Origin of the sequence: Psychroflexus salinarum, from assembly GCF_042677225.1 — a bacterium.
GTDB lineage: Bacteria > Bacteroidota > Bacteroidia > Flavobacteriales > Flavobacteriaceae > Psychroflexus > Psychroflexus salinarum.
In genome coordinates, this window is the sequence record NZ_JBHTIV010000003.1 from 1 (window position 1) to 57,671 (window position 57,671).

General features: G+C 33.8%; 56 protein-coding genes, 1 tRNA gene and 1 pseudogene (1 of these 58 running past the window's edge). 39 read left to right on the forward strand and 19 right to left on the reverse strand.

The window, feature by feature from the left end; all coding sequences use genetic code 11:
• From ACFQ0R_RS01370 to ACFQ0R_RS01395, 6 genes and pseudogenes are all read left to right on the forward strand, one after another.
• A partial coding sequence (locus ACFQ0R_RS01370; protein WP_449314335.1) for a MutS-related protein occupies positions 1-927 on the forward strand: 927 nt, incomplete at its 5' end.
• A gap of 188 nt (positions 928-1,115) precedes the next feature.
• Positions 1,116-1,396 (forward strand): annotated as a pseudogene (locus ACFQ0R_RS01375) (type II toxin-antitoxin system RelE/ParE family toxin).
• An 11-nt stretch (positions 1,397-1,407) separates the two neighbouring features.
• Positions 1,408-1,710, forward strand: a complete 303-nt coding sequence (locus ACFQ0R_RS01380) for a HigA family addiction module antitoxin (protein WP_379656580.1) — start codon at positions 1,408-1,410, stop codon at positions 1,708-1,710.
• A gap of 627 nt (positions 1,711-2,337) precedes the next feature.
• Positions 2,338-2,934, forward strand: a complete 597-nt coding sequence (locus tag ACFQ0R_RS01385; RefSeq protein ID WP_379656581.1) for a Crp/Fnr family transcriptional regulator — start codon at positions 2,338-2,340, stop codon at positions 2,932-2,934.
• 76 nt (positions 2,935-3,010) lie between these two features.
• Positions 3,011-3,298 carry a hypothetical protein gene (locus tag ACFQ0R_RS01390; protein ID WP_379656582.1) on the forward strand — a complete coding sequence of 96 codons (288 nt, stop codon included), beginning with the start codon at positions 3,011-3,013 and terminating at the stop codon, positions 3,296-3,298.
• Entirely contained in the window at positions 3,295-3,687 is a 393-nt protein-coding gene (locus ACFQ0R_RS01395; protein ID WP_379656583.1) for a group III truncated hemoglobin, read from the forward strand. Before ACFQ0R_RS01390 ends, ACFQ0R_RS01395 begins: the two co-directional genes overlap by 4 nt.
• 271 nt (positions 3,688-3,958) lie before the next feature.
• Here the strand turns inward: ACFQ0R_RS01395 and ACFQ0R_RS01400 are convergent, their stop codons facing one another.
• On the reverse strand, positions 3,959-4,087 hold the full coding sequence (locus ACFQ0R_RS01400; RefSeq protein ID WP_379656584.1) for a hypothetical protein: 129 nt from the start codon (positions 4,085-4,087) through the stop codon (positions 3,959-3,961).
• A gap of 38 nt (positions 4,088-4,125) precedes the next feature.
• Between ACFQ0R_RS01400 and ACFQ0R_RS01405 the strand changes: the two genes are divergently transcribed.
• The 7 genes from ACFQ0R_RS01405 to ACFQ0R_RS01435 all read left to right on the forward strand — a co-directional run bounded on the left by ACFQ0R_RS01405 (position 4,126) and on the right by ACFQ0R_RS01435 (position 12,903).
• Positions 4,126-5,202, forward strand: coding sequence for a helix-turn-helix domain-containing protein (locus tag ACFQ0R_RS01405; protein WP_379656585.1), 1,077 nt, complete (start codon positions 4,126-4,128; stop codon positions 5,200-5,202).
• Between the two features lie 116 nt (positions 5,203-5,318).
• Positions 5,319-8,963 carry an Ig-like domain-containing protein gene (locus ACFQ0R_RS01410; RefSeq protein ID WP_379656586.1) on the forward strand — a complete coding sequence of 1,215 codons (3,645 nt, stop codon included), beginning with the start codon at positions 5,319-5,321 and terminating at the stop codon, positions 8,961-8,963.
• Between the two features lie 326 nt (positions 8,964-9,289).
• Complete coding sequence (locus ACFQ0R_RS01415; protein ID WP_379656587.1) at positions 9,290-9,751, forward strand: hemerythrin domain-containing protein; 462 nt, start codon at positions 9,290-9,292, stop codon at positions 9,749-9,751.
• 219 nt (positions 9,752-9,970) lie between these two features.
• Entirely contained in the window at positions 9,971-10,822 is an 852-nt protein-coding gene (locus ACFQ0R_RS01420) for a universal stress protein (RefSeq protein WP_379656588.1), read from the forward strand.
• A 106-nt stretch (positions 10,823-10,928) separates the two neighbouring features.
• Positions 10,929-11,840, forward strand: coding sequence for a DnaJ C-terminal domain-containing protein (locus tag ACFQ0R_RS01425; protein WP_379656589.1), 912 nt, complete (start codon positions 10,929-10,931; stop codon positions 11,838-11,840).
• Complete coding sequence (locus tag ACFQ0R_RS01430) at positions 11,833-12,153, forward strand: chaperone modulator CbpM (RefSeq protein ID WP_379656590.1); 321 nt, start codon at positions 11,833-11,835, stop codon at positions 12,151-12,153. The genes ACFQ0R_RS01425 and ACFQ0R_RS01430 overlap by 8 nt, the downstream gene beginning before the upstream one ends.
• A 6-nt stretch (positions 12,154-12,159) precedes the next feature.
• Positions 12,160-12,903 carry a VIT1/CCC1 transporter family protein gene (locus ACFQ0R_RS01435; RefSeq protein ID WP_379656591.1) on the forward strand — a complete coding sequence of 248 codons (744 nt, stop codon included), beginning with the start codon at positions 12,160-12,162 and terminating at the stop codon, positions 12,901-12,903.
• Positions 12,904-13,012: 109 nt separating this feature from the next.
• On the opposite strand, the gene ACFQ0R_RS01440 is transcribed toward ACFQ0R_RS01435, so the two are convergent.
• The 13 genes from ACFQ0R_RS01440 to ACFQ0R_RS01500 all read right to left on the reverse strand — a co-directional run bounded on the left by ACFQ0R_RS01440 (position 13,013) and on the right by ACFQ0R_RS01500 (position 25,508).
• Positions 13,013-14,062, reverse strand: a complete 1,050-nt coding sequence (locus ACFQ0R_RS01440) for a DUF481 domain-containing protein (RefSeq protein ID WP_379656592.1) — start codon at positions 14,060-14,062, stop codon at positions 13,013-13,015.
• Between the two features lie 13 nt (positions 14,063-14,075).
• Complete coding sequence (locus tag ACFQ0R_RS01445) at positions 14,076-14,870, reverse strand: copper resistance protein NlpE N-terminal domain-containing protein (RefSeq protein ID WP_379656593.1); 795 nt, start codon at positions 14,868-14,870, stop codon at positions 14,076-14,078.
• Between the two features lie 29 nt (positions 14,871-14,899).
• Entirely contained in the window at positions 14,900-16,222 is a 1,323-nt protein-coding gene (locus ACFQ0R_RS01450; protein ID WP_379656594.1) for a metal-dependent hydrolase family protein, read from the reverse strand.
• Between the two features lie 235 nt (positions 16,223-16,457).
• Positions 16,458-17,702: a hypothetical protein gene (locus ACFQ0R_RS01455; RefSeq protein ID WP_379656595.1), complete on the reverse strand. Its 1,245-nt coding sequence runs from the start codon at positions 17,700-17,702 to the stop codon at positions 16,458-16,460.
• A gap of 13 nt (positions 17,703-17,715) precedes the next feature.
• Entirely contained in the window at positions 17,716-18,435 is a 720-nt protein-coding gene (gene ric, locus ACFQ0R_RS01460; RefSeq protein ID WP_379656596.1) for an iron-sulfur cluster repair di-iron protein, read from the reverse strand.
• Positions 18,436-18,514: 79 nt separating this feature from the next.
• Positions 18,515-19,297, reverse strand: a complete 783-nt coding sequence (locus tag ACFQ0R_RS01465; protein WP_379656597.1) for an ABC transporter permease — start codon at positions 19,295-19,297, stop codon at positions 18,515-18,517.
• Positions 19,290-19,997, reverse strand: coding sequence for an ABC transporter ATP-binding protein (locus ACFQ0R_RS01470; protein ID WP_379656598.1), 708 nt, complete (start codon positions 19,995-19,997; stop codon positions 19,290-19,292). Before ACFQ0R_RS01470 ends, ACFQ0R_RS01465 begins: the two co-directional genes overlap by 8 nt.
• Entirely contained in the window at positions 19,991-21,238 is a 1,248-nt protein-coding gene (locus tag ACFQ0R_RS01475; RefSeq protein WP_379656599.1) for a nitrous oxide reductase family maturation protein NosD, read from the reverse strand. Before ACFQ0R_RS01475 ends, ACFQ0R_RS01470 begins: the two co-directional genes overlap by 7 nt.
• 1 nt (position 21,239) lies before the next feature.
• Positions 21,240-21,692, reverse strand: a complete 453-nt coding sequence (locus ACFQ0R_RS01480) for a nitrous oxide reductase accessory protein NosL (protein WP_379656600.1) — start codon at positions 21,690-21,692, stop codon at positions 21,240-21,242.
• Between the two features lies 1 nt (position 21,693).
• Entirely contained in the window at positions 21,694-22,299 is a 606-nt protein-coding gene (locus tag ACFQ0R_RS01485) for a hypothetical protein (protein ID WP_379656601.1), read from the reverse strand.
• An 83-nt stretch (positions 22,300-22,382) separates the two neighbouring features.
• A complete protein-coding gene (nosZ, locus tag ACFQ0R_RS01490; RefSeq protein ID WP_224460825.1) occupies positions 22,383-24,350 on the reverse strand; it encodes a Sec-dependent nitrous-oxide reductase in 1,968 nt (655 codons plus the stop codon).
• A gap of 20 nt (positions 24,351-24,370) precedes the next feature.
• Entirely contained in the window at positions 24,371-24,970 is a 600-nt protein-coding gene (locus tag ACFQ0R_RS01495; RefSeq protein WP_379656602.1) for a fasciclin domain-containing protein, read from the reverse strand.
• Between the two features lie 19 nt (positions 24,971-24,989).
• A complete protein-coding gene (locus tag ACFQ0R_RS01500; RefSeq protein ID WP_379656603.1) occupies positions 24,990-25,508 on the reverse strand; it encodes a c-type cytochrome in 519 nt (172 codons plus the stop codon).
• A 272-nt stretch (positions 25,509-25,780) separates the two neighbouring features.
• Here ACFQ0R_RS01500 and ACFQ0R_RS01505 point away from each other — a divergent pair, with 272 nt between their 5' ends.
• The 10 genes from ACFQ0R_RS01505 (at position 25,781) to cydB (ending at position 35,476) form a co-directional block, all read left to right on the forward strand.
• Positions 25,781-26,395 carry a TetR/AcrR family transcriptional regulator gene (locus ACFQ0R_RS01505; RefSeq protein ID WP_379656604.1) on the forward strand — a complete coding sequence of 205 codons (615 nt, stop codon included), beginning with the start codon at positions 25,781-25,783 and terminating at the stop codon, positions 26,393-26,395.
• A 15-nt stretch (positions 26,396-26,410) separates the two neighbouring features.
• Positions 26,411-27,658: a TolC family protein gene (locus ACFQ0R_RS01510; protein ID WP_379656605.1), complete on the forward strand. Its 1,248-nt coding sequence runs from the start codon at positions 26,411-26,413 to the stop codon at positions 27,656-27,658.
• Position 27,659: 1 nt separating this feature from the next.
• Positions 27,660-28,541, forward strand: a complete 882-nt coding sequence (locus ACFQ0R_RS01515; RefSeq protein WP_379656606.1) for an HlyD family secretion protein — start codon at positions 27,660-27,662, stop codon at positions 28,539-28,541.
• A gap of 42 nt (positions 28,542-28,583) precedes the next feature.
• Complete coding sequence (locus tag ACFQ0R_RS01520; RefSeq protein WP_379656607.1) at positions 28,584-29,063, forward strand: OsmC family protein; 480 nt, start codon at positions 28,584-28,586, stop codon at positions 29,061-29,063.
• Positions 29,047-29,952, forward strand: a complete 906-nt coding sequence (locus tag ACFQ0R_RS01525; protein ID WP_379656608.1) for an ABC transporter ATP-binding protein — start codon at positions 29,047-29,049, stop codon at positions 29,950-29,952. Before ACFQ0R_RS01520 ends, ACFQ0R_RS01525 begins: the two co-directional genes overlap by 17 nt.
• Before the next feature lie 4 nt (positions 29,953-29,956).
• Positions 29,957-30,676, forward strand: a complete 720-nt coding sequence (locus tag ACFQ0R_RS01530; protein WP_224460817.1) for an ABC transporter ATP-binding protein — start codon at positions 29,957-29,959, stop codon at positions 30,674-30,676.
• Entirely contained in the window at positions 30,673-31,779 is a 1,107-nt protein-coding gene (locus tag ACFQ0R_RS01535; RefSeq protein WP_379656609.1) for an ABC transporter permease, read from the forward strand. The genes ACFQ0R_RS01530 and ACFQ0R_RS01535 overlap by 4 nt, the downstream gene beginning before the upstream one ends.
• A gap of 26 nt (positions 31,780-31,805) precedes the next feature.
• Positions 31,806-32,927: an ABC transporter permease gene (locus tag ACFQ0R_RS01540; protein ID WP_379656610.1), complete on the forward strand. Its 1,122-nt coding sequence runs from the start codon at positions 31,806-31,808 to the stop codon at positions 32,925-32,927.
• A gap of 128 nt (positions 32,928-33,055) precedes the next feature.
• Positions 33,056-34,435, forward strand: coding sequence for a cytochrome ubiquinol oxidase subunit I (locus ACFQ0R_RS01545; protein ID WP_379656611.1), 1,380 nt, complete (start codon positions 33,056-33,058; stop codon positions 34,433-34,435).
• 3 nt (positions 34,436-34,438) lie between these two features.
• Complete coding sequence (cydB, locus tag ACFQ0R_RS01550; protein ID WP_379656612.1) at positions 34,439-35,476, forward strand: cytochrome d ubiquinol oxidase subunit II; 1,038 nt, start codon at positions 34,439-34,441, stop codon at positions 35,474-35,476.
• Positions 35,477-35,578: 102 nt separating this feature from the next.
• On the opposite strand, the gene ACFQ0R_RS01555 is transcribed toward cydB, so the two are convergent.
• Positions 35,579-35,977: a PUR family DNA/RNA-binding protein gene (locus ACFQ0R_RS01555; RefSeq protein ID WP_379656613.1), complete on the reverse strand. Its 399-nt coding sequence runs from the start codon at positions 35,975-35,977 to the stop codon at positions 35,579-35,581.
• Positions 35,978-36,052: 75 nt separating this feature from the next.
• Positions 36,053-37,813: an ABC transporter ATP-binding protein gene (locus tag ACFQ0R_RS01560; RefSeq protein WP_379656614.1), complete on the reverse strand. Its 1,761-nt coding sequence runs from the start codon at positions 37,811-37,813 to the stop codon at positions 36,053-36,055.
• Positions 37,814-37,998: 185 nt separating this feature from the next.
• On the opposite strand from ACFQ0R_RS01560, the gene nusB reads away from it, so the two are divergent.
• The 8 genes from nusB (at position 37,999) to ACFQ0R_RS01600 (ending at position 43,464) form a co-directional block, all read left to right on the forward strand.
• Positions 37,999-38,940: a transcription antitermination factor NusB gene (nusB, locus tag ACFQ0R_RS01565; RefSeq protein ID WP_379656615.1), complete on the forward strand. Its 942-nt coding sequence runs from the start codon at positions 37,999-38,001 to the stop codon at positions 38,938-38,940.
• Positions 38,941-38,987: 47 nt separating this feature from the next.
• Positions 38,988-39,461, forward strand: coding sequence for a DUF1573 domain-containing protein (locus ACFQ0R_RS01570; RefSeq protein ID WP_379656616.1), 474 nt, complete (start codon positions 38,988-38,990; stop codon positions 39,459-39,461).
• Positions 39,462-39,466: 5 nt separating this feature from the next.
• Positions 39,467-39,772 (forward strand): preprotein translocase subunit YajC, encoded by a 306-nt coding sequence (yajC, locus tag ACFQ0R_RS01575; RefSeq protein ID WP_379656617.1) that lies wholly within the window; start codon positions 39,467-39,469, stop codon positions 39,770-39,772.
• A gap of 84 nt (positions 39,773-39,856) precedes the next feature.
• A complete protein-coding gene (locus tag ACFQ0R_RS01580) occupies positions 39,857-40,417 on the forward strand; it encodes a thioredoxin family protein (RefSeq protein WP_379656618.1) in 561 nt (186 codons plus the stop codon).
• A 95-nt stretch (positions 40,418-40,512) separates the two neighbouring features.
• Positions 40,513-40,830: a thioredoxin gene (trxA, locus tag ACFQ0R_RS01585; protein ID WP_379656619.1), complete on the forward strand. Its 318-nt coding sequence runs from the start codon at positions 40,513-40,515 to the stop codon at positions 40,828-40,830.
• A gap of 67 nt (positions 40,831-40,897) precedes the next feature.
• Complete coding sequence (locus ACFQ0R_RS01590) at positions 40,898-41,827, forward strand: DUF58 domain-containing protein (protein WP_379656620.1); 930 nt, start codon at positions 40,898-40,900, stop codon at positions 41,825-41,827.
• Between the two features lie 84 nt (positions 41,828-41,911).
• A tRNA-Asp gene (locus ACFQ0R_RS01595) sits at positions 41,912-41,985 on the forward strand.
• Positions 41,986-42,261: 276 nt separating this feature from the next.
• Positions 42,262-43,464: a site-specific integrase gene (locus tag ACFQ0R_RS01600; protein ID WP_379656621.1), complete on the forward strand. Its 1,203-nt coding sequence runs from the start codon at positions 42,262-42,264 to the stop codon at positions 43,462-43,464.
• 77 nt (positions 43,465-43,541) lie between these two features.
• Here ACFQ0R_RS01600 and ACFQ0R_RS01605 read toward each other — a convergent pair whose 3' ends face one another.
• From ACFQ0R_RS01605 to ACFQ0R_RS01615, 3 genes are all read right to left on the reverse strand, one after another.
• The gene (locus ACFQ0R_RS01605) at positions 43,542-44,948 is read right to left on the reverse strand and encodes a BT4734/BF3469 family protein (protein ID WP_379656622.1); all 1,407 of its coding nucleotides are present in this window, start codon (positions 44,946-44,948) and stop codon (positions 43,542-43,544) included.
• A gap of 158 nt (positions 44,949-45,106) precedes the next feature.
• The gene (locus tag ACFQ0R_RS01610; protein ID WP_379656623.1) at positions 45,107-46,039 is read right to left on the reverse strand and encodes a hypothetical protein; all 933 of its coding nucleotides are present in this window, start codon (positions 46,037-46,039) and stop codon (positions 45,107-45,109) included.
• An 11-nt stretch (positions 46,040-46,050) separates the two neighbouring features.
• The gene (locus ACFQ0R_RS01615) at positions 46,051-46,584 is read right to left on the reverse strand and encodes a tyrosine-type recombinase/integrase (RefSeq protein ID WP_379656624.1); all 534 of its coding nucleotides are present in this window, start codon (positions 46,582-46,584) and stop codon (positions 46,051-46,053) included.
• A 1,081-nt stretch (positions 46,585-47,665) separates the two neighbouring features.
• Between ACFQ0R_RS01615 and ACFQ0R_RS01620 the strand changes: the two genes are divergently transcribed.
• From ACFQ0R_RS01620 to ACFQ0R_RS01655, 8 genes are all read left to right on the forward strand, one after another.
• The gene (locus ACFQ0R_RS01620) at positions 47,666-49,879 is read left to right on the forward strand and encodes a helicase associated domain-containing protein (protein ID WP_379656625.1); all 2,214 of its coding nucleotides are present in this window, start codon (positions 47,666-47,668) and stop codon (positions 49,877-49,879) included.
• Positions 49,860-50,042: a DNA modification system-associated small protein gene (locus ACFQ0R_RS01625; protein ID WP_379656626.1), complete on the forward strand. Its 183-nt coding sequence runs from the start codon at positions 49,860-49,862 to the stop codon at positions 50,040-50,042. The genes ACFQ0R_RS01620 and ACFQ0R_RS01625 overlap by 20 nt, the downstream gene beginning before the upstream one ends.
• The gene (gene dndD / locus ACFQ0R_RS01630; protein ID WP_379656627.1) at positions 50,039-52,144 is read left to right on the forward strand and encodes a DNA sulfur modification protein DndD; all 2,106 of its coding nucleotides are present in this window, start codon (positions 50,039-50,041) and stop codon (positions 52,142-52,144) included. Before ACFQ0R_RS01625 ends, dndD begins: the two co-directional genes overlap by 4 nt.
• Positions 52,137-53,702 carry a DndE family protein gene (locus ACFQ0R_RS01635; protein ID WP_379656628.1) on the forward strand — a complete coding sequence of 522 codons (1,566 nt, stop codon included), beginning with the start codon at positions 52,137-52,139 and terminating at the stop codon, positions 53,700-53,702. The genes dndD and ACFQ0R_RS01635 overlap by 8 nt, the downstream gene beginning before the upstream one ends.
• A 304-nt stretch (positions 53,703-54,006) precedes the next feature.
• A complete protein-coding gene (locus tag ACFQ0R_RS01640) occupies positions 54,007-55,032 on the forward strand; it encodes an AlbA family DNA-binding domain-containing protein (protein ID WP_379656629.1) in 1,026 nt (341 codons plus the stop codon).
• Between the two features lie 92 nt (positions 55,033-55,124).
• Positions 55,125-55,841: a hypothetical protein gene (locus tag ACFQ0R_RS01645; protein ID WP_379656630.1), complete on the forward strand. Its 717-nt coding sequence runs from the start codon at positions 55,125-55,127 to the stop codon at positions 55,839-55,841.
• Positions 55,842-56,094: 253 nt separating this feature from the next.
• The gene (locus tag ACFQ0R_RS01650; protein WP_379656631.1) at positions 56,095-56,961 is read left to right on the forward strand and encodes a hypothetical protein; all 867 of its coding nucleotides are present in this window, start codon (positions 56,095-56,097) and stop codon (positions 56,959-56,961) included.
• Between the two features lie 364 nt (positions 56,962-57,325).
• On the forward strand, positions 57,326-57,671 hold the 5' end (the start) of the coding sequence (locus ACFQ0R_RS01655; RefSeq protein ID WP_379656632.1) for a hypothetical protein. Its footprint extends 575 nt past the window's final position; only the first 346 of its 921 coding nucleotides appear in the window; its start codon is at positions 57,326-57,328; its stop codon lies off the right edge, out of view.

Consider the following 57,671-nt stretch of genomic DNA (forward strand, 5'->3'; position numbering starts at 1 on the left):
TTCTTTCAAATTGAATCTACTTTACAAGGTGAGTTTGGAATTTTTATTTGGGTGATTCTTGAGACTTTAAAAACAATTTTTCTACTTGAACCACTCGTACTATTTAGCGTTTTAAAAAAATTAGATACAAAAAGAGAAGAAATAGAATGTGTTTTTAAGTTTGTTGGGCATATTGATATGCTGATTTCCATAGCATCTTTGAGAAAAGGAATTGAATCATTTTGTATACCAACTATTAATGATGGTGAAAAAATTATTGCTAATGATATTAGTCATCCCCTAATTTTAAATTGTACAATTAATAGTATTGAAATTGATGAAAAATCTATACTTCTTACAGGCTCAAATATGTCTGGAAAAACTTCTTTTATTCGTACAATTGGACTAAATATTATAACAGGCCTTACAATTAATACATGTTTTGCAAAATCAATGACTTTTCCATTGTTAAAAGTGTTTTCAGCTATCCGAATAAGTGATGATTTGATGAATGATAAAAGTTATTATTTTGAAGAGGTTTTAACTATAAAGGAAATGCTTAATGAGAGTAGAAATGGAAATAAAAACCTCTTTCTCTTAGATGAAATTTTTAAAGGTACAAATACAATAGAGCGAATTTCTGCTGGAAAATCCGTTTTATCAGCTTTAACAAAGAATAATAATAAAGTATTGGTTTCAACCCATGACATTGAATTAACTGATATGTTATCGGATGAATACGAATTATATCATTTTAGCGAAACAATAAATGATACTAACATAGCTTTTGACTATAAGCTGAAAAAAGGAAAACTAAATAAAAGAAACGCAATTAGGATACTTGAAATTAATGATTATCCTAAAGAAGTTGTGAAAGAAGCAAATGGGCTAGCTAAAGAACTAGACAAAACGTATTTAGAGAAAAACACTACTGGCAAAAGCACATAACAAAAATGGCGAGATTTGGTACTGAAACGAAAATTTCGGTGTGTTTATAAAAGAAAAAGTAAAATAAATAACTTGCGTTTGTGTGTCTGCCACAAACACATATGTGAGAAACGTTAGGCAACATTTAATTTCGAATTCCAATTAGAAAATTTTACTTATCTTTGACGTTAGTAATGTAAAACAATACTATGATTGTTTCTTTTCGATCGAAAGAGACTGAACAAATTTGGAATGGATATCGAGTAAAGAAAATGCCGATTGATATTCAAAAATTGGACGCCGAAAATTGAGAATGTTGAATAATTCGCAAAACATAGCTGATTTAAGAATTCCACCATCTAACCAACTTGAAAAGCTGAGCGGAAATTTAAGTGGATTTTACAGCATTAGAATTAACAAGCAATGGCGAATAATTTTTGAGTGGAATAGCGGAAATGCGAGCGAAGTAGAAATAGTCGATTATCACTAAAAACAGAGAAAATGGAAAAGTTAGCAAATGTACATCCTGGCGAAATTTTACTTCACGAATTTCTTGAGCCACTCGAAATTTCGGCGTATCGACTTTCTAAAGATTTGAAAATACCTCAAACTCGGATATCTGAAATCGTAAAAGGTCGACGTAGAATAACAGCTGATACGGCATTACGATTGAGTAAATATTTTGGAAACTCAGCTAAATTTTGGCTCGGACTTCAGGACGATTTTGATATCGAAGAAGGAAAGGAAAATAAGGGAAAAGAACTGAATGAAATTAAACAGTACGCTGATAAAAACGTTGCCTAACAGCGCATCCTATGAAAAACAGTCGTCCTGATCTTCGTTCACATTTATGATCTTCTTCTTTTAAGCCCCATCTCATTTACTTCTAATTTTTATATCAGGTTTTATTTATGCACTTGAGGAACTTCTTACTTTGTTTGAGGGTGCAATAAAAAGCTCTTGAGGTTTAGTCAAAATAAAGTACATTAAATAAATAGATAATGTACTTTATTTAGATAAGTTATGTACATTAATCTAAATAAACTACAGCTGGTATATGGGTTTTTATCAGGTCATTGTCAGTATTACTTCAGGTCAAATCAATTATTTAAGCTGTAAACCCTTAAAAAAAACTTCACTCGCTTCGCCATACTTTTTCTACAATACTGAATTACTTTCTGTTGATTCCAAAAGAAAAATTACTTTAAGCTCCAGGGATTTTTCTGATGGCTGGTTTTCAAAAAAGGTATATTTATTTGTCACCTGAACTTTAAAAAGATGAGTATAAAATTAATATGATTTTACCTTAGACAGTTGTATTGATACTACAACTACTTAATATTTCAAGTATTAAACACTTAAATTTGGCTACTGAAAAGTACAAGACTCAATTAGATTAACATCCACTAAACCTTTAAAACAAGGATATTTATGATCGATCCTAACTTATTATTGCAGCATAATGCAGAACTTCTTGAAGTTGAGAAAGGCCATATTATTTTCGACTATGGCAGCAAAGCCCAATTTTATTTTCAAGTGAAGTCTGGTGAAGTCAAAATGAATAACATCAACAGGGATGGAAAGGAATTTATTCAGGGCATCTTTTATGCTGGCCAAAGTTTTGGTGAACCGCCCTTATTTGCTGATGTAGCCTATCCGGCAGGAGCCGAAGCGATCACCGATGCTGAAATCTTTCGTTTACCAAAAGATGATTTTTTTGAGCTGTTGAAGACACATCCTCAAGTGCATCTTAAGATTTCTGAAGCATTAGCTTCCCGGCTTTACTATAAAGCCATTATGGCCTCAGAAATTTCATCTCAAGAGCCCGAACATCGCATCATACGATTGCTGGACTATACTAAAAAGCATATTCAAAATCTGGAAGAACATGAAATCCTGGAAGTCAATTTAACACGTCAGCAGATTGCGGATTTAACAGGATTGCGAGTTGAGACGGTCATTAGAGCATGCAAAGCTTTGGAAAAGAAAGGTGAAATTGAAATTAAAAATCGTAAGATTTTCAGATAATTAGCATACTCAATTAAGACCTGATTCAAATCATAAACAGTAGGAGCAATTACCTGTAGTTTAGAAGAAAAATATAATGGACATTATTGAAAGACTATCCGATGATTTTGAAAGGTTTTATATGGCCAATTCTATTCTGGGCATCATTGTTTCCAGTTGCCTTGGATCTATAGCTGCTATGATGGTGCTGGCAGATGGAAACTCTATTTTTCATGTCGTTCATTTGAGCTGGATTGTCATAGTTGCCATGATTTATAACGCAGCCGTTTTGGTTGGGATTAAGTCAAAACTGGTTTTCTATCTACAAGTGATAAGTGTTTTATCAAGCGTGCTTAGTATTGCTTACTATCTTTTTATTTCATGAAAACAGATCTAACGACAAGAGCGGATGTTTCTAAACTAGTCCATCGTTTTTATACAAAAGTTCGTAAAAACGAAGAGATCGGTCCCTTTTTCAATGAAATGATAAAGGACTGGGACGAGCATCTTGAAAAACTAATTGATTTCTGGGAAACCAATTTATTTTTTAAACGAAAATATAAAGGCAATCCAAAGCAGGCTCACATAAATGTTGACCAAAATTTTAATGAAAGTATAGAACAAAAACACTTTGGAATATGGTTAAACCTTTGGTTCGAAACTATCGACGATTATTTTGAAGGCGATTTGGCCAATCGTGCCAAAAACAACGCCAGAAATATGGCCTCACATATTTTTATGCAGATGTATATGAACAGGACTATAGACTCCTGAAAGGAAAACTTATCTTAAATACGTCTCCAGCTCTTCCTGGAGCATCATTTATATGCGCATACTTCTCTGGTAATAGAAAAACTTCAGATTTGAATACCTTTTATTCAACTTATGATTTGCAACAGAAATGGTACTACTTGTGCAACCTGACTTTAATTTCCAACTAAACTTTTTACAATCTATTTTCTACAGTAAGCTCGCTGAATGGAACACGTCTTATTTTATTATAAAAAAAACTTAGAATTCATGTATCAGGTCTGTCAAAAAAACTTCAGTTTTCGAGAGTTTGACTGACTAATCGATAATTTATTTTCACAGCATCTTTAGGGATAAACCCCAATTCTTCTTCAGACATTTGTTTAAAGTTTGTATTATTGTTCAACTTTAAAATTTTGCTCATAAAAAAGTAATTAGGCTGAATACTCTCAAAGCTAAAACATGAAATTATCAAAATGGTTCCAGTTTGTAAAGCCTAATTTAAATTTTTTTAATAATGGTTTTTTTGAATTTCCATATTTAGCAAATACGCCTGAATTATTTATAAAGTCAACCATCAATTCGCCAGGAAGTAAACATATCCCTGAAGATCAAGTCGTTTACAGAAACAATCCTTTTATTAAAGGAGAAATGCACTATCGAAAAATCGATGAGGGCTTGTGGCTTAGCATAACTAACTTAGAATTCAAGCATAACTCCATAATAAAATCTGTTTATGACACGGCCATTCCCAGTGAGCATTATTCCATAACATTTACTGTCTTTGAAAGTGAAGTTAAACTTCAAAACACATTCATAGATAAGGTGCCATTCTTTAATAAATTCTGGGGTTTCAAAAAGCCAGGCACCGATGTTGGAGCTAGTTTTTATAAAGGTTCTAAATGCGAATTTTATATTTTCTATATCAGCCCAGACTGGTTGGAAAAACACATACCACTTGATAAGCTGGGTGCTGAAATTCCATTTAAAAAGTTTTTAGATTCTGATAAAGGATTTATTTCCTATCAGGACATAGTGCCCAATGCTGTAGCTCAAGCCCATGAAATTTTACACACATTCAAAACATTTAATGACGATGTGTTTAGTGAAACCATTTTAAAAGCACAGAGCTTAAGCTTGATTTCCTCTTTTTTTAAAAATGTATTTGCCGATTTGCGGCATGAAAGTTACCAGGAAAATGGTGCAGCCGATTATAAGCTAATTGCAAAATGCGAAAGTATGATAGCTTCCAATTTGTCAGCACCTTTTATAGGAATTGAAGCCCTAGCTCAAAAACTGAATATATCCTCTACCAAACTAAAAATGGATTTCAAATCGGTTTATGGAAGCACTATTTTGCAATATATTATCGATAAAAAAATGCAGTTGGCGATGCAGCTTCTTTTAACAACAGAACTTCAAATCAAGCATATTAGCAATCAAGTAGGCTATGATAGCCCTAGTAAATTTAGTGCGGCATTCAAGAAAAAATACGGAAAGCTTCCTTCGGCTTATCGCCCTGATAGCCCTGCAAGCTAACTTATTGTACCATTAGTTGAAATATGTCCGAATGGGCTATCGATTTGTCGGAATGGGCTACTCGAATTATTTCCAAGAAAGTAGTTTTGCTTCATAAATATATAAAACCATAATTTATGAATCGGAAATTTTACTTTTTAATGGGTATGCTTTTTATAGCGTTTACCTCTTTTTCACAAACATTAGATCAATCCAATGCTCCAGAGAATATAGGAGGCGCCATTTTTAGCATAAGTTCTACTAATAGTGTTGGTCAATCATTTACAGCTGGTGTTACTGGAAATTTATCTCAGATTAACATTAGGATATTAAATATTTCAGGCACCTTTACTCCTGGTGACTTACAGTTGAGGGTATTGTCTGGTGATGGATATGCGGGTACTGTTTTAAATACAACCACTATAGAGGTTTTAACAGTAGGAGATCAATTCACGTATCAAGAATTGGATATACCTCTGTCTCAAAGTATTCCTATTACAGCTGGAAGCACATACACCTTAGATTTACAATTCTCTGGTAATGTTGAAACTCAAGCCTTGACCGGAGATCCTTATCCCAGAGGTATTTTGTATACTAATAATTCCGCTTCTAATAGCAATGATTTGTGGTTTAAAACTTTTGTAACTGCAGACCCATCGACACATTTAAATTTTGATGGCGTTGATGATTATGTAAATTTAACAAACTTAATTTCAGCAGGTGATTCTTATACAAAACAAGCAATGATAAGACCTACAGATATTTCTTCAAGTGCAGGACATAATATTTTATCAAATACTAACGAAGTGTTTTGGATTTGGGACGGAAATATTAGAGCAGGTAATAATGGAAGTTTTCAACATGTACTTGCTAGTGCGGCATCATTATTAAACACTTGGAATCAAGTTACAGTTACTTATGATGCACCAAGTACAACTATGAAATTATACTTAAATGGTACATTAGTTAGTGAGAATAATAGTGTGCCTCCAACTATTGGCGGAAATATTCAAATAGGAGCCTATGGTTCAAGTGCAACGTTTAATGGAGATATTGACGAGGTTCGTATTTGGAAAAGAGCACTGTCTTTAGTAGAAATTCAAAGTAATATCAATTGTGAATTACAAGGTACAGAAGCAGGTTTAATAGCGTACTATAAGTTTAACCAAGGTTTAGGTAGTCAAGATAACTCAAGTATAACATCTTTGACCGATGAAACCGCTAGTGGTCTTGATGGTGTTTTGTCAGGTTTTGCTTTAACGGGGACATCCTCAAACTTTTTAACAGAAGTGGCAAATACTGTGGTGAATCCAATAATAATCCCAACTTTTGAGCCTATTGCAGCTATTTGCGCTGGAGAACCCCTAGATGCTTTGCCTACCACTTCGGTAGAAGATATTTCGGGGACCTGGTCACCTGAATTGAATAATACAGAAACTACTACTTATACGTTTACGCCAACTTCTGGACAATGTGCTTCTTCCGCAACTCTAGAAATTGTAGTTAATGAATTGCCTGTTATTACGGCCAATGACACTGAAAGCAAATGTGAATTTGGTAGTCTTATGTTAGAACCTAAGGTAAATGATCCAAACGCACAAAGTGCTGTTGGTTTTGTGGGAGAATTTGCAGAAGCAAACTGGGATCAATTTACTCAGTCGCATTCAAATGGCAGCATTACTTTTACTGATAATACCCTTAAAATGGTAAGCAGTAACACTGGTTCTGGAATTACACCAACGGTTAATTCTACCAACATTGAGATGCCATACGATGCTACAGTTACATTTGACTGGAGTTATTCAGCGGGGGATATTGCAGAAAATGATTTCCCGCTTGTTGGGACAAATTCAATGAACTTATTTTTATTTACAGGCTTTTCAAAGCAAGGAAGCTCTGGTCAAAGCGGTGTTCATAGTATTTCCATACCAGCAGGTGAAAATTTATTGTTAGCCATAAGCTCTAATGATGCCTTGGGCTCTGCAACAGTAACTATTTCTAATTTTAAAGTTACGCCTAGCAATACCTATTTATGGGAAGCCAGTAATGGAGGTGTAATTTTTGGAGCAACAGATGAATTGAATTTAGGAGTTGATGAGGCTGGTACTTATACACTTACTGTGACCAACCCCAGTGGCTGTTCTACTTCAAAATCAATTGATGTTATTGTAACTGAATCGCCTGCTCCAGTAGCAGAAGCAAATCAAGTATTTTGCAGTGGCGCAACAGTTAGTCAATTGCAGGCTGAAGGCGAAAATCTAATCTGGTACAATTCAGACTTCGATGAATTAAGCGGTACAACCGCACTTTTGAGCGGCACTTATTTTGTATCTCAAACTGTCGATACCTGTGAGAGTGAGGTTACTGAAGTCGCTGTAAGCATAACTGAATTGCCTGCGGCACCAACTTTAGCAACGCAACAGCTTTGCTTTGACGCTTATGTTTCTGATTTACCTGTTTCAGAAATAAACAATGTTGTGTACCAATATTATGATACAGCTACTGGAGGAACAGCTTTATCTAACGATACCGCTTTATCTACAGGTACATACTATGTTTCTACTTTTAATGAACTTTCATCTTGCGAAAGTGAAAGAAGTAGTGTTCAGGTGAATGTAAGTACTGAAATAACGGCTACAGTTGTTTCACAAAATAATGTTTCTTGCTACGGTTCTGCCGATGGTTCTGCCACTGTTGAAGTTTCAGGCGGCACACCACCTTATAGTTATGAATGGAGTAACGGATCTACTTCACCAACCTTATCAGGAGTTACTTCTGGGGTTTATAATTTAGCGGTAATAGATGCCAATGGTTGTGGTACTTCTCTTATTGATAATACACCTGCTATTGTAACTGTTACCATTACAGAACCTGCACTAGTGGAAGCGCCAATTGTAGAATCACAAACTTTCTGTGGTACTACAATCGTAGCAGATTTACAAGGTGAAGGCAATATGCTTAAGTGGTATTTAGAAGTAGACGATACCGATGCTCTAAGTCATATTGCAAACATTACCACTGGAACTTATTATGTCTCACAAACTGTCAATGCTTGTGAAAGTGAAAGAACTGAGGTTTCCATTTATATATCTGAAGTTCCTGATGCGCCAATCGCTGAGGAACAATTTTTTTGTGGAGCTTCCACAGTGGCAGATTTAGATGCAATTGGTACAGATTTAAGTTGGTATACTAATATCGATACACCTTTCTCTTTGAATCCTTCAGAATCTATCAATTCAGGTACATATTATGTTTCAGGGATTAACCTTGACGGCTGTGAAAGTGAAAGAACTGCGGTGCAAGTTACCGTAAACTCAATTCCAGAGCCAACAATTAGTTATGATACCAACAGTGAGAGTTTAGAAACCGGAGTTTTTGAAACTTACCAATGGTATTTGGGAGAAGATGTAATTGAAGGTGCAACTTCTCAAACCTTCCAACCAAGCGTAAATGGAATTTATACCGTTGTTGTCACTAATAACAATTGCGAAGGCGTATCAGGCGAACTTAATTTAAGCACTCTAAGCCTGAAAGATTTCAGCGCCAGCATCGGTTTATATCCAAACCCTGCCAGAAGCGAAATAACGGTAAGCTACGGAGGAATTGACACAAACGAAGTAGAATTATATATGTACGACTTAACTGGTAAACTAATGGGCTCAAGCCTCATTAACCAAAGGGTTCAGACCATAAATGTGAGCACTTTAAATGAAGGGGTTTACCTGTTCAGATTCGTTGGTCCTCGCGTTAATGAAACCCGAAAAGTGATTATTAAAAAATAGCTCTATATTATAGACATTAAGTATTTTAAACCTGCCAGGTGATCATCACCTGGCAGGTTTTTTTATGAAACGAGTCTTCAAAAGATTGACTCAAAATGAGAATATGTAAAGATGAGCCGTTGTTAAAGCACAAATGCATAAAGGTGACCATGAAGGTTATCCTTACCATAAAAAAATAGAAACAAGGCCAGGCCTTGGTGTTTTAATATGTGCACTTTATTATAGACAAACAAAATATGGCCTCACATATTTTTATGCAGATGTATATGAGTAGGAAAAATAATTCGTAAGTTCAATTTTTAAAGAAATTAATAGGTCAGGAATTTATGACTAATAAGCCGATTAAAAGACATAAAGCCTTACAGAATCTAAGCAGAGAACATCACGATGGGCTTATTTTTGCTTTGCGCTTACAGAAAGGAGTGGCAAAAAAGGCTGAGCTTCAGGACATGGAAGAGTATGCGACCTGGTTCTGGAAACATCACTTGGTTCCGCATTTTGAAATGGAAGAAACACAGTTGTTTCCCAGACTAGACGATGAACACGAATTGGTTAAAAAAGCAAAACAACAGCATCATGAATTGAAATCTTTTTTTGATGTAAAGTCCAAGAGTTATTTAGATTTTGAAAGGATCTATAAGTTACTTCAAAAGCACATTCGTTTGGAGGAGCGAGAGTTGTTTAATTTGATTCAAAAGCAATTGAATGAAAAACAGCTTAAGGAGTTTCATGACATTCATGATTCACAACAAGCCTGTGAAGTTTGGCCTAATCCATTTTGGAAGTAATACCACTATTGTTTTAAGCTGAGATAAATGAACGCGGTTTATGTTTTCATATAATTTTCATCAGTTTTATTTCTGAATAACACACTCTATTTCTTAATTTTTAGTAAATTTATAGAAGGATTAAATATTTTATTGCATAAAGATTAATCATGAAGTATAGGTAAGTGAAATCTTAGTAAATTTAATATGGCCAAATGTTAGTTTTTATTTTAGGATATTATGAAAACAATTCACAACATTTTACTGCTCACGGACTTCTCTGAAGTCTCTGAAAGCGCTGCAGCTTATGCCTTAAAAATCGGTAAAAAAATAAACTCTAAGGTAGAAATTTTACACCTTATCAATACACCTGTAGAGTGGTCAAAACTTCCCCTGGAAAAAGAAAAGCTATATCCTGAGACAAAAGCTGAGATAGGAAACGCAAAAGCTAAATTATCGGCTATGTCCATTGATTTTTCAAAACAAGGGGTGAAAACTAAAGAATCCTTAATATTTAATGAAGGAGTTGAGAATATACCAGAACATATCAACGCAGATAAATATGATTTGATCATCATGGGCTCTCATGGTTCCAAAGGCATTAAGGAATCTGTTATAGGGTCTAATGCACAAAAGATATTACGTCGTATTAAAATTCCTATTTTAGTTGTAAAAACACCCTTTAGTAGTGATGCATTTAGTCGAATTGTTATGGCTTCTACCTTTGAAAAAAATCAAAAGCCATTTTTTAAACAAATGCTGAATTTCGCTACAGACCTTGAGGTTGGTATTGATTTATTGTACATCAACACACCTTATAACTTTAGGGAAACCCAGCAAATACAGCAAATGCTTAGCTCGTTTTGTGAAGAATGTCCAGAAAACGATTGTGGTAAACATCATGTAGATGCCTTTAATGAAGAAAGCGGAATCCAATATTTTATGGAAAATTCTGAAGCAGGTCTGTTTGCTATAGCCACTTCTGAAAAATCGCAATTATCCCGTTTGTTTTCGCCTAGTTTAAGTGAAGCTGTTATCAATCATTTGGATATCCCGGTTTTGGTGTTTCACCTTGAGACCGGCAGTCGATAGAAGTCACGGACCAATATATGACTTATTCTAATCCACTTTTAAGATGTTTTGCTATAAAGTTTTAATTTTGAATCAGGTGTTTAACAGTGACGCTTAACTATAAACTATGGAATTTATTGATTATTATAAAATTTTAGGACTAACCAAAAAGGCAACTGAAAAAGAGATTAAAGCAGCCTATCGTAAGCTTGCCAGAAAACACCATCCTGACTTAAACCCCAACAATCAAGAGGCTGAAAACAAATTCAAACAGGTGAACGAGGCTTATGAGGTGTTGGGTGACCCAGAAAAACGGAAAAAATATAATGAGTTTGGCAAGGACTGGAAACACGCAGATGAATTTAAAGAAGCTCAGCGGCAGCGGCAACAGCAAAGACAACAGCAACAGGCCTATGGAGGTGCTGGTGCAAGTTCAAGTCAACATGAGTTTTCCGGAGATTTTTCAGATTTTTTTGAATCGATGTTTGGAGGTCAGGGAAGAGGAGCAAGACAAACTAAATATAGAGGGCAGGATTTAAATGCTGAATTACATCTAAATATAAAAGATGTCTATACCTCACAAAAGCAAACCCTTACTGTTAATGGCAAGAAAATTCGTTTAAGTTTTCCTGCAGGTATTGAAAATGGTCAGGTTATAAAAATAAACGGTCATGGTGCTCCAGGGGCAAATGGAGGACCGAATGGAGATTTATACATTACATTTTCTATAAAAAATGACACTAAATTTAAGCGAGACGGAAAGCATTTATATACCACAGCAGATTTAGATCTTTATACAGCTTTGCTGGGTGGGGAAGTCTTGATAGATACTTTTGATGGTCAGGTTAAGCTTAAAGTTGCACCAGAAACCCAATCTGGCACAAAAATAAAATTGAAAGGCAAAGGTTTTCCGGTCTATAAAAAGGAGAATGAATATGGGGATTTGTTTGTCACTTATGAAGTGAAATTACCAACAAACCTGTCTCAAAAAGAAAAAGAATTACTAACAGAATTAAAAAATATAAGAGATCATGGATGAAAATAATTTGATACTTGTTGAACAATTCTGCTCAGACTGTGATATCAATCTTTCTTTTATCAAGACTTTGAACGAGTATGGCGTGATTGAGATTGTTGTTTTAGATGATAAAAAATACATTTTAAATGAACAGCTAAAAACTCTGGAAAGAGCCATTCAATTTCATTATGAGTTGAATATCAATATAGAAGGTATAGACGTCATTCATAATTTACTGTATCAAATCAACGACTTACAGGAAGAATTAAGAGTAACTAAAAACAAGTTAAAGGCATTCAAATTAAACGAACAAACAGATGACAGATTTCAGTAAAAAGCAATGGTAAACACCGATAGAACAGGCGTAGATAAAGATGACAAAGCGGTAAATATCGACAGTTATTTAGACCCACATTTTGTACAGCGAAGCAACTGGTTAAGAGCAGCAGTACTGGGTGCAAACGACGGGATTATTTCTACGGCTAGTCTGGCTATTGGGGTAACCACCGCAAGTTTAACAAGAGACCCTATTTTGCTTGCGACTACAGCAGGCGTAGTTGCTGGAGCACTATCTATGGCTGCAGGAGAATACGTTTCTGTAAGCTCTCAGACCGATGTTGAAAAAGCAGATATTGAAAGAGAGAAAAAAGAACTGGAAGAGATGCCAGAGTTGGAATTACAGATGCTAGCCAAAATTTATGAAGATCGCGGATTGAAAAAAGAAACAGCTCTTACTGTTGCTAAAGAACTGACTGAAAAAGATGCTTTGAGAGCACATGTAAGAGATGAGTTAGGTATCAACGACATCAATCAGGCAAAACCCATCGAAGCTGCTTTAACCTCTTGTGTAGCATTTGCTTTTGGCGGCGCTTTACCTTTGCTGGTCACCATTTTTGCCCCGATGGATTCTATGGAATATTACCTTTACGGATTTACTATTATTTCCCTGATTATTCTTGGAGCTATCTCGGCCAAAACGGGTGGGTCTGGTATTCCAAAAGCTATCCTTAGAATTGTGATCTGGGGGTCTATTGCCATGGGATTATCTGCCCTTGTAGGCTATTTGTTTGGGGTGAATGTTTAGCTAATACCAATTGGTCACATAAAGAGAAAGCATGTGAGTCTGAGAAAACCAGTAGCAACATCTAAGCTGGCAGCAGTAATTTCAGCAAAGAAAAGATCTGATTTAAGCCCTATAAGCTCCAGCCTAAGGTAGTTTGAAAGATATAATCTGTTTTGTTTGGAGTGTTTGCAGGTTGATTGTCGTAATTCAAGCTTAACCCAAGATTGATAAAAAAATCCAAAGGTAAATCGTATTTTATATCAACACTAAAATCAGTTCTCCATCGCCCAGACTCTGTGAAACTCGGATAAACAACAACTCTGCTTAACAGGTTTAAGTCGCCTATATCGTACAAATTGGCTTCGGTTCCCAAAAAGGCCTCGGAACTACTTCTGCTATTGCTTAAACTTTCTGAACTAAAATTTTCCTGATTAAATGAAACCCCTGTTTGTAACCCCCAATACAAACTATTGGTTCGGATAAGATATCTACCAAACCCCAATTTACTCAATGTCCTGAGATCAATATTTTGAGCCGTATTGGACAACCAATTGACTTCCCCCAATCCAAACCATTTTCTTTTAAAATAATGCTTGTAAACAAGATTAGCATCTAAACGCTGAGTTGTAAAAACATCGCTTTGGGTTGAGACAATGTGGTTATAACTTGTTGAAGCAGACCAGCCTTTGGTTCTATAGCCTAAATTACTTCTAACGCTGTATTGCGACAGGTTATTCGCTTTAGCGAAATTATAGCCTAAACTTAGTGAAGCCTCCAGGTTACCCCAAAAGGAATAGTCGATTTGCTTGAGAAAAACAATATCTTTTAAGGTCGTGGTGGCCAATGTATCGGTCTGACTTACAATTGCAACTTCTCCGTCTAAAGTACTCATTAATTGACCTGAAAAATGTTCTCCTGAACTAAGCGTAATCAAATATCCTGTTTTGGTTTTTAGCTGAACTAACTCTTTCCATTTGATTTTGAAGTCACTATCGCTATAATCCGTTTTAAATGTTGCGACGTTTTGTTTCATTTCCATGAGCTCCCCAACCAGAATATCTCCTGTCTTAAGATGAAGAGAATCTGTTTGGGAATAGGTGAGATCACAATTGAAAAACACGGCAGATACAACTACGATTGAAAATAGTGAATATGCAAAAGTCTTGAACTTACATTTCATGAAATTTTCAAGTTTAGTTTTGGTGTTGCTTTTTTAGCAGCTTCAAAAGACTGATTTTACTTTCATCAAGCAATCTTAAGGTGTCGTTTTCAATTTCATAATAATTTACTTTTTTAAAGGCTTCAAGCAAATTATCCTCTATCGTCATGTCTTCACAAGCCTTCAAGGTGATAAGGTTTGGCATCAGTGTGATCTTATTTGAACTGCCTTCTAATTCGTAATGACCTCTAATGCTATTGCATCCCCCGTATCCAACCATCAAATTGTCTTTAATTTTGAAAATCAAATGTGCTTCTGTTTGGCTATCCTCAAAAGAAGCAATGGTTTTTCCATTGAGTTCTGTCAATTTCCAAAAGTTTTCAAATAATTGATTTTGAACAGGTGATTTGGTAAGCTCATAAAGATCAGAAAGGTCACCCGTTATTTTTTTATCATTACTATCTAAAGCAAAGAGAATATTTTCGCCAACCTGGTAGGCATTTGGTTTGGAATGGTCTAGTCTAATGATGGTACCTGCATCGTTCCAGGAAAACTTACCGCTCGTCGTAAAAGTTTCATCAGTTTCACCCAAGTAGATTTGTTCCTTCACATAAGTCAAGTCTTTATGCAGTGTGATTTGAGTTTCTATTCCTTCACAATCAGCACAAGGTAGAACCCCTTTATAAACGCCATTCCAATCAAGTGCATTTCGACTAGTATCTGCAGTTGGGAGTGCTTTATCTTCCTTATTTTCTTGCTGGCCTGGTTTGTCTTTACAAGAAGTCAAAACCATTAGAATTATTAAAATTAAACTGAAAAAAGACCTCATCTCAAATTTTTTAAATTTCTAAACTGAAATTACTTAAGCTTATTTTTAAAAATCTTTCCATTTTTCATAATCAGCACCAGATTTTCTTCTGCATTGTTCAATAGCTCCAAATCTTTAAGCGGATTTCCATCAACGATAAGTATATCTGCCAAAGCGCCTTCTTCTATAACGCCTATTTTGCCAGTATAAGGACTTCTTTTACCAGACATAGCAAGAAGATCTGCATTGTCTGCAGTTGCCATCTTTAGAATTTCAAAATTATTAAACCAACGTTTCATCTTGAGTAACTGTGCATTGGGCTCTGCTGCTTTCTTTGCATTAAATAAGACATCTGAGCCGTAAGCAATTTTCATTTTATATTTTTTGGATAAAGCAAAAGCCTTATCTGTGCCGGAATACATTTCCAATTGTTTAGCACGGCTTTCTGGTGATAAATTACCAGTATTTCCTTCATCAATAAAAGGTTGTAAACTCCAAAACACATTGTTATCGGCCATTAGCTTTACAGTTTCTTCATCGATGAGCTGTCCGTGATCTATACATTTTACTCCTGCATTGATGGCCTGCTGTATGGCACGTGGGGTATAGGCATGAACAGTGACATAAGTTCCCCAATTCTCTGCCGCTTCCACCGCTGCTTTGATTTCGGGAAGGGTGTACTGTGTTACATCCAGAGGGTCATACACAGAAGAAACACCTCCGCCAGCCATCAATTTAATCTGACTTGCTCCTTGCATGAGTTGTTCTCTGGTTTTCACCCTTACTGCATCAGGGTTATCGGCTATAGCTGCAGCATTAATACGCTCGGCATAGGACAATCCACGACTGGGATCGGCTGGAATTTCATTGGGTAATCGGAAATCACCATGACCACCAGTTTGAGAAATAAATGCACCTGACGGCCATATTCTTGGGCCTTTGGAAACACCTTTGTCAATGGCTTTTTTCAAGCCAAAAACGGGACCTCCCAGATCCCTCACGCTTGTATAACCATTCATCAGTAGGTTTTCAGCGTTTTTAGCAGCAGCAAGATTCACAAATCCAATATCTGAAGTGAGTAAAACCATTTGTGGCAGACTCGCAAACATGGTATGGTAATGCGCATCTATCAATCCTGGCATAAGAAACTTCCCGTTTCCATCAATTATCTGAGTGTTCCCGCTTTTGTCTGTCGCAATAGGATTTTTGGAGATTTTGTTAATGCTGTTATCAATAATCAGAACATTAGCTTTAAATGTTTTTTGATCTTTACCATTAAAGATTTCAACGTTATTAATTAATGTAGTTTGCTGAGCAAGTAAACTACTGAAACAGAAGAAAAAAGAAAGCAGAAGCAGGGGAAGTCTCATCATATTGACTTTAAAGTTAGTGATAACAAAGATTATCAAATATTTTTAAATTAACATAAAACGGATTCTTTTTTTAATGTTTGTGATTAACCATAATTTGCTTTTTGGTCTTTTCTGCTTCGACTTTAAACAACTAATGTCTTGAAATTAAAAGGGGACGTTATAAAAATTAGGTTTCGACTGCGTCTGCCTGCAGTTCCTTGGATTAAGACTCAACCTGTGAATGATTCCGTTTCAGCTAATCTGTTTTGGAAATACACTTATGTCTATTATTTCTTTCTAAAAGTGTTTGCAGCAAAATTGAAATAATAGCCAGGCTGAATATCAAGGAGGCTAGAGCTAAATAAGTGTTTAAATTGGGTAAGTAATTCCAATTAAAACTAACAATGCCAGCTCGATAGAAAATCAAAAATTCAGTCGATACAAAAGCGATGAGGTAAAGGCTTATACTGAATTTTGAAAGCTTAATCCATTCTAAATGTGAGGCAAAAAACAACAGAAATAAACTTATAACGCCTAAGAAAAACCAATGTAAATAACCTATAACCACATCTAAGTTAGCAGTGGCAATTTCAGCAAAATAAGGAATACCGCTTAAAGTTTGCATGATCAACTTAAGGACAAACACAAAGACAATGATTTTTAAAATAAATTTGGATTGCGGAGTTAATGCTATATATAATGGATGCAACGGTTTTTTAATCGATTTCCACAAATAAAACAGACCAAGCCACAAAGACAGACTTCCAAAATTACTAAGCAAATATATAGTCCAGTGTGAGGTTGTCCAGAGGGTGGATAAGAAAAAGGTGCCGATGATTCCTGTATGAAAAAAGAACAGAAATTTTGTAAAAGAGGTGGTTTCAATTTTCAATTTAGATTTCTCTAGAATAAACACCAACAAGCCTATAATGGCTAGTACAAACCAGGCATTGTATTGAAAGTGCAGATAGAAATAAATAGCCAGTTTATACCAAACTGATGCTTTTCCTAAAGTTGCCATGATCGCTCCTAAAGCCCACGGTCCGATGGAAGATAGTACCATATAAAACAAGGCATGCCTGATGAGAGAAAATGATTTTTTTGGTTTTAATTCTGGGGATGTATGCCTTAATATAAAACCAGAAAACACATAACTTACAATCAGAAATAAGGTTGAAAATAGTATTGAAACAAAAGCATATCCTTGAACAGGAAAAGCGATAAGCATTCCGACCAAGCAAGCTTGTGTCGCCCAGAAAATCTTGGTGTAATGGTTCCTGTTTTTAAATTTTGGAATAAAAAAATAGACTATAAAACTACTCAAACCTAAATATACCCAACCTAATAAAGCCACATGCGAATGGGCATGAACCACGTATTTGTAGTTGCCGATAATATCCCAGCTAAATGGTGTGGCTGCCAGCCTAAGAAAAAACCCAAAAACAGCGGCGACAAGTAAATATAAAAAGCTACTTGTAAAATGCTGTTTTAGGGTCATCATCAATCAAAACAAACTATGAAAGGACTTCCTTTTCCAAAGCTAAAGCTTTTGGGAAAAGGATATTATTTTCTAAATGAATATGTAAATGTAAATCATTTTCAAATTCTTCTAGTTTATGAAACATAGCTCGATATGTATTACAGGCATGTTCCGGTAAAGTATAGTTATGAGTTAAAGAAGCAATTTCCTTAAATAGATCTCCTGCGGCTTCATGTTCGTCTTCCATCATCGCAATAGGGTTTTCTACCGTTCCAAAATGAGGTCGCTCTACTTTCTTAGCCTCTTTAAATGCGCGTTCCATTTTAGCAATAAAGGGAAATAATATCAGCTCTTCTTTTTTCAAATGTGGAGTTAACTCATTAGCGACTTCAGCAAATAAATCTCTCACTTGGATCAATTCTGGATTGGTGCTGCCGTGAACTTTTGCTACTTTATTGGTATATTGAATCAGTATCGGGATAGTTTCTTCTACATAGCTGTGATGAACATTTTCAATATGTTGAGCCAGAAAATGCAAGTCCCACTTTTTATAATCATAGGTTCTGCCTTTGTTTTCCAGATTCTGAAGATCTTCAAGTAAATCATCTAATTGAACTTGATTTTTTTCGCAGGCTTTATCAACGCTGATACCTCCTCCGCAACAAAAATCAATACCATGTTTTTTAAAAACATGAGCTGTATTTATATTTTCACTGACCAGCTCAGCAACTGTTTTATCTTTTATTAAGGACATAATGCTTAGGATTTAAATTATAACTTAAAATTACGACTAGATCAGGCCTTAGTTTATGACTTGAATCAAGTTCAGGATATTAAAAATCTTTTTTATTGGCGATACGAAGCATTCGCCATAAAGGTAAAACTACCCACATTGCCAATACCCCTAAGGACACTAGACTTCCTGTTAAAGTGCCGAAAAAGTCTTTAAAAATAGCTCCTGTATAACCCAGTAGTGCGGAGATATCAAGTTTCAATAAAATTAGAATTCGTGATAAATCGATAGGATTAAACAGCGTAGCGATGAGGGTAAACTGGTCTAAAGGATATTCCTGAAAATAAATGAGGGCAATCAAAAACGCACCGTCATAAATGACTGCCAAAAACAACCATAATAAAATGGCATATCCAAATCCTTTAATTTTATTGGTATTGGACAAGGCAATATTGAAAGCCAAAGCACTAAATATGAAGCTTAAAAAAACAGCGACTACAATCAGAATTAAAAAATCGAAAATAACATTGGATTCGAATAAACCATACAACGCAAAGGGAATGCCCATGCCTAATAACACACTTAAGGATAGGGAAGTAGCCACACCTAAAAACTGCCCCAAAAATATTGATTGCCTTTTAATGGGTTGTGCCAAGAGCAGTTCTGTAAATTCCTGTGAATCATAGTAATACATCACCCCGAAAATAGTTCCGATGAGTGGTACTAAAACAATCACAACATTGAGCAGGGTGATAATGGTGTTTGATAGATCGTTGTTCAAAAATAACAACACCGAACTCAAAAGCAGATAGAATAAGAAATAGACATAGCTCCAACGACTTCTTACCAAATCAAAAAAACTGTATTTTAATATTTTAAGCATGATTGTCTTTTAATAAGTTAGCAATGGCGTATTCAAAATCGGTTTCTCCTGTGGTTGATTTTAAATCGTCTATACTTCCATCAAAATAGACTTTACCATCTAAAATAAAACTGATATGGTCTGAGATTTCCTCTACAAAGCTCATGATGTGAGAAGTTATCAGGATTGTTTTTCCATTTTCCTGTTCTTTTTTGAGCAGGTCTTTTAATTTAATCAGGGATAGAGGATCCAGGCCTGAAGTGGGTTCATCCAAAATAACAAATGGACTGTCAAACATAAGACTAAGTACCAAGTTTACTTTTTGCTTGTACCCACCAGATAGATGACTCAGTTTGGTGTTGAGGTAGGGTTCCAGTTCAAAATAGTCAATCAATTCTGTATCACGTGTTTTTTGATGTCGCAAATCTTTGATCATTGCTATGATTTCTTTCACCTTTATGTTTCCAGGGAAGTTGGCGATTTGTGGTAAATAATCAATATTTTTTCTGTAGGACCAATTGTTTCTAGTATTGGATTCACCTACTAAAATATCGCCTTTACTTGAATGACACATTCCAAGTAATATTTTGATTAAGGTGGTTTTTCCAGAGCCATTAGGACCTAAAATAGCGGTGGTTTTACCTTTTTGAATCTTTAAATTGATGCCTGTGAGCACCTCATTTTTACCAAAATTTTTATGAATATCTTTAAATTCTACCATTGTACTTCGCGCATTAGTGGTTGTTGATCGGTGAGGTTTTTTGGAGTGAAAACTGGAGTTACTTTCTCAGAAAAGTTGATGATATCTATAAATAAACTTCTTAATAAAATGATACTTTCAGGCGTTTCATTTACCAGGTAACTAAATAACTTCACAGGGCGATAAGGCACATCTCCATATCCATCTTTGTCCAAATCATAACCTGTATAATCACTCCAATAATTCTTATCAAAGCTATTATCATTTAAGCCACCAGAATAACTCAAATCGAAGTTATTATAGAGGAAATTATTTCTTGAAAAATTATTCTGATAGCTACCACCTACGAATTTTACAGCGTAACCATTATTTATGAAGTCATTTTCACGATATGTTATTCTCGTAGAACCATCTGCTGTGATTCCTGTGGTGTTGTTCTCAAAAGTATTATGGTAGATTTCACCGTCACTGATTTCCTTTAGTAACAACCCATAAGAAGCGGTTCCCCAATTTTTTTTAAACACATTATTGTTCATTTGAATACGTTTGGAAAACATGACAGCTACTCCAGCACTATTATTTTGAAATGTATTATAACTGTAGCGATTATCGTTGGAAAACATGAAATGCAAGCCATAGCGCATATTGTCATGGCTAAAATTATTTTCAAAAACATTATTGCTTCCAAATTCAATGTAAATTCCATCACGCATATTGTAAACTTTATTCTGTCTTACAATCAATTCCTTTGAATCCCAAAGATGAATAGCATTTCCAGAGCTGGCTTCAGATTTACCTACTCCCGATATATTGTTATTTTCTACGATTCCATGTTTTGATTTTTCAATTAAAAACCCAAAGAATGCTTTTTTTAAAGTGATGTTTTTTAGTTTAAAATCATTACATCTGTAAAGGTAAATCGCTGCATAATCTGAAGTATAGCTTACTTCAACGTTTTTTATGGTAAGACTGGCAATGCTAAAATCGTTAGCTTCCACCTTAATCCCGTAGCCTTTATTGTCGATATCTACTATGCTACCTTCTTCACCAAGGAGATGAAGCGATTTCTTATTGATAAAAATATCATGTTCTTTATAAATCCCTTTTTTAATGAAAATGGAATCCCCGGATTTAGCAGCATCAACGGCTTTTTGAATCGAAGAAAACTCACAGTTATTCGCGCATACCTCAATTGTTCTGTTTTGAGAATATCCGCTAAGAAGTGTGACTGCAAAGCAAAAAATAAAGAGATATAATTTCATGTTAATGATGTTTGTGAATGTCTTTTTTGATGACACTTTTCAATTCATCCCATTTGTATACTCTACCCTCTAGTTTGCTTTGAGCCTCTTCAGCTTCATTTTTTGATTTGAAAGCAGTGAGATAAGCACCCATAGGACTTGGTAAGTTTTTACTAATTAAATATGAGGAGTTCTTAGCGGGTATCATTTCTCCTGGTTTATTGTAATTAGCGACAAGTAAGGTTGCGTTTTCAAATTTTTTGGAATCTTCTTTAATATAATTTACCATGCATTCAATAGCATCAAACTTGTGTTGTTTGCCTTTTTCAGTCACTAGCTGTGCTGCATGTGTTTTTTTAACGATACTCATGCTACAGTAATCACACTGGTCTTCTCCATATTTAATGGGTTTTGCTGATTTGTCGCAGGATGTAATAGCGATAAATAATAGGGCTAAAAATATATACTTCTTCATATTACTTTGCTTTTTTAAATCCGATGATGTAGGCTACACATGTAAGGGACATGCCTATTCCCATTAAAATTGCTCCGAGAGCCGGATAAGAATGAGCTGTAAAGTTTAATATGTCCTTAGAGCCAAATAAAGGCGGTTTATAACTGAGAGGATTTCCTTCCTTATCTGTCATTTTCATAATGGCTTTAGGGTCTAGATTGGTTCCATAATCTGTCATCCAGTTATTGAAATCAATCATACCCAGGACACCTAGCACAACCATAAGAATAAGCCATCCTAAAAACCAGTTGTAGGATATTTTTTTAAAGAATCCCAAAACACCTATAATAATTCCCACTATGGCCATTCCGCCAACAACCTTAGGAAATACAGAGAATTCCCACATTTCATCATCTTTAGGTAGTTTGCGCATACCTATATAGTGATTAAGACCGTCTATATTTTGGATATCGTGTTTTTCATGACCTTCAAGTCCGTCGAGGTGAATATACATTCCTATGCCACTTGGGTACTGAGGTGCTTCTAAGGTAATGCTCCAAAGCGGGTAGAGAAACAACCCAAAAAGTAGTGCAGAACCAATTATCATGGTAATACTTGCAATTTTCATAAGCTAATTTTTTAATAAAAAAGGGACGAGCAGAGAATCTACTCGCCCCAGAATTGAGTAATCAAAACACTAAAATCAATTCATTACTCTTTCCACTCGTCATCAAGTGACCAGCGTAACTTAGTATTACTGTTTTTAGCAGAAACTCTTACATAACCTTGCATTTCCTGGTGAAGTGCAGAACAGAAGTCTGTACAGTAGAAAGGCCAGACACCTTCGCGTTTAGGTTCCCATGTAATGGTTTTAGTTTGTCCGGGCATGACTAAAATTTCTGAAGTATTAGCACCAATCATTGCAAATCCATGAGGAACATCAAAGTCCTGCTCCAGGTTTGTGATGTGGAAATAAACTTTGTCTCCCACTTTAATCCCTTCAATGTTATCTGGCGCAAAGTGACTTCTCACAGTTGTAGCATAAATATGAACTTCATTTCCATTGCGTTCAACACGTGTATCCGCTTCACTTTTTGCAGCGTATTTATGGTTATTTTCCTCTAATTCATAATACTTTTTAGATTTAGATTTGATCAGTTCAGCAGGAATAGCAGCAGCATAGTGAGGCTCACCATGTGTTGGGAAATCAAGCAATAATTCCATTTTATCTCCAGTAATATCATATAACTGAGCTGAGTGCTCTAGTTCCGGGCCCGTAGGAAGGTACCTGTCTTTAGTAATTTTATTCATACTAAACATATACTTACCAAAAGGTTTTCTTGAGTTACCACCAGGGATGGTTAAGTGACCTACTGAGTAATAGGTAGGGAGTCTATCAATAACTTCCCAGGTGCCTATTTTCCATTTAACAACCTCAGAAGAGATAAAGAAAGTAGTGTAACCATAGCCCTTTCCATCAAACTCAGTGTGCAATGGGCCTAATCCACCGCTATCTACAACACCTTCCAAAACAGATTCAAAGCTTAAAATAGGGATACCATAAGCGTCACCATCATAATCTTTATCTTCAATGGCTTTCATCATTTTATCAAAAGAATAGACACTTAATTGAGTTGATAACTTTCCATTACCGATAATATATTGTCCCGATGGATCTACATCTAATCCATGAGGAGATTTTGGTACCGGCATATAATATACAGCACCTTCTACATTTCTTGGATCTACAGAGATCACACCTTCTTTCATTTCTGTAGTGGCTGTCATCGTAGACTCGTCATAAGTATTATGTGCGTAAGTACCTGCTACTTTTGTACCGCCGCCATTTTCTACATATTCTGCAATCTTCTGCCAATTTACAGCTGCGATAAAATCTTTATCATTTTGTGAAGCATTAACCTCCATCATAGAGTGTGCTTCTTCAGTGTTATATGAAGTAAAGAAGAACCAACCATGAGATTTATCTCGCCCAGGGTGAGCTAAGTCATAGTTAAATCCTGGCATGTTCAACTGAAAATCCAGATTCATATGACCGTGCTCCTGATCAATAGAAATAAAGCTTAAAGGTCCTTTAAACTCACCTTTCATTTCATCAATAGGCATGTCACGTTGTGGATTTGGAACCGCAAAACGAGTACCTGCCACGATATATTCTGTGTTTTCTGTTACGAAAGAGGAGGCGTGATTTCCCGCTGAATTAGGAATTTCGATGATTTCTTCTGTTTCGAAAGTCTCTAAGCTTATTCTTGCAATACGCGGAGTGTTATTTTCGTTGATAAAAACCCAGCGTCCATCTAATTCTCCGTTGGTTTGGGAAATATCTGGGTGGTGAGCATCACCCCAGGGTACAAAGCCAAAAGAGGTGTTAAGCATGGCTTTAGTTTCTTCAGAATATCCATACCCATTGGTTGGAAATTGAGAAAAAACAGGGATTTCTTTAAACATTCTGCCACTCGGTAAGCCATAAACAGTAAGGTTACCGGAATAACCGCCAGATAGGAAAGCATAGAACTCATCATGCTCACCTGGAGCTACATATACTTTTTCAGCATTGGAAGAAGCCATAGCTCCAGAAGAGCCATCCTTTGAATTGTTACCACAACCTATGAGCAGTAATCCTGCGCCTAGACCTAGTAAAAGTTTTTGAATAGTTTTCATTGTTGTTTTAATTTTAAAAATTAGTTTTCTGGTATTAATACGTTATCGATGATGTGTACCCAGCCGTTACTCACATTAACGGTAGCAATAATTTTAGCATTACCGATGTAAAGGTCTTCCCCTTTTTTTATCACTTCCAGATATTGACCATCCGCCATATAAAGTTTTCTGTCTTTTTCTATGTTTTTTTCTAAAGTTTTGACAGGATAGTTGCTAGGCGCAACGTGATGGACTAGAATGTTAGCGAGCTTAGATTTGTTTTCGGGTTTTAACAAATCTTCAAGAGTTGCCTTGTCCAGTTTGTCAAAAGCCGCATTGGTTGGTGCAAAAACTGTAAGTGGTCCTACATTTACCAGGGAATTTTCGACACCTGCTGCTTGTACAGCTTTAACCAAAGTGGTGTGATCTTCAGAGCCAATTGCTAGTTGAAGTGCGTTTGGATCTCCATTATCATCTTCAATAAAAGCTTGTCCTTTATTGGAAGTAGAAGTTTCGGTCATGTCTGTTTTACCATCTGCGGATTGTTCAGAACTTTTTGATTTATCTGAAGAGTTGCATGCTAGTAAACATACCAATACAAAAACAGAGGCTATTGATTTAATAAAAAACTGAATGTTCATAGAGTTGTAGTTAAAAGGATTAATGAGTCTTATCATATTCTCTGAAGTACTCTAGAATAGCGCGTGCATCTTCTTTAGACACATTTTGATTGGCCATTACCGCCATATTGCTCTCTATTAGCAATTGTTTAGCAATAGGATCTTTTTTAATCATTTCTTGAGGATTAAGAATCATGTTCATGATCCACTCTGGGCTTCTACGTTCAGTGACACCACCTTGCGCCGGACCAACAAATTTCTTTTCCATCTTATGGCAAGCTGTACAAAGATTGTTATACACCTTCTCACCGCGAGTAGCCATTTCTTTATTTATACCTTCACCTACATCTACAGATTTGATAGGGCCAATACCTATATTAGCTAAAGCATCTTCTGCAGAAATTTCAGTTCCAGATTGTTTTTTCGGTTCAGATTTTTTTTCAGTGCTGGATTTTTGACCAACTTTTATTTGGTCTTTTTCTTTCTTTTCCTCATTTCCGCCACAAGCTATGAGCATGCCCAGGAGAACAATGGAAGTGAATTTAATAAGTGTTTTCATGTTTTCTGATTTTAATTACTTTAACAAAAGTATAGTCTACCTTTTTTTTGCTATATGATTCAAATCATATTCAAATTTCTGTTTATTATAAAACACACTATATGTGTCTGGTTATTAGGTTATTAAATTTAATTAAAAAACTCAACATTAATAAGTATGTTGTCATTATTCTTTCGAAAGCTGATAGTTATCAGTTTTTTATTAAATATTATGAAATTTAATTTATAGCAGATTGAATCTATTTACTTTTGTGAGTGTATATTCACTTACTTATGACAAATCGACAATTAGAAATTATCAATTCAGCTGGTAAAATTTTAACCAGAGAAGGAATAAGCGGGTTAACCATAAAAAATATAGCAACAGAAATGCAGTTTTCAGAGAGTGCTCTTTATAGACATTTTAAAAGTAAAGAACAGATCATTTTGAGCATGCTAAATTATTTAGCTGATGGTATGCAGGAGCGCTGTGAAAACGTAATAGAACAGAATGATTCTTCTACCCTTCAACTTGAGAATTTATTTGCTCATCAGATATCCTATTTTAAACAGCACCCCCATTTTGTGAGTGTTGTTTTTTCTGATGGCCTGCTAGAAGAAAGTGAGCGAATAAATAAGGCGATAAGGGAAGTTATGAAGGTAAAGTATGATCTGCTTTTGCCGATTATTCAGGATGGTCAACTTAATGGTGAATTCAATAATGCGATAGAGAGCCGAAATTTAGTTGAAATTATAATGGGAGCCTTTCGTTTACAAATGTTCAAATGGAAGTCCTCTGGTTTTAGCAGTGATATAGACGGCCATGGAAATGCAATTATTGAAAATCTAATTTCACTTATTCAGAAAGCTGAAAAAGGTTTAACCAGAGATGTTAGAAAGTATTCATAAAGAAATAAAGAGTCAATGAAAAAACTTATTCTTATATTCTTGTTTACTGGGATAGTAGGACAAGCTCAAAAGGTACTTAGTTTAAATGACTGCTATGACCTGGCAGCAAAGAATTATCCTTTAGTCAAACAAAAAAAACTGTTAGAAAATCAATTATCTACAGAAACTGATGCGATAGATGCAGAAAAACTTCCTCATATAAGTCTGTTATCAAGGGCTAGTTATCAATCGGATGTTATCAATTTGCCGATTCCAAATTCTGATTTACAAGGTCCAAACAAGCAACAATACAGAAATGAATTGCAAATTAATCAGTTAATTTATGGCAGTGGGGTGATTGGTGCCAAGTCAAATCTTATCAATAAAACCAATCAAGCCGATCAGTTGGCTGTTGACATTAGATTGTATCAATTGAAACAACGCATCAATCAAGTATACTTTTCAATTTTACTTTATCAAAAGAAAATTGAATTACAAGCCAAGCGAAACCAACAACTTCAACAACAATTGCTGGAAATAAAATCTGGCATAGATAGTGGAGTTATTATAGCCTCGGCACAAGATGCTATCCAAGCAGAATTATTAAAGATACAACAAGAAACTACAGGGTTTGAAGGCAATCAGCAATATCTTATAAATGCGCTTTCAGGTTTAATAGGGATAAAGGTTTCAGATGTATATCAGTTGCAGTTTAGTGAAATTAAGGTCAATAATGGATCTTCTCTCCAGCGACCAGAATTAAATTTTTTTCAGGCCAAAAAAGAAGAATTGACAGCAAATCAAAATTTGATGTCTAAAGAGAATTTACCGCAACTGAATGCTTTTGCTAATGCAGGATATTCCAATCCAGGTTTGAATATGCTGGACAATCAATTTCAAGATTATGTATTTGTAGGACTTCAATTGAACTGGAAACTATTTGATTGGAATGCTAATAAAAACAAACGCAAAAGTTTAGATTTTAAGAAAGAAGAGCTCTCTGTAGAAGCAGAAACTTTCCGATTAAATACCAGAACTGAACTAGATGAACAATTTCAAAAGATAAAAAGCTTAGAGCAAATCATAGAAGATGATGACGCTATTATTCTATTGCGGCAAAAGATCATGGATGCAACTTATTCTCAGCTCAAATATGGGTTGATAACCGCTTCCACTTTTTTGGCTGAGCAAACTCAATACTACGAGAGTGAAAGTTCAAAACTGATACATCAAATTGAGTTGATGCTTGCTAAACAAAATTATAATACCATAAAAGGACACTAAAATGAAAACTATAACACAACTCCTATTCTTGCTTCTACTATTCTCTTTCTCATCATGTTCTACAGATGAAAAAGCAGATGCTTATGGAAATTTCGAAACTACAAGCGTATTGGTTTCTGCAGAAAATACAGCTAAGATCGTAGAGCTAAATGTAGATGAAGGAAGCCTTCTTCAAAAAAATCAAGTTGTAGGTTACCAGGATACTCTTCCGTTACATCTCAAAAAGCAAAATCTTAAAGCGAAGAAGCAAGTTGTACAAGCTAATTCTGCCAGTGTATTGGCAGAAATCAATGTACTTTCTGCAAGAGCAAAAACCGCTAAAATAAATCGAAATCGTATTAAACAAATGCTAAGCGATAATGCAGCAACTCAACAACAATTAGACAATATTCAAGGAGAAATAAACGCTTTGCATCAGCAAATTAACAGCGTTAAATCTAAAAATGCTTCAGTACTTACTGAGCTTCAACTCATAGAAATTCAGTTAAAAGAATTGGAAGATTTACTTCAGAAAAGCATGATTAAGAGTCCTATTAATGGTCGAGTACTCAACACCTATGCAGAGGCCTCGGAAGTTGCACAATATGGCAAACCCTTATTTGAAATGGCTGATTTGTCTAAGCTTGAAATTAGAGCCTATATTTCAGAAACACAATTAACAGAGTTTACCTTAGGAGATAAAGTAGAAGTGAAAGTAGATTCACAAGACGGCATGCTATCTTATAAAGGCCAAATCATCTGGATTGCTGATGAAGCCGAATTTACTCCCAAAATTATCCAAACGAAAGAAGAGCGTGTTGCTTTAGTCTATGCGATTAAAGTTGAAGTTGAAAATGATGGAAAACTCAAAATAGGCATGCCAGCAGAAGTTTGGTTGAAATAAAACTACTAAAACAAAATGTCTAAAAATCAAAATAAATAAATAATGACTGAACACGAATATAATGTTGAAATAGAATGGCTGAATACCCGTAGGGGGAAAATGTATTCACCAGAATTAGAGAATACAGAAGAGAACATTACAAATGAAATAGAGGTTGCACCACCAACTCAATTTTCGGGCGGGATTCCCTATACCTGGACACCAGAGCACCTGTTTACATCTGCCGTAAGTAGTTGCTTGATGACTACATTTCTAGCTATCTCTGAGTATTCCAGGCTTGAGTTTGTAAGTTATAAATGCAAGTCGAAAGGAATTTTGAAGAAAATAGATGGGCGTTTCGCGATGAGTGAAATTCAATTGTATCCAGAAGTAGTAGTTAATGACGAGGCTTTAGTTGAAAAGGCCGAAAAGGTTCTTTGGAAAGCAAAGAAAGCTTGTCTTATTTCCAATTCGGTAAATTCAGAAATTACAATGCATCCAACCATCACCATACAATCTTATGCAAGTGAGCCTTCAAATTAGTAATATTTCAAAATCCTTTAAGGATTTAAAAGCCTTGAAACACATTAGTCTTGAGGTCAAGGAAAACGAGCTTTATGGCTTGATTGGTCCCGATGGTGCTGGTAAAACAACGCTTTTTAGGATTTTGGCAAGTTTACTTTTACCAGATGAAGGGCAGGCTAATGTAGCAGGTTATAATGTGATTACAGATTATAAGCAATTAAGAAAAAATATAGGTTATATGCCGGGTAAGTTTTCGCTTTATCAGGATCTAACGGTAGAGGAAAACCTAAACTTTTTTGCTACCATTTTTAACTCCAGCATCGAAGAAAATTACGATTTGATCAAAGATATTTATGTACAGATAGAACCTTTCAAAAAACGAAAAGCTGGAGATTTATCGGGTGGGATGAAACAAAAACTAGCACTGAGTTGCGCCTTGATCCACAAACCAAAAGTTTTGTTTCTAGACGAACCTACCACAGGCGTTGACCCGGTATCCAGAAATGAATTTTGGGATATGTTGAAGAAGCTTCAAAAAAAGGGCATCACCATATTTGTATCGACCCCCTATATGGATGAAGCTGCTTTGTGTGACCGTATAGCCTTTATAAATAAGGGTGAAATTCTTCAGGTTGATACGCCTTCGGCTATTGTCAAAAACTTTGCTAAGCAAGTTTTAAACATTCAAACTCCGTCCATATATAAAGCCTTGCGAGTTTTAGGGAGTTATCAACACACGCATAGCATTTATCCTTTTGGGGAGTCCTTACATTATATGGATTCTCGAAAAGATTTTGATTTGAATGAGGTTCTAAATCATCTAAAAAATGAAGAAATCAAAGACGTTGAAGGAGAGTTGATTTCTCCGGAAATTGAAGATGTGTTTATGGAACTCTCAAGAAACTAAACTCATGGAAACAACAATTAAAGCAACGAATCTAACCAAGTCCTTTGGTGATTTTACAGCGGTAGATAAGCTAAATTTTGAAGTTGAAAAAGGTGAGATTTTCGGTTTTCTAGGAGCTAACGGTGCAGGAAAAACAACGGCTATGAAAATGCTTATCGGTATTTCCAAACCTACTGCAGGAGATGCCATGGTTGCCAATTATAAAGTTTCAACTCAAGCGGATTTAGTCAAAAAAAACATCGGCTACATGAGTCAGAAATTTGCTTTGTACGATGATTTAAACATTAAGGAAAACATTCAATTTTTTGGTGGGATTTATGGTCTAAATGCGAAAACACTTCAGCAGAAATACCAGCAGGTTGTAGAAAATTTAGGCTTAGAAAACTACGTTAAGCAGTTAGTGAAAAACTTACCGCTGGGTTTGAAACAAAAATTAGCTTTTTCGGTAGCCTTGTTACATCAACCCAAAGTCGTGTTTTTGGACGAGCCTACAGGTGGAGTTGACCCCATCACTCGACGCCAGTTTTGGGAATTGATCTACGAAGCAGCAGATCGGGGTACCACCATTTTTGTGACCACGCATTATATGGATGAAGCCGAATACTGCGACCGAATTTCTATGATGGTAGATGGCAAAATTAAGGCCTTGGATACACCAAAAGCTCTCAAAAAGGAATTTGGCGCAGAGACATTGAACGAAGTATTTTTAAACCTTGCCAGATGAAGAAGTTTATAGGATTTGTAAAAAAAGAGTTTTACCATATTTTCAGGGATAAGCGCTCTCTTTTTATCCTATTCGGTATGCCTGTCGCTCAGATTTTGCTGTTTGGTTTTGCGATTTCCAATGAAATCAACAACGTTGATATCGCTATTCTTGATAAAGCTGATGATAAAAATTCAAAAGAAATTATAGTCAATCTAAAGGCCTCTAAATATTTCAATGTACTCGATTATCTGCAAAGTGAAAAAGAAATTGAAACCGCATTCCAAAAGGGTAAAATAAAAGCGGTAGTGACTTTTGACCAGGATTTTGCCAGAAATCTGCAACGTCCGAAAACCAGTAAATTGCAAATCATCACCGATGCTACCAACCCCAATGTAGCCAACACGATAACCAACTACATCAATTCAATAGTCGTAAAATATCAAATGGTGAATTTGCAGCAGGACCCACCACCACAACTTGTGCAATCTGAAAGCAGAATGTCCTTTAATCCAGCCCTTGAAAGTGTTTACATGTTTGTGCCAGGAGTTATGACCGTCATCTTAATGCTGGTTTCTGCAATGATGACTTCCATATCAATTACGCGAGAAAAGGAAGTAGGTACGATGGAAATTTTGCTGGTTTCTCCTTTAAAATCAAGTACAGTAATTGCAGGTAAAGTGGTGCCCTACATTTTTTTATCTCTTATTAATGCTATTGTTATTGTTCTCTTAAGCGTATTTGTATTTCATATGCCGATAATGGGAAGTTTATTCTGGCTATCTATCGAGAGTCTTCTGTTTATCGTTACTTCGTTGAGTTTAGGGATTTTGATTTCTACCTTATCCTCAACTCAGCAAACCGCTATGATGATTTCATTGATGGGCTTAATGCTTCCTACTATCTTATTATCTGGGTTTATTTTTCCTATAGAAAGTATGCCGTATCCTTTGCAACTAATCAGTCATATTATTCCTGCCAAATGGTTTATCATCATCATTAAATCAATTATGCTGAAAGGAGTTGGTTTTAGTTTTTTCTGGAAAGAAACGCTCATTTTAGTGGTAATGACGATTTTTTTATTGGGTCTCAGTATCAAAAAATACAAGATAAGATTAGCCTAAAGCATTCATAGTATTAAAAACAGGACATGAAAATTGTATTCATTATCATAAGAAAGGAGTTCAAACAAATATTTAGGAACAAAGCAATGCTTCCTATCATTTTTGTGTTGCCCTTACTTCAGCTTATTATTTTATCGAATGCTGCTACTTATGAGGTGGATAATATTCAAGTGGCTTATATAGATTATGATAAAAGTCTTTCTTCTCGAAAATTGATAGAGCATATAAAAGGGTCTTCCTATTTTGAAAATCCTGTTTATTTTGGATCACTTGCTTTAGCTGAAGAAGCCATATTAAATGACAAGGTGGATCTAGTTTTAGAAATTCCTAATCATTTTGAAAAGGATATTCAAAATGCCAATCATCCAAGAGTTGCTGTAAGAATAAATGCAATAGATGGTGCTACAGCTGGAGTCCAAAATGTATATATTCAAAAAATCATTTCAAATTTTAATAAAACTATTAAGGTAGAAAGCTACAACCCAGCTCAACAAAGTCTGAACTATTCAAGCATAGAGAGTGTGACTTCATTTTGGTACAATCAAAATTTGAATTATAAGACGTTGATGGTTCCTGGAATTTTGGTTCTCATCATCACCATGTTGACTTTGTTTCTCTCTAGTATGAATATTGTACGGGAAAAAGAAATAGGTACATTAGAACAAATTAATGTCACACCAATAAAAAAATGGCAGTTTATTGTCGGCAAACTATTTCCGTTTTGGGTGATTGGATTAATGTTGTTAAGTATTGGATTGATCATAGCTAAGCTGATATTTAATACTCCGATGCTAGGGAGTAATATGTTGATTTATGCCTATACCAGCCTTTATTTATTATTGATTTTAGGTATGGGTCTGCTTATCTCCAACTTCACAGACACTCAACAACAAGCGATGTTTATCGCCTGGTTTTTTGTAGTAATCTTCATTTTAATGAGTGGCTTGTTTACACCTATTGAAAGTATGCCGATTTGGGCGCAAAACTTCACGCAACTCAACCCTGTAGCTTATTTCGTAGAGATGATGCGAATGATCATGCTTAAAGGCTCTACGTTTCAGGACACAGGAGTTATTTTTATGAAGACCTTTATTTATGCTTTGGTCATGAACTTTTTAGCGGTCTGGAATTATCAGAAAAAGAATTGAGAAGCTACTGTTTTGAATTCACGTTAAATAGAGGTCACACAATGGTTAAATAAAGGTAAAATCTGTATTTAAGTAACTCAGGTTACGTCTGGTTTTTAGTACAAATCTCTATTTTGTAAATAAAAACTATGGATGTAGAAATTCTATCTCGTATCCAGTTTGCTTTCACAATTGCATTTCATTATATCTATCCACCTCTGAGTATCGGAATTGGTCTTATTATGGTTGTATTTGAAAGTATCTATATACGGACGAAAAAGAAAGAATATGAAGTTTTAGCAAAATTTTGGACCAAAATTTTTGCAATTACTTTTGGTATTGGAGTAGTAACGGGAATAGTCATGGAGTTTGAGTTCGGCACCAACTGGGCAACTTATTCGCGTTATGTGGGTGATATTTTTGGAAGTGCTCTTGCAGCTGAAGGTATTTTTGCCTTTGCACTAGAAAGTAGTGCACTGGGTATCCTTTTATTTGGATGGAATCGCGTAAAACCCTGGGTGCATTTGGTCGCAACATGGGCTGTTTTTTTAGGATCTATGTTTTCTGCTGTATGGATAGTTATCGCAAATTCATGGCAACAAACCCCTGCTGGTTATCACATTGTTGGCGAGGGTATGCAGGCCAGGGCAGAAATTGTAGATTTTTGGGCGATGGTGTTTAATCCGTCTTCTGTAGATCGATTGACACATGTTTGGCTTGGAGCTTTTTTGGCCGGGACGTTTTTAATTCTAAGTGTACATGCTTACTACATTCTAAAAGGTCGTTATGTGTTACTTTCAAAAAAAGCATTTAAAATCACACTTGTTGTTGCCGCAGTCTGTTCCCTTGCACAATTGTTTACAGGGCATCAATCTTCAGAAGGAGTTTCAGAAAACCAGCCTGCAAAATTAGCAGCTATGGAAGGGCATTTTGAAGCAGAGGCGCCAGCAGATTTATATTTGCTAGGATGGGTAGATAAGGAGAATAAAGAAACAACAGGTTTGAAAATCCCTGGAGGACTTTCATTTATGCTGGATCAGGATTTTGAGACTCCAGTAACTGGTTTGAATGCCTTTCCCATAGAAGATCAGCCTTCTCAAGTGAATGCTGTATTTCAATTTTATCACCTTATGGTGGCTATCGGAATGTTTCTAATAGCTATAAGTCTCTTTGGGTTGTGGCAGTGGAAGCGTGGTAAATTGTTTGAGAAAAAATGGTTGCTATGGACTTTTGTTTTTACAGCACTCTTGCCTCAACTCGCAAATCAATTTGGTTGGTTTGCAGCAGAAATGGGAAGGCAGCCCTGGGTAGTTTATGGATTGCTTAGAACTTCAGATGCATTGTCAAAAAGCGTACAGGCCAATCAGGTTTTATTTTCACTGATTTTATTTTTCATTGTATATTTTATTCTATTTCTATTGTTCGTGTATTTGATGAATAAGAAAATCCAAAGTGGTCCTGAAAGTGAAATTGATTTTGATCAAGGAAGCCTGAACAAAGAAATTTCAGAAGTCATTTCAAAAAAATAAAATATGGAAACGTTTTTAGGTTTAGATTATCCAACATGGTGGTTCTTGGTAGTAGGCGGTCTTTTTTCTGGCTATGCAATCTTGGACGGCTTCGATTTTGGGGCAGGCGCATGGCATATGTTTTTCAGAAAAAACTCAAGTAGAGAAACAGCACTTAAAGCAATTGACCCAACATGGCATGGAAATGAAGTTTGGCTTGTCATAGGAGGCGGGACTCTTTTTGCAGGATTCCCCGTGTTTTACGGAACCCTTTTTTCTGCCATGTACACGCCTTTCATCCTTTTTCTTTTGTTTATCATTTTTAGAGGGATCTCTATCAAATTCAGAAATATGGAAGAGATGCTTTGGTGGAGAAAAATGTGGGATTGGAGTTATTCGATTTCTAGTATAATGCTGGCATTTCTGCTTGGGGTAGTTTTAGGAAATATTTTAAATGGTATGCCTCTGGATGAAAATTATGAGTACATAGGAAGAGGTTTTTTTGAATTTTTAAACCCATTTTCAATTCTTGTAGGTGTGACGAGTCTAGCCCTTTTTATGATGCATGGTGCTATTTATTTATTATTAAAAACTGAAGGGGAACTTTTTAATAGAATCCAGCAATTTCTGAAATTCGGAATGGCATTTTTCATCATATCCTATATTGTAACAACATCTTATGGCTTTTTTTATGTGGATCATTTGCTCACAGTTTTTGAAGAAAATCAAGCGTTGTTTGTTGTGCCTTTTCTTGTTTTCTTAAGCATAGCCAATGTACCAAGATTGGCAAGCAAGAAACAGTACGGCTGGGCGTTTGTATTTACAAGTCTTACGATTGCTTTGCTGCTTGTGATTGTTGCTTTTGAATTATATCCGCGTTTACTTCTATCCAATTCTACAATCGAAAACAGCATTACCATTTACAATGCAGCCGCCTCCACCAAAACTTTAAAAATCATGATGGGGTTTGTTGCTGTGGGAGGACCTTTAGTATTGCTGTACAGTTATTTTGTATACAGAACATTTTGGGGTAAAGTAAAATCTGATTTTGAATCTTACTAAAGCGACCAGATCATAAATCTTTCTATTTGGATCGATCGATTATAACAACAAAGCCCTGCAGGTTAACCTGCAGGGCTTTGTTTTATTTAATTTTTGGATAAGTTATATATCGTCGAAGCTAATGTTTGTAAAAGCTGCAGCACTTGTTTTTGTAGCAGGTTCTTCTGTATGGATTGAGCCACTAGTTTCCATTTCTGATGGTTTAGTGAAATCTTTCTGATGCTTATCACTTATGACTTCTTCTCCTTTTTTATCTATGATAAAATTGGTTGTTTCATCTAAGGCTTCTTTGAAATTTTCAAAATCTTCTTTGTACAAGTAAATCTTGTGCTTTCTATAAAAGAAAGAGCCATCTTCATTTGTGAATTTTTTGCTTTCTGTAATCGTGAGATAATAATCATCTGCTTTGGTTGACCTTACATCAAAAAAATAAGTTCTTCTTCCAGCTCTTATCACTTTCGAGAAAATGTCTTCGTTCTTCATCGACCCTTGTTCACTCATAATACCTTTGTTAAATAAGATTAATATAACGTTTGTTCAAAAGTCTTAAAAAAAATCAAAAATTCAAATATATTTTCAATTTTCTTTTTCTGAAAGTTGTTTGTTGTATAGGTCTTTATAGTAACCGTTCTGAGCGACAAGATCGGCATGTGTCCCTTCTTCGAGGATCTCACCATTATCAAGTATAATGATATGATTTGCATTTTTTGCAGAAGAAGCACGATGACTGACTACAACTGAAGTCTTATCACTTGAAATTTTATTAAGCTTATTGAAAATCTCTTCTTCTGTCTCTGTATCTACTGCGGATAAGCAGTCATCAAATAATACAATCTGCGGATTTTTAATAATTGCTCTAGCGATGGAGACACGCTGTTTCTGACCACCAGATAAAGTAATGCCACGTTCTCCTAGTACAGTGTCGTATCCTTTACTAAACTCTATGATATTCTCATGTACTGCAGCGTTTTTTGCTGCACTTATAATGTCCTCTTCGGTAGCATCTGCTTTTCCAAATTTAATATTGTCTCTAATTGAACTACTAAATAAAAAGGCATCCTGAGGCACATAGCCAAGCTGTTGTCTCAAGTTATTAAGGTTATAACTTTCAATAGGTTTTCCATCTATTAAAATTTCGCCTTCATCTACATCATATAATCGGCCTATTAATTCTAAAATCGTTGATTTACCAGAACCAGTTTTACCCATAATAGCCAGGGTTTCCCCTTTTTTTACTTTAAAGGACACATTTTTTAAAGCAACAATATTGGTGTCTTCATAAGTAAAACTAACGTTCCTAAACTCGATTTCACCCTTAATAGATTCAGAATAATTTGTAGAATTATTTTTAACATTGGGAACTTCGCTTAAAAATTCATTGATACGTTCTTGAGAAGCTTCAGCTCTTTGCACCATAGAGGTGATCCATCCTACAGAAGCGACAGGCCAGGTAAGCATATTTACATAAAGTAAAAATTCTACTATAACCCCTACGTTTTCAATTTTTCCATCGATGTATTGCATTCCGCCAAAATAGATCACAAACAGATTACTAAAGCCAATAAGTAAAATCATAAGCGGAAAAAAGAAAGCTTCAACTTTCGCCAGATTGACATTTTTATCCTTGCTTTCGTGAGATAGTTTTTCAAAATCTGTATTAAATTTCTTTAAAATTCCGTAAGATTTAATAACTGCAATGCCACTAAAGCTTTCCTGAGTATAGGTATTAAGGTAAGATAAAAATCGCTGGATCTCCGCACTTCTCTTATTAATAGCTACACTCAATTTGTAAATAGCAAAGGATAAAATAGGGAAGGGCACCAATGTGTACAAGGTAAGAGTTGGAGCTGCCTGAATCATAAAATAGATTACTACTACAAAAAGAGTAAGTGTTTGCACTCCATACATAAGAGCCGGACCAACGTACATTCTTACTTTTGAAACATCTTCAGAAATCCTGTTCATCAAATCTCCCGTCCGGTTTCGTTTGTAAAAATCTAAAGATAGGTTTTGGTATTGTGTGTAGATTTCATTTTTTAAATCATATTCAATATATCTGGAGACGACTATAAAAGTTTGGCGCATCAAGAATGTAAGGATTGCAGAAGCTAAAGCAGCACCAATAATAAGACCTATATTGATAAGTAACTCTTCTTTAACTTCGGCAACACTGGCTTCATTACCATTTACATAATCCTCTATAGCGTTTGTAGAATTCCTAATAAGTTGAGGTGTAAAAACTGCAAAAACACGTGCACCGATGGTTATGATAAAGCCAAGAAGCAATCTGCCTCTGTATTTAAACAAATATTTATTTAGACTTTGTAGGGCCTTCATCCACAATTTACTTTGAGGATGCAAATGTAATCAAAAGACTGTATTGCCCTTTGTAATAACAAAAGTTTAAAAGTCTATACAGGCAATTGTCTTGTTGTAATTTATATTGTCTTTAAAAAAATCAAAATAGGGTTCAAACTCTTCTTTTAAATATTATTTTTGCGCTAAAATTCTAGAACTTACAAATGTTAACAAGAAGACATATTCGTGCCAAGGTAATGCAATCTCTTTATGCTTTCCATCAAGGTAGCAAAGACTCTATGCAAGCTGAAGAGAAATTTTTAAAAAAGAGCACAGAAGACATGTACAATCTTTTCTTACTCAATTTAGAACTCTTGGTTAGCATAAGAAGTCAGGCTGAAGACTATTACAATATTGTAAAAAAGAAGTTTCTTGCTACTCAGGAAGAGAAAAATCCTAATACAAAATTCATCAACAACCAGCTTCTGCAGAGAATAACCAGTAGTCATGCATTAAGCGAACTTATTGAAGGTAGAAAATTAAACCACTGGTCTAAAGATGATGAGTATCCGAAATTAGTTTGGAATAAAATTTTGGAGTCAGATCTTTATGCAGATTATATTTTTACAGAAACGACGAGCTTCAAGGAAGACAAAGATTTCATTGTAGGTATATTCAAAGAAATTATAGCACCCAACGATGATTTGTATGATTATTACGAAGATCATAATTTGACATGGATAGATGATTTTCCTATTGTAAATACAACGTTGTTGAAATTTCTTCAGAAGCAAAAGGAAAGTGATGAGGTTATATCAATTCCGCGTTTATATAAAAATGTAGAAGATGAAAACTTTGCTCGGGAGCTATTTACCAAAACACTCCTTGCAGATGCACAGTTTTCTGAAATAACCAAAAATAAAACACCAAACTGGGACCAAGACAGAATAGCAGAGATTGACAGTATTCTTATGAAAATGGCTTTGTGTGAATTTATGAAGTTTCCGTCAATCCCTGTAAGAGTTACTATAAATGAATACCTGGAACTTGCTAAAGAATATAGCACTCCTAAGAGTAGTACATTTATAAATGGAGTTCTGGATACGGTGTCGAAGGAATATCAGACCAATGGTAAAATTAATAAAATAGGCCGAGGCTTAATGTAATTGCACAATTTGTCATATTTTTGAAATTAATTTAAAATTTATCACTCATGAAAAAAATAATGTTAGCCCTAGTAGCATTAGTTACACTATCACTTACTGCTTGCAATAACAAAGCTTCAGAAAAAGTTGACGAGTCTAAAAAGGAAATTGCAGAAGAGCGTGATTCTAAAACTCAGGCATACCCTGTTATGGAATTTGAAGAAAAAGAGTTTGACTTTGGGACAGTAGAAGAAGGAGAAGTTGTAGAACACACCTTTGCATTCACAAATACCGGTGATGCACCTCTTATAGTTTCCGATGCAACTTCTAGTTGCGGCTGTACTGTTCCAACATGGACAAAAGAAGCTATTGCTCCAGGTGAAAAAGGAGAGATGCTAGTAAAATTTAATACTAGAGGTAAGCCAAACCAACAAATGAAAGCGGTAAGAATTACTGCCAATACAGAATCTGGAAGAGAAACTCTTAGAATCAAGGCTTTTGTTAATCCAAAAGATAGCAATGCTGGTTCACCAGTTAAATAATATATATGGATCAAATAGGAAGTTTATTACCCTTAGTTTTAATATTTGTAGTGCTTTATTTTTTTATGATAAGGCCACAGATGAAAAAACAGAAGAAAGAAAAAAGTTTTATTGAATCCATCAAGCGTGGAGATAAAATAGTTACTAAAAGTGGTTTGCATGGAAAAGTAGCAGATATTAGCGAAAAGTTAGATGCTGTTATTCTTGAAACAGGTTCAGGTAAAATGACTTTTGACAAGTCTGCCTTATCATATGAGCTAACTCAAAAAATCAATGCCCCAGTAAAAGAAAAGAAACCAGAAAAGAAATAATTTTCTTAGGTATAAAGTGATTCAAAAGCTATCGGAAACGATAGCTTTTTTTGTTTAAATTTGAGCATAAATTTAAAAATCAGAATGTCTTTAACTCCCTCAAATATGTTGAAGCTTGGCACTAAGGCTCCGAGCTTTGAACTGCCAGACAGCATATCACGTACTCATTACTCCTTACAGCAGCTCAAAGGAAAAAAGGGGACTATTCTTATGTTTATCAGTAATCATTGTCCGTACGTTAAGCATGTGAATGAAGAGATTGTTAGATTAGCAAATGATTATAGAATTCTGGGGTTTAGTTTTGTAGCGATTTCCAGCAACGATGTAAAGGCTTATCCTCAGGACCATCCGGTAGAGATGTTTAAAACAGCTAGACAGCTCAATTATCCCTTTCCTTACCTGTATGATGAAAGCCAGGAAGTCGCCAGAGCTTATGATGCTGCCTGTACTCCAGATTTTTATGTTTTCGACGAGGCTTTGAAGTTAGTGTACAGAGGGCAATTAGACGATTCAAGACCTAAAAACGGTATTCCGACTTCCGGGAGAAGTATAAGGGAAGCTTTAGATGCTCTTTTAAATAACAGACCAGTTCCTGAGCAGCAAAAACCAAGTATGGGCTGCAATATCAAATGGAGAACCTATTAACATAAGAACCATTGATTCTTAAATAAGATTAATTAATATATTATTAAGTTATATATCCCACAACAAAACTTAATTTTGTATAAAACAATAATATTATGGCTTTAGAAGTAACAGATAAAGATTTTCAAGAAAAAGTATTGGATAGTGATAAACCAGTATTAGTTGACTTTTGGGCGGCTTGGTGCGGTCCTTGTAGAATGGTTGGTCCTATCATAGATGAGCTTAGCACAGAGTATGAAGGCAAGGCGGTCGTTGCAAAAATGGATGTAGATCAAAATCAAGAATTTGCAGCAAAATATGGTGTAAGAAACATTCCAACCGTTCTTTTATTTAAAGACGGAGAAATGGTAAATCGTCAAGTTGGTGTCGCTCAAAAAGAGACATATAAAGAAGCAATTGACAACGTATTGTAATTTACAGTAAGGTTGTTTAAATATAAAGGCTTGGTATTCAACCAGGCCTTTTTTATTTTTAGCACATATGGATTTAAAAAATACACTGCGAGAGTCAAACCTTACAAACCTTCCATTGCTTGCATCACAAGTTGTAGAAGGCTTTATCTCTGGAATCCATAAAAGTCCTTTTCATGGATATTCTGCTGAATTTGCCGAGCATAAGCTATATAATACAGGGGAAAGTACGAGACATATAGACTGGAAGCTTTATGGTAAAACAGATAAACTTTACACTAAAAAATTTGAGGAGGAAACCAATCTTAGATGTCATTTCATTTTAGATCAATCGGCATCCATGTATTATCCTGAAGTTTCATCTCCCTCTTTATCACAACTCGATAAGGTCAGTTTTTCTGCATTGTCTATTGCTTCTATCATGCAACTGCTCAATCAGCAGAGAGACGCTGTGGGGCTTTCAATTTATGATGAAGAGTTGAGGTTCCAAGCGACGGAAAAGGGGAGTGGCCTGCATTACAATATGATTTATAATGAGCTGGAAAAAAGTATTAATACACCACAGCAAAATACAAAAACCAATACTTATCAATTTCTTCATGAAATTGCAGAAAAACTAAAACGGCGTTCACTTGTATTTCTTTTTACAGACTTATTTCAAGCAGATTTATCCAGAGCAGATTTATTTGAAGCTTTAAGGCATCTTAAATACAATAAGCATCAGGTTGTGCTATTTCATACTTTAGATCACAAAACAGAAGTTAACTTTGATTTTGATGAAGCTCCCAAACGTTTTTTTGATTTAGAAACTGGAGCCAAAATAGATTTGCATACCCAGCAATTCCAAAATGAATATGTCGAAAGGATGTCCGAATTCATTCAAGAAGTAAAACTTACCTGTGCAAAGTATAAAATCAGATATGTAGAAGCTGACATTCGAAAAAATTTCGAAAAAATTTTATCGACTTATTTAGTTGAAAAACAGAAGCTAAAGTCCTAAGGTCAATTTTTGTGGAATTATTTTTTCCAAACATGTTTGTGTAATCAAAAATTGGGTTTATATTTGCACTCGCAATTAAGCAACGGTCTGGTAGTTCAGTTGGTTAGAATACCTGCCTGTCACGCAGGGGGTCGCGAGTTCGAGTCTCGTCCAGACCGCTTTAATTTTCACATAAGTGGAAATCTTATTAAGAAGTTGTGTTGTGAATGTGTAAAATCATTCTTAGGTTTAGAAAGTTAAACCACTAGAAGTCTTTCCAAACAGGAAGGGCTTTTTTATTTCCAATAGTTTCTCTTCATTTTACATCCTTTANCCAATAGTTTCTCTTCATTTTACATCCTTTAAAAGACATTTTGACCAAATAAGGTGACCTCAGAGGTGACCCATTTTATTTCTGAGGTGACCCATTTTATTAATCAATAAAATTGAGTCTTATGAAGGTGTTATTCTTAATTAAAAAGAAAAAGGTCAACAAGCGTGGTGAACTGCCAATTATGTGCAGAATTACAATCGAAAAATCTAGGAAAGAGTTCTCTACAGGTATTATGGTTCAGCCAGAGTGGTGGAATAACAAATCTCAGGAGGTGACACAAGCGGTTTCAAATTCAAATGTGATTAACTCCCGGTTGAATCAAATTCGACAGAAGCTTGATAAAATCCATTTATTATTAGAAGTAGAAGCTAAAGATTATGCTGTAGGTGATATTATCAATGTATTCAAAGGTGAAAAGACTAAGAAAGAGTATACGCTTCTTGGAGTTGTTAAAGAGCACAATAACTACTATGAGAAGTTAGTCGGGAAGGAGTTAAAGAAGGTGTCCTGGCAAAAGTTTGAGAATACCTGTGAGCATCTAAAAAAATATGTTTGGTGGAAATATAAGCAACAGGATATAAAAATTGAGGGATTGAAGTTCCCATTCATTACTGATTTTGAATATTATCTGAAAGTAGTAGAGTCGATGCAACAGAGTACAATTAATAAAACTACTCAACGATTTAAGAAAATGATCAATTTCGCTGTTGCCCGGGAATATATACAAAGTAACCCGTTCATGCTCCATAAACCAAAATCTGTAAGAAAGGAGATTATTTATTTAACCTCAGTAGAATTGGAGGATCTGGAAAATAAGGACTTAAATTTAGCACGATTAGAAGAAATTAGAGATTGCTTCGTGTTTTGCTGTTATACCGGATTAGCTTTTAAGGAAATGAACAATTTGACTGCTGATAATCTTCAAACTACATCTACAGGTGACCTAGTAATTCAAATTATAAGACAGAAAACAGGTAGGACAGTGTATATTCCTCTTCTCCCAAAAGCTAAGAAAATAATTGAAAAGTATAATAGTGGCAGTAGTAATACTTTTAGTGGAAAGCTCTTACCTTCAAAAACAAATGCCCATTTTAACGCTTACCTGAAGGAAATTGCAGTTGTATGTAAAATCAAGAAAAGGTTGACACATCATATAGCCCGTAAGACCTTTGCTACAACTGTATTGCTTTTAAATGATGTTCCCATCGAAATTGTTAGTAAGCTGTTGGGACATTCAAGAATAGGGATTACTCAAGCTCATTACGGTGAGATTCTGAATAAGAAAGTGGATCAGGAGATTTCAAGGATTTCAAAACTCTTTTAATTACTAAGTATATAAAGAGTTAACCCCGCAGTTTAAGCGGGGTTTATGCTATACAAAGTCTTTCATTCAAATTTGACTTATTTCTCTTCTGAAGTGCCTCTATTGCCCTCTTTTTTGAGGTTCTTGATCTCTTCATCTTTAACTTTTTTATTTATTTCTTCCTTTTGCTCTTTAAACTGTTTTGAATATTTGTCCATAGTTTTGTGAGCTATTCCAGCACATTTAGCTATCGCTTTGTTGGTTGCTTTACCTTGTTGAATATCCCAATCATTTAAGCATTTCTGAATTTTAGCTATAGTTTCTTCCCTTCTGATTTTTCCACTTATTTTACCGCCAATTCTGCCACCTATGCTTTGTTTCTCTTTTTTTGGTATTTTGTCAGAAAATATAACATATCGGGGAAAATTCTTTATTGGCTTTAAGTCACCAGATTTTTTCTTCTTGAGAAGATTTGCAAGAATGCGTTGAATTTCATGTTTAGGTAATGGTTCATCACAGTAGCTATTAAGATTGTTTACTAAGTTTTCAATACGTTGATCACTCCAGTTTAGATTTAAGGCTGTCAGTTGATGTAATGATGACGAAACTGTAATATGTCTTCTACCTGTTGGTATCCTTTGTGGAACAAAAGCTTTAGAGAAATACTTCTTTTCATCAAAAATAACATATTCCTTACCTTTCAAGTCATAATTGTCTAGATCATTCCATCTTGTATGTTCAGTAGAAGCACCCCCTTTAAGGTCGCACTTCTCTCTCTTTTCTTTTTTAAGTGCTACCTCCAAGGGGGTATTTGTGCTCTCTATTTCCTCCTCTTTACTTATTCCTTCCTTGTAGATAAAAGTTTGACTGCTTTTATTAATGAAGATATCCGGGTCATATGATAGGACTACCTGCCTGGTAATATCAACGCACTGTGGGTCTGCCTCTATGCCTAGTTCTTTAGCTACCGAGTGATATGCATCTTTGAAGTTATGTGTATTAACCCCTTTTGTTCTTACGAGAATTCCTCTTCCTGTTCCGCTAAGGGATAACCAAGAAGCATAAATAAAAGGAGAAGCTTCAAGTTCTGTGCAATTATCTAAGTCTAAATACATTAACCCAGTGAGCTCTTTTAGGTTTTTGACTGCTCTTTTTTCATAAAAGGAGGCATTAGGGCTAAACGTTAAGATTTGAGTCGTTTTTAGATGATCATACAGACTTGTATTCTTTCCTGCCTTTCTTGCTTTAAAGATAGTACTCTTATGAGTTCTACCAACCTTAATGTTACTAAGGACGCTTTCAATTGAGATTTCATCTTTAACCTTAGGATCTTTTACGGAATTGAAAATACTAACCGTATCATCAACTTGTTTTTCTTCTGAGTTAGATTCTTTCCACCTATAAGAAGGTATACAATCTGTTCTCATAAATTTTTCAAGATCGGTTAGATCGGTAGTTCTGTCATTACTGTTTTCTCTTACTAGTGAATTGTTTTTGATTCCCATAATTTAATTGTTTTATTATTATGGTGCATAAGTATTTAAACACTAGATTTTTAACTAAAAAGGGGAATTATAGAAAATGAAAAATGCCGGCTGAGATACCGGCATTACTGAAGAAAAAAATAACAGAAATATTTAAGAGGGGAATGGAAAGGGAACTGCTATTTAATATTTTTTAAAAAGAAAAATTCGGCTTCAGCCATTTGTTGACTGTAATTAGGTTTGTTTATCCATTTACTTGGCTTCCTTTGTCCTCCAACTTCAAAATTGTATCTGCTTTCTAATGCTTTTAAAGGTTTTGCCGTGTCTTTAAATATAGGCTTGATTATCCCGCGACTATTACAATAGATATAAAACATTAAAAGACTCTTTTTCTCATCCATTTTCCACAGATTACCAGTTTTGTTTAAACAATCTCTTTGAGATAGCTCTTCTTCGAACTTAAAGAACAATTTTTCTTTGCCTGGAATAATGAACTTGAGAATGTTATCGTGAGCTCCTGAACCATTATTTGACACTTCCCCTACCTTAAAATTCTTGAGCAAGTGGTCATAATGATCTCTGTAATTTATTGAAAAGTATTCATACGTTTGAAGATAATTTTCTTGGTGAATCTTTGATATGATCTGTTGTATTTTATGAAGATCATTCGATGGGAGCTCTTTCAATGAATTGTAGGCATCATTTAAGGCTTTTAGATGATCATGAAAGAATTTATGAGCTTCTGAATCTGTACCTGATACTATACCTTCATCAATATAATTTATATAGTTCTTTTTAAGTCGTGAAACATAATTTTGGACATCATTTTCAAATTCCTTTAAAACGATTTTTTCATGAAATGAATCAAAATCATATAAAACCTGAGCTGATTCTAAATATTCAGTTGAGCTTTCTTTCATATCTTCAAGCTCTAATGTGTCCCATCCATCCTCACTCATGAAACGTACATTGGCGAATGGATAAATTTTAGAGATGCTCTTAACTAGAGGACGCTTTAATTTTTTTCGGTCTAGAAAGTGTTCAAACTCTGTTTCTTTCCAAGGTTTAAATATCGAGTTTAAATCTTCTTTATCGTATTTTAAATAGTTCATAAAGTATTAAATTAAAGATTCATATATATATCATCAAGCTCCTCCTGGCGAATTCCTAAATACTTTCTTGTAATGGCTACCGAGGTGTGATTGAACAGCTCAGACAGGTATAGTAGTGCTTTCTCAGACTGGTGATTGTTATCCCAAACTCTTCTTCCGAAAGTTTTTCTAAGGCTATGAGAAGAGACATTTCTGCCCTTAAAATACTTCTTTATTAACCTGTTTACATGTTGAATAGAATAGACAGTTCCTTTCTGGCTTCTGAAGGCATGAAAAGTATCTGGATGCTCTGCAAAGAACTCTAATGCAGTCTTAATATGATGGTTGATTTTTAAGTTCCGTTTCTTACCTGTTTTGCCTTCAATGATCTTTAAGCTTTCACCTCTAAGTTCACCGTAGGTTAAATCTAATAGATCAGAAATTCTTAGTCCCAGGTTTATTCCTGTCACAATCAGAAGTCCGAAACTGGGATTATTTCCTGTTCTAATTAAACGCATGCCTTTTCCTAAAGCTTTGTCGAAATCTAAATAAGTTGAGCCTGTCATAAATTTGAAGTTTATAAATGATCAATTACATCAAAAATAGCACATTTTTGAACATTATCAAAATAAATATGTAGCTAATACTCTATGAAACCTATAAATGTTCATTTATGATATTAATGAACATTATTATTTATTGGCTAATTATTAATTTTCAAGCATACCTCTTTACTTATGATATTATTTAAGTCAAAGAGTTAGATAGTTATAGTTAGGTGTTCTCAATAGAGTTGTAAAGTTATTTTGCTATCTACCTAGTAAAGTTTATGACTGGGTAAAAATCTTCTTGTTCTCAAAAAAAATCTTAAATTTCTTTAATCTTTCTATGTAGAATGAAAGGGGGGGGTAAGGGTAAAAAAAGAAAATTTTGACTGCCTTTTTTCTTACGGTATGTAGCCGTTTTACCTCAATTTTAATTTTCATATATAAACGATAGGGGGGTGTCTATTTTTAAAAAAAATGACCCCGGGGCTTTTCTTTAAGTACCTGATTATTTTATATGACAGTGTTAGTTGTAAATAACAGCTTCTGTTCTATATCATGTCCTCGAAGTCTTTCAGTTCTTCGTACACTTCTTTTACTGACTCCCCGGGTTGAACCGCTTCGCTCAGTGTACCCTGCCAATAAGGAGGATAAGTCATTATTTCCTTCCGCTGTTCGTGACTCAAGTTTGGCGTCTTCTCTAATTCTTCTCGCTGTTTCATATTTTGTAAAGTTGTATTTATTTCTTGTGATATAGGTAATCGATATTGGTTACAGAGTTATGAAAAAAAGCTTAAGATGCAGCGGTGCTCTAGAAACAATCTTTATAGTTTTTAAAAGGTTAAATAATCTAAGATAAATTAATTTAAATATGTGTTTATCCATGAATAATGCAAATAAACATAGGATGCGTTTTAAACAAGCTAAAACTGGCAGCACAAACAGTACATTTTGTTTTTTGACAACACAAAAGCCAAACCTAAAAGAAAACAAAAGAGCTTTTTCACCGAAACTGGAAAGAAATGAGGGAAACCATAAAATGAATAAATAAAATAACTGTATTTTAGGACATTCTAAAGAATAAACCTTATTTGTAAAAAGAATGACAATTGACGAAATCTATAAAAAAGAAGAGATAAGTGTTAGGTCTTACAACGTTTGCAAATACAATGAATTATACTCTGTACCTGATTTAAAGAAGTATTATTACAAAAATAAATCTTTTGAAAAACTTCGAAATTGCGGAAGAAAATCAAATGAGGAACTAATCGATATATGTAATAAATATCAAGATGAATATATTGAAAATAAAGAAATTGAAATCAAAAAAGAAAAGCCTTTAAAAGGAATAATTTCAAATTTGACAAGAGTTCAAAGAGAAGTAATAAATAGTTTTATATTAGTTAATACTAATAGCTTATCCGTAAGAAGTAAGAACGCAATCTCTTTGCATTTAAATAACAACCTTAAGGTTAAAAACTTTTCCTTAAGAATACTACTTTCGGATAGTTTCAATGTTCAAAACATGAAGAACGTTGGAGCAAGATGTGTTCCTGAAATAGAAATTTACATTTCAACGATTGAAGATTTAATATTTGAGGTAAGTCAAACAAGAGATGAGAAGTACTTAAACGCATTAAAAAATAAATTCTTAATACAACAAACATTCGATATCTCTTTGGTTCCTGGTAACATATTAGAATCAGGATCTATTTTTCAACTTACAGAATTCCTCTTAAATCAAAACGCATTTTTTGATAACACTCAGACAATAATAGTCAAGAAAGCCTTGAAATTATTCAAAGATCAAAAGGAGCTAACGCTTGATGAGATTGCTGACCAAGTTGACCTTTCAAGAGAAAGGGTTAGACAAATAAGAAAACTTTGTCTTAACGATTTATTTACCAAGCTACTTTTTGTTTCTAATTTCAATGAAGATTTATTTCAAAAATACAGTATAGATATTGAATCTAATTATATTGAAATTAATAAAGATATTTTAAACAAAATAAACCAATCAAATAACACTCATTTTTCTAGAGAATTCATCACTTATATACTTTTAGCATACCTTAAAGATAGATTTATAATAGTAGGAAATTATGAAGACGTGCTTCAACTCAATTATTCTAATCCGCGCGATAGGCACAATTGGAAAAACTTTTATATAGTTGAAAAAGAATTAGCCTCGGAAATCGATTTTACCTCCTTAACTAACGACATTTCAAGCAGGAACAGCGAAAGAATTGAAGAATCTTATTCTTTTAATTTTAAAAGCTACTTGTCAAAATTTTTAACAAATAACAATTTTGATAATTTATATTTATTGTTCCCAATCTGTGAAAAGATAATTAATGAAGAATTTGAAATTTATCTTGATTTAGAAGAAAACATAAATTTTAAAAGAAATACTAATCGGCAGGTACATGAATATTCATATGAGGCACTTGAACATTTAGGGAAGCCATCAAAGGTTAAAGAGATTTTTCAAAAAGTGAAAGAACTTCATCCTAATTATGATACGGAAGAAGCAAAGATTAGAGTTTCAATGAAACGAAAAAATGGTTTTGTCCCTATTGGTAGAAAAAGTGTATTTGGATTAAAAAAATGGGAAAATGAATTGAATGATTTCAAGGGAGGTACTATAAGGGATATTGTCGAAGAATATTTAATGCAATTTTCCGTACCAAAACATATTTCAAATATAACTGGACACGTTTTAAAATATCGTCCAAAATCAAATCAACATAGCATTCTTCAAAACTTAAAACTTGATGAATCAGGTTTATACATATTTTTTAAAGGCTCCCATATAGGGTTATCAACAAAAAAATACGAATCTAATTTTAAGAGAATATCAGTGATTAAGAAAACTGATAAAAAAAGCTGGGAACAAAGGTTTGAAATGCTTCAAAACTTTGTTGCTAAAGAAGAAAGACTTCCATTTTCAAAAAGAGTGCCTGAAAAGGAAATAAAACTGTATCGTTGGATTAATGTTCAAAAAAGTAAGATAAACAAAGGAAAGCTTAATAAAACTAAAAAAGATAGCCTAAACAGTTTATTAGCAAAATATCCAAGTATTAATGGTAAACGAAGATTAAACTCAAAAGAAAAGTATCAAGAATTAATTTCATTTGTTTCTAATAATCACAGACTACCATCAGCAAATAAAAATGGTGAAGAAAATTTATATCAATTTTTTTACAAACAACGTAGATTATTTGATGCAAACGAACTCGACAGTAAAGAACAAATTAAATTTATCGAAGTTGCAAAACTTCTTCAATATACAAAATATGAAAATAAAAGAAACTAAATTATTGCAAAACCAAAGACTCAAAGAGATTTGTAATAACAAAGATGTTAATTTCGAATCAATTGAAACTCTGTTGGATTCTGTTAAAACAAAAAAGTTACTAAAAAGAAATAATTACCATCAGCAAAAAATTAATGATGTCATAGAAAAAGCAATAAAATGAAATTATCAAACATAGAAATTAACAATTTCAGGCAATATTACAACGTTGTAAATATTGATTTGTCAACTAATGGCGACCAAAATATAGTAGTGATAGGCGGTAGAAATGGTTATGGTAAAACGAATCTCTTATTAGCAATAGTTTGGTGTCTTTATGGAGAAAAAATTTCTCAAATTGATGATAACTTCAAAAAAGAAATTCAAAAAGAAAAAAACTATTCATCTTTTATGCAACAATCCATTAATTGGAGTGCAAAGAAAGAAAATAAAAATACATTTTCAGTAAGTATAGTTGTATCAGAAATTGAATTGCCAGAATTGAAGAAATTAAATTCAAACTCCGAAAGCATTATTATCTCTAGAACTTTTAATGTTACTGATATGAATGAAATTTTATCAATTTCAGATCCAAAATCAAAGATAGAAATGTTTGATGATGAAGCTGATAAAATTAATTTCATCAATGATTATATAATTCCAATAGATGCTGCAAAGTTCGTATTCTTTGATGCAGAAAAAATCTCTGAAATAGCCAATTTGTCGATTAAGGAGGAAGGAAGTTTTATAAATGATGCACTAGGGAAAATATTAGGACTAGATACATACGTTACACTAATTGAGGATATTGAGTTTTACATCAATGCCCTAAAAAAAGAAGGTGCAACAAAAAACTTACAAGAACAAATTGTAGATAAAGAAAAAGCAATTGAGCTATCTAACATAGATATAGATAGACTTGAAGAGGAGAATGCCGAAAAGTTTAAAGAGATTGATGATTTAAAGAAAACTATAAGACAATACAATAATCTTATCTCCCAACATAGCAAACAAGGAAATTCAACATTTGACAGGGAATTAATTTTATCTGAAATTGAAAAGTTAAAAATAAAAGAAATTGAATTATCTGAAAGGTTTAATGAATTAAGCGAAATAATACCGCTAGCTATTTTAACCGGAAAACTTGAAGAAGTCAGCGAACATATAGAAATTCAAGAAAAAAATACAATATCTCAAAACTCATCAAAAGAAAATTCTGAAAAAATTGAGAAATTTATTGAACTTCTTTTTAATAAACCACCAGAGCCAGAAAATTCTACATTGTCATTTAAGGACAAGCTATTTTATTATGATAAGGCGAAAAATTTAGGGTCAGCATTGTTTAGTTCTGATATAAGTTATCAAGAATTAGAATTTGAACACGATCTAAATAATTCAGAAAAGAATTTAATTTCAGATTCAATAAATCTAGTTAACACTCGATCAAAAGATTCATTTGAAATAACAATTGAAGAATTTAATGAAGTACAAATTAAACTTTCTGAATTAAATAAAACATTAAATAAGGTTGATGCTGATTTAGAGGATGAATTAATCTTGGAGTATTCATCTAAAAAAGAAACAGCTGATTATAATATTACAGAAAACAACAGGAAAATTGGAGAAAACATTCAAAAAATCACAAAATTAAAGAGTGATATCATTCGTTTAAATCAACAACTTTTAACTTTAGTAAAAAAGGTAGATGTGAATGCCCAAAATAAACTCAAAATTAAAGAAAGTCAAAAATACATAGACGCCTTAAAATCATTTCTTGAAGAACAAAAAAATAAACATAAAGACAGTCTTGAAAAAACTATTATTAGTGAGTTAAAGGTATTAATGCACAAACTTGGAAGTGAAAAAAACAATAGCAAGTTTATTGAAGATGTAAAAGTTACTATTCTGGCATCAGGTCAAGGAATGAAAATCACACTGCTAGATCAAGATGATAATGAAATAAGGAAAGAAAGCCTATCATCTGGCGAAAAGCAAATTTATATTTCGTGTTTGATAAAGGCGATATTAAATGAATCAATTCAAAGTTTACCAATTTTTATAGATACACCTCTTGGTAGACTGGATGAACAACATAGAGATAATATTACTAAAAAATATTATCCAGCTCTTTCCGAACAAGTAGTTTTATTTTCAACAAATAGTGAGATTACACCAAAACGTTATAAAGATATTTTTGATAACATTTCGAAATCCTATCTTTTATTTAATGATGGAGCAAATACAAAACTAAAAAACGGATATTTTAATACTCCAAAAAATGATTAGATTTAAAATAGATTCAGAAAGCACAGAATTATTAGATAGAATCACTAATATCTATAATTTTAAAAGAGATACAATTACAGGAAGAATTGCTTTGTCATTAAGTATAGAAAATGGGCGTCTTTTCGATGAAAATGAAAGCAGTTTACCTCAGAATGGCAGAGAATACACTCCAACAAGTAACATCTTTGGTCATTTAGTAAATGATGTTGATAATTACATGCTTTACAAGAGTGTTTTTGATCAACACTATAAAAAAGACTTATCTGAAAACGATTTTATTAGACTTTATAAACTTCATTTAAAAGATGGTCTTGAAGAGTGGCATAATAAATTAAATAGTATTGATATTACTAAAGGAGAGCATATATCACTTCTATTAAAGCCAATAAAAAAAGGATTAAATAAAAGAAAGTCTAATGTATATGTTTCAAATTCAAAAAAAGCAGAAGCAACTAATTTAATTAATTGCACAAATAAACCTATTGAATTAAATCTAGGTAGCGAACTTAATGGAGAACCGATTAAAATTAAAATTAATGATGAAACAGAATACACAAGTCGTCATTTTGGTATTGCAGGAACAACAGGATCAGGAAAAACCCAACTTGTATTTGATTTAATTTATCAAATTTCTAAACAAACTGATTTTGAACTCAACTTTACATTTTTTGACTTTAAAGGAACAGATACTAAGGAAAAACTTGATACTTTTCTATCTTCAACAAAAGCAAATTTCATAGATATTAAGCATCAAAATGGTTTTCCTTTTAGTCCATTAAAAAATTATGATTTAAGTAATCAAAACTATATTGAATCTTTTGCAAGTGATTTAAGAACCTTTTTTAAGAGTATTGGTCAAGTTCAATCTGCTAGCTTGGTAAGAGAAATAAAAGATTACTATTTTGATAATAATTCTTCACCAACATTAGATGATTTATTAGATAATATATTAGAAAAAAATAAAGGTAAGTTTGACACAACTACAAGTGTAATTCAACAACTGATAAACTCTGGTATTTATGATGAATCCAAATCATATTCTATTTTTAATCAAAGCACGTACATTTCAATGCCCTCAGAGGTTACAAAAGAGATCAAGCAATTCGTAACATTCAATCTCTTGAAGTATATGTATGATAATATAAAAAAATCAGGAGACACAGAAGTTACAAATAATATAAAAGCTTTAAAGCATATCATTATTATTGATGAAGCACAAAATTTTTTGCAACATAAAAATGCTAGACCAGTAATTGAGTCAATGTTAAGAGAGTTACGTTCAATGGGAGTAATTATAATTTTAATTGCTCAAGAAACACAAGATTTTATTTACAAAGACTTCAATTTTATGTCACAAATTCAATTTCCAATTTGTGCTAATGTTAAAGATAAATCTACTAAGAGGATTATTCCATTTCTTGGTAGTGTAAATAGCGAAGTTAAATTAAATGATCAATTAGCAAAACTGGAAGGGGGAAAAGCTCTAATAAATATAGGAGAACCAAAGCTAATTGAATTAAAACAATGGTGGAAAACGAAAAAAGCTGAAAATATATAAAGCAACACTTTAAGCCATAAGAGAACCGCTATGCGAAATTTTAAGTATACCTCAGAAAAAATAATACAATTGATCTAAAAGATAATTATAAAGAACATTTTCTTATATACAAGGAATATTTAGAGGTAATGAGAAAAGATATAAAAGACTATGTTTTAAAACGTTTTACAACATAGCAAATATTTTATGGCTAAAACTTTGCTTAAACGAGAGTGTTAGTTTTTTGGCAATTAATAGTTAATCTGAAAAACTTGCGCTTGTTATCTCGCCAGAAACACATATTTAATCAATTAGTGCATAGACCATGACAAAATTCGCAATAAAATATTTTGGCAAAGAGTTAGACGAATTAAACATTTCCGATATTGAAGGTTTCTTTCTCGAAGAAAAGGAAGAGTCTGACAATATTGAATTTAAATCCTTTCATCCTAAACTAAGTGTAGTTAAAAAAGATACGGATTCAGTAATTCGTGGGATTTGCGCCCTTCTAAATTCAAATGGAGGTCTCCTAATTTGGGGAGCACCGCATGGAATAAAAGAAAAAGAGACGGTTATTTTTAAAGGTGAATTAAGCCCTGTCAATAAGAAGTTTGATAAGGATTCTCTAATTAGTAAAATTTCTGATTCAATCACCCCATTGCCAGTTGATGTTAATGTAAAAACTTTAAAAAAAGATAAAGGATATGTATACGTTTTTGAAATTCAAAAAAGTAATTACAGCCCACATCAATTTAAAAACACATATTTCGCAAGGCTTGACGGTCAAACCAAACCGGCACCACATTATTTAATCGAAGCACTCTTCAATAGAGTCTCATACCCTAATATCGAAGGATATCTAAATTTCAATAAATTTGGATCAAATGGAGAACATCAGTTTATTGATATATCCATAATCTTGGTTAATTTTTCGAAGTTAATAAATGAATATAATGTTACTGCTAGATTGATATGTCCTCAAGCAGTATTCAAAGGAGGTCACGGTAGTTTACCTCAGAATTACGTCATGGCTGGTAGTGAGTATACTAATCAAGGCAACATCAAGACCTTACATTATGGGGCTCCTCATGAAGACCACCAAAGGCTTGTTTTTAATCTTGAAAAATTAGGTGACGAACATAATTATGAAATGGATTTCATTCTCCAGTTTGGAGGAAAAAAATCTCCGCTAAAAACTTCGATGTATAAACTCAGTTTTTCTGGAAGTATACCAACTACAAATTTAGCAACTTTAATTATTCAAAAGGAGGAAAATATTCTTGCTTCAGATAAAGAAAAACAGGTTGGATCCAATAAAGAAAACCTTTTGAAACACCTCCTTAAAAGATAAGACGTACAATAATATAGCTTAAACTTAATACCAAAAAGTGCTATATTCAAGAATCGGCATGAAAGCATAGCTAAAAACCTTTGCCAGTAACTATGAAAGAACATTATGTATACATACATCTAAATCCAAATAGCAATGAAATTTTTTATGTTGGAAAAGGAAAAGGAAATAGGAAATCTTCGAAAACTAGCAGGAATGAAAAGTGGGATAAATATGTTGCAAAGTTGGGCGGGCAATTTAAAATACTGATTATTAAAGAGAATTTGAGTGAAAAAGAAGCTATCGAATTAGAAAGAAAAATAATAAGTAAAATAGACTGGCATTACGATGATTTGACTACCAACATAGCTGATTCATTTTCAGATTTAGAAGATTCACATACTATTGAAATAGTTTTCGAAAATTTAAAACAATCAACTCAATCAAAAAAACATACACCGAAAGCCAAGTTTCAAAATTTAAGCGATCTAGAAATAATTTCAACTTTGTTGTATTTTCCAAATGAATTAGAAATAAAAAAAATTTCAACGGAATTTGAAAAAGTTTGTGAGTACTTTCAAGACAATTGGGGTGAGCTGGAAGAAATCGACGAAGACATTTTTCTCAATATAGAAGATGTCGTTGATTCTATTGAAGATTTATTTACTGAATATAAAAGTTCTGATAAAAAAAATATTCAGGAATTCATAATTGATTTAGATCGTGAAAAAGTGGAAATAGAAATAATTCAAGAAGACAAACCAAAAGGCAAACAAAAGAAATTTTTGACCGATTTAGCTGAATGGGTTGACAATGTTACTGGAAAATAACTACGGACAATAAACACTATAATTAATTGCGGTTGAATTGATTATCGGAATTCAATGTATTTTGATATCTTTCGGCAACAACCGGAAGAATCCTGTGTGTTTTTCCGAAACTAAATTATAGCCGGGAACGTGCCATTAAAACAGAAATAAATTGCGAAACCAGATAATATCGATTAGAACAGAAGATTCTTTAATTATCTCAATTCAAGATAGCTTATATCTTGAAGTTGTAACTCTGAATAAAAATATATCATTGATACACTCAGATTTACATAATCACTTGAATCAAGAAACCGATACTATTTTGGGAGTTTCAAATGATACTTTTTTCACAGTTGTTTTTACTGTTTTAATTTTTGTACTCGGAATTATAATTGATAGAATCTTAAAAAGAAACAATGAGAAAAGTGAGCTTAAAAAAATAAAAGTTTACTTCAACAATCAATTTGATGATTTGAAGAAAAACATTGTTCCTGAATTGAGAAATGGTTACAAAAAGTTTTACCAAGAAACAATTAGCTTGGATAATGGAGTTCCGACAACGGCACCCAAAATATTAACGAATACATACGACAGATTATCTAACTTAGAGTCACCACTTTTATTTAAAGCTTTTAAAAATAGTTCTGAATTTAATACAGCATTTTCACAAATCGACTTTTTAAAAAACTTAATGGTTGTAGTTGATAATTATCATTCTGTAGTGGTAAAACGAAGTGAAACCTTAAAATCCATATTTGCGGAATTGGATAAAAAATACATGGATAAAGTTGTAGAGTATACAGAATATGAAAAAAATCACAATTCTGATTTCAGAGAAGATTCAACTTTCCAACTTTTAGATTCAAAAGTGAAATATTATCATGAGAATATAACTGGTAAAAGAGCCCTTACTGATTATTATAAAAATGTTATTCGTCCTATTCAAAAACAAATAGTTAGTACAAATTTATTTAGAACACATCCTATCGGAAAACAATTGTCAATTATAGGGAGAGATATAACTCATCAATATAATCACTTGAGGATTTTGTATGTAGAAGTTCGCTCACAATACAGATATTTTACTCAAGTATTAAACCAAACAATTTCGAAATTGGAATCTTTAAATACCGAATAAATACTAGTAGCAATAATAAAATTTAGCAAAACCTACTTTCAAATAAATTCTCCATTTTTAGGTTTTGGTAAATTACACCTATATGTGTCTAATAGTCTTCAACTGCTTGACCTTTAGCCTTCAAGAATACGTTTATAAGGGGGTGTAGAGCCCCCGTGGTCTTTCTGGCAGAATTTTAAATATATCAAATGTTCTATATGTAGCTAATACTCAAAAGAGTTTAATTTGGGAAATTGGGCAAGCCTTAGTGTATTTTCAAAAGCCTGATGGCAAAAACTTGGTAAGATTTTAAACTATTAGTAAAAAAATCTTTGTTTAGAAATAAATAAACTAACTTGATTTATGAAACCAACCAAAATCTATTATGAAAACGATTATTAGAATTTCAATATTTATTTTATTCACAAATTTACTACAAGCTCAGATAAATACTACTAAAGTCTCTGAAAGTAAGCCACATCCCACAAAAGAATATGATAGTTTAAAAAACTTTCTTGGAGAAGATGCAATGCAATACAAAGGACAAACATTATACCTTAAAGGAAAAAGCGAGAGCTTAAGAGAATATGGCTATGATAACTTCATTAAAAAAATGGAAAATGGTTCAAATAAAGAAAACATTTATAAGTGTTGTGATGGCTACAATTCTAGTTACGACTCCCTAAATAAAAGATATTTTACAGTAATTGATGTTATCGAAAAACCAGACA

Bases quoted from the DNA above. Each gene is read 5' to 3' on its own strand.
- ACFQ0R_RS01475 (WP_379656599.1), bottom strand. From the start codon at position 21,238: ATGAAATTATATCTCTTTATTTTTTGCTTTGCAGTCACACTTCTTAGC.
- ACFQ0R_RS01635 (WP_379656628.1), top strand. From the start codon at position 52,137: ATGATTAGATTTAAAATAGATTCAGAAAGCACAGAATTATTAGATAGA.
- ACFQ0R_RS01440 (WP_379656592.1), bottom strand. From the start codon at position 14,062: ATGAAATGTAAGTTCAAGACTTTTGCATATTCACTATTTTCAATCGTA.
- ACFQ0R_RS01535 (WP_379656609.1), top strand. From the start codon at position 30,673: ATGAAGAAGTTTATAGGATTTGTAAAAAAAGAGTTTTACCATATTTTC.
- ACFQ0R_RS01425 (WP_379656589.1), top strand. From the start codon at position 10,929: ATGGAATTTATTGATTATTATAAAATTTTAGGACTAACCAAAAAGGCA.
- ACFQ0R_RS01390 (WP_379656582.1), top strand. From the start codon at position 3,011: ATGGACATTATTGAAAGACTATCCGATGATTTTGAAAGGTTTTATATG.
- ACFQ0R_RS01430 (WP_379656590.1), top strand. From the start codon at position 11,833: ATGGATGAAAATAATTTGATACTTGTTGAACAATTCTGCTCAGACTGT.
- ACFQ0R_RS01395 (WP_379656583.1), top strand. From the start codon at position 3,295: ATGAAAACAGATCTAACGACAAGAGCGGATGTTTCTAAACTAGTCCAT.
- ACFQ0R_RS01410 (WP_379656586.1), top strand. From the start codon at position 5,319: ATGAATCGGAAATTTTACTTTTTAATGGGTATGCTTTTTATAGCGTTT.
- ACFQ0R_RS01450 (WP_379656594.1), bottom strand. From the start codon at position 16,222: ATGATGAGACTTCCCCTGCTTCTGCTTTCTTTTTTCTTCTGTTTCAGT.
- ACFQ0R_RS01570 (WP_379656616.1), top strand. From the start codon at position 38,988: ATGAAAAAAATAATGTTAGCCCTAGTAGCATTAGTTACACTATCACTT.
- ACFQ0R_RS01620 (WP_379656625.1), top strand. From the start codon at position 47,666: ATGACAATTGACGAAATCTATAAAAAAGAAGAGATAAGTGTTAGGTCT.
- nosZ (WP_224460825.1), bottom strand. From the start codon at position 24,350: ATGAAAACTATTCAAAAACTTTTACTAGGTCTAGGCGCAGGATTACTG.
- ACFQ0R_RS01590 (WP_379656620.1), top strand. From the start codon at position 40,898: ATGGATTTAAAAAATACACTGCGAGAGTCAAACCTTACAAACCTTCCA.
- ACFQ0R_RS01530 (WP_224460817.1), top strand. From the start codon at position 29,957: ATGGAAACAACAATTAAAGCAACGAATCTAACCAAGTCCTTTGGTGAT.
- ACFQ0R_RS01580 (WP_379656618.1), top strand. From the start codon at position 39,857: ATGTCTTTAACTCCCTCAAATATGTTGAAGCTTGGCACTAAGGCTCCG.
- ACFQ0R_RS01610 (WP_379656623.1), bottom strand. From the start codon at position 46,039: ATGAACTATTTAAAATACGATAAAGAAGATTTAAACTCGATATTTAAA.
- cydB (WP_379656612.1), top strand. From the start codon at position 34,439: ATGGAAACGTTTTTAGGTTTAGATTATCCAACATGGTGGTTCTTGGTA.
- ACFQ0R_RS01495 (WP_379656602.1), bottom strand. From the start codon at position 24,970: ATGAACATTCAGTTTTTTATTAAATCAATAGCCTCTGTTTTTGTATTG.
- ACFQ0R_RS01420 (WP_379656588.1), top strand. From the start codon at position 9,971: ATGAAAACAATTCACAACATTTTACTGCTCACGGACTTCTCTGAAGTC.
- ACFQ0R_RS01455 (WP_379656595.1), bottom strand. From the start codon at position 17,702: ATGATGACCCTAAAACAGCATTTTACAAGTAGCTTTTTATATTTACTT.
- ACFQ0R_RS01600 (WP_379656621.1), top strand. From the start codon at position 42,262: ATGAAGGTGTTATTCTTAATTAAAAAGAAAAAGGTCAACAAGCGTGGT.
- ACFQ0R_RS01540 (WP_379656610.1), top strand. From the start codon at position 31,806: ATGAAAATTGTATTCATTATCATAAGAAAGGAGTTCAAACAAATATTT.
- dndD (WP_379656627.1), top strand. From the start codon at position 50,039: ATGAAATTATCAAACATAGAAATTAACAATTTCAGGCAATATTACAAC.
- ACFQ0R_RS01385 (WP_379656581.1), top strand. From the start codon at position 2,338: ATGATCGATCCTAACTTATTATTGCAGCATAATGCAGAACTTCTTGAA.
- ACFQ0R_RS01520 (WP_379656607.1), top strand. From the start codon at position 28,584: ATGACTGAACACGAATATAATGTTGAAATAGAATGGCTGAATACCCGT.
- ACFQ0R_RS01560 (WP_379656614.1), bottom strand. From the start codon at position 37,813: ATGAAGGCCCTACAAAGTCTAAATAAATATTTGTTTAAATACAGAGGC.
- ACFQ0R_RS01640 (WP_379656629.1), top strand. From the start codon at position 54,007: ATGACAAAATTCGCAATAAAATATTTTGGCAAAGAGTTAGACGAATTA.
- ACFQ0R_RS01415 (WP_379656587.1), top strand. From the start codon at position 9,290: ATGACTAATAAGCCGATTAAAAGACATAAAGCCTTACAGAATCTAAGC.
- ACFQ0R_RS01605 (WP_379656622.1), bottom strand. From the start codon at position 44,948: ATGGGAATCAAAAACAATTCACTAGTAAGAGAAAACAGTAATGACAGA.
- ACFQ0R_RS01380 (WP_379656580.1), top strand. From the start codon at position 1,408: ATGGAAAAGTTAGCAAATGTACATCCTGGCGAAATTTTACTTCACGAA.
- ACFQ0R_RS01400 (WP_379656584.1), bottom strand. From the start codon at position 4,087: ATGAGCAAAATTTTAAAGTTGAACAATAATACAAACTTTAAACAAATG.
- nusB (WP_379656615.1), top strand. From the start codon at position 37,999: ATGTTAACAAGAAGACATATTCGTGCCAAGGTAATGCAATCTCTTTAT.
- ric (WP_379656596.1), bottom strand. From the start codon at position 18,435: ATGTCCTTAATAAAAGATAAAACAGTTGCTGAGCTGGTCAGTGAAAAT.
- ACFQ0R_RS01470 (WP_379656598.1), bottom strand. From the start codon at position 19,997: ATGGTAGAATTTAAAGATATTCATAAAAATTTTGGTAAAAATGAGGTG.
- ACFQ0R_RS01465 (WP_379656597.1), bottom strand. From the start codon at position 19,297: ATGCTTAAAATATTAAAATACAGTTTTTTTGATTTGGTAAGAAGTCGT.
- ACFQ0R_RS01645 (WP_379656630.1), top strand. From the start codon at position 55,125: ATGAAAGAACATTATGTATACATACATCTAAATCCAAATAGCAATGAA.
- ACFQ0R_RS01500 (WP_379656603.1), bottom strand. From the start codon at position 25,508: ATGAAAACACTTATTAAATTCACTTCCATTGTTCTCCTGGGCATGCTC.
- trxA (WP_379656619.1), top strand. From the start codon at position 40,513: ATGGCTTTAGAAGTAACAGATAAAGATTTTCAAGAAAAAGTATTGGAT.
- ACFQ0R_RS01505 (WP_379656604.1), top strand. From the start codon at position 25,781: ATGACAAATCGACAATTAGAAATTATCAATTCAGCTGGTAAAATTTTA.
- ACFQ0R_RS01555 (WP_379656613.1), bottom strand. From the start codon at position 35,977: ATGAGTGAACAAGGGTCGATGAAGAACGAAGACATTTTCTCGAAAGTG.
- ACFQ0R_RS01615 (WP_379656624.1), bottom strand. From the start codon at position 46,584: ATGACAGGCTCAACTTATTTAGATTTCGACAAAGCTTTAGGAAAAGGC.
- ACFQ0R_RS01435 (WP_379656591.1), top strand. From the start codon at position 12,160: ATGGTAAACACCGATAGAACAGGCGTAGATAAAGATGACAAAGCGGTA.
- ACFQ0R_RS01445 (WP_379656593.1), bottom strand. From the start codon at position 14,870: ATGAGGTCTTTTTTCAGTTTAATTTTAATAATTCTAATGGTTTTGACT.
- ACFQ0R_RS01405 (WP_379656585.1), top strand. From the start codon at position 4,126: ATGAAATTATCAAAATGGTTCCAGTTTGTAAAGCCTAATTTAAATTTT.
- ACFQ0R_RS01480 (WP_379656600.1), bottom strand. From the start codon at position 21,692: ATGAAGAAGTATATATTTTTAGCCCTATTATTTATCGCTATTACATCC.
- ACFQ0R_RS01625 (WP_379656626.1), top strand. From the start codon at position 49,860: ATGAAAATAAAAGAAACTAAATTATTGCAAAACCAAAGACTCAAAGAG.
- ACFQ0R_RS01510 (WP_379656605.1), top strand. From the start codon at position 26,411: ATGAAAAAACTTATTCTTATATTCTTGTTTACTGGGATAGTAGGACAA.
- ACFQ0R_RS01515 (WP_379656606.1), top strand. From the start codon at position 27,660: ATGAAAACTATAACACAACTCCTATTCTTGCTTCTACTATTCTCTTTC.
- ACFQ0R_RS01485 (WP_379656601.1), bottom strand. From the start codon at position 22,299: ATGAAAATTGCAAGTATTACCATGATAATTGGTTCTGCACTACTTTTT.
- yajC (WP_379656617.1), top strand. From the start codon at position 39,467: ATGGATCAAATAGGAAGTTTATTACCCTTAGTTTTAATATTTGTAGTG.
- ACFQ0R_RS01545 (WP_379656611.1), top strand. From the start codon at position 33,056: ATGGATGTAGAAATTCTATCTCGTATCCAGTTTGCTTTCACAATTGCA.